The organism is Streptomyces sp. NPDC018026 (genome assembly GCF_044327745.1).
Lineage (GTDB): Bacteria > Actinomycetota > Actinomycetes > Streptomycetales > Streptomycetaceae > Streptomyces > Streptomyces rubrogriseus.
In genome coordinates this window covers 55,868-110,499 of sequence record NZ_JBIRFY010000011.1, presented here as the reverse complement: position 1 = coordinate 110,499, position 54,632 = coordinate 55,868, and the positions used below count along the sequence as shown (strand labels likewise).

Here is a 54,632-nt window from a genome sequence, read left to right as displayed (position 1 = left end):
GGTCTCCTCCGGCATCACGTCGAAGAAGCATTTGAACAGGCCGCTGTAGGAGGCGTTGAAGGCCGGCGTGACCGCGATGAGCCCGTCGGCGCGTGCGACGGTTTCGAAGGCTTCCTCGAGCGGAGTCGTGGGAAAGCCGGTGAGCATCGCGTCCATGATCGCCCGGCCCAGCCGGCGGAGTTCGATGAAGGAGGTGTCGGCTGTGACGCCGCGGCTGGAGAGCGCGACCCGCACCTCCGCTTCGAGGCGGTCGGCGAGCAAACGTGTCGAAGAGGGCTCGCGCAGACCGCTGGAGACGATCGCCAGGGTGGTCATGGCGTCACCTGTCCTTGCTCGAATCAGGTGTCGGGCCGATTGGCCGGGGCCGCTTCTCGAGCCGCCCGGAGCAGCGATTGATGGGTGGGGGCGGCGGGGACGTCGGCGGACCGGTTGGCCGCGAATTCCTTGCGCAGGACCGGTACGACCTCCTCGCCGAGAAGATCGAGTTGTTCCAGGACGGTCTTGAGGGGCAGCCCGGCGTGGTCGATCAGGAACAGCTGGCGTTGGTAGTCCCCGACGTACTCGCGGAAGCCGAGGGTCTTGTCGATGACCTCGGCCGGGGAGCCGACGGTCAGGGGCGTGAGGGTGGAGAATTCCTCCAGGGAAGGGCCGTGCCCGTAGACGGGCGCGTTGTCGAAGTAGGGCCGGAACTCGTTGACCGCGTCCTGGCTGTTGCGGCGCATGAACACCTGTCCGCCCAGTCCCACGATGGCCTGTGAGGCCGGGCCGTGGCCGTGGTGTTCGAAGCGCTGCCGGTAGACCCCCACCATGCGTTCGGTGTGCGAGGGGGGCCAGAAGATGTGATTGGCGAAGAAGCCGTCGCCGTAGTAGGCGGCGAGCTCCGCGACCTCGGGGCTGCGGATGGACCCGTGCCACACGAAGGGCGGGATGCCGTCGAGCGGACGCGGGGCGAGGGTGAAGCCCTGCAGCGGCGTGCGCATCTCGCCCTGCCAGTCCACCACGTCTTCGCGCCAGAGCCTGCGCAGCAGGCCATAGTTCTCGACGGTCAGGGGTACGGCCTTGCGGATGTCCTTGCCGAACCACGGGTAGACCGGGCCGGTGTTCCCGCGCCCCAGCATGATGTCGGTGCGTCCCTGCGACAGGTGCTGCAGCACACTGAAGTCTTCAGCGATTTTCACAGGGTCGTTCGTGGAGATCAGCGTGGTGGAGGTGGACAGGAGGATCCGTTCGGTCCGTGCCGCGATGAACCCCAGCAGCGTGGTGGGCGAGGACGGCACGAAGGGCGGGTTGTGGTGCTCGCCGGTGGCGAAGACGTCCAGCCCCACCTCTTCTGCTTTCACGGCGAGCCGCACGGTGTCCCGGATACGTTCCGATTCGGCGGGTGTCCTACCCGTGGTGGGATCCTCGGTGACGTCACCGACGGTGAAGACACCGAACTGCATATCCGTATCCGTCATCCCGTTGGCCCTTCCGTGCGCTTCCGGCCGCCTCGGGGCGCCGCCGGCCCGGGCCGACCTTCCGAAGAGCCACCTGCACAGACACGCGCCCCTCCTCATCCATCGACACACACATCGGACGCGCCCGCATCTTCACGGGGTGCGTGAGCCCCGGATCCTCTACCGGGCACGTGAAAGGTGCGGACGTCCCACGCCGTGTCGGCGGCCCGTGCCCGCCGAGGACATCGACGTCCGATCGCTTCGCCCCGGTGGGCGTGGCGGAGTCGGCAAACGTCCTGGTCCGACCTACGGTGCTGGTCGCGGCGCTCTCGATCTTCCCACCACGCACCCGAGGGGAACCGATCATGGCAGGACCCGGAACGGAAGCAGGCGCGAAGTCCACCGACGAGAACATGCCCCGTTTCGACGGGCTGCGGGCGCTGTTCGTCAACGCCACCCTCAAACCGTCACCCGAGGTCAGCAACACCGACGGCCTCATCGACCGCAGCGTGGAAATCATGCGGCACCACGGAGCGCAGGCCGGCATCCTCCGGGCCGCCGACCATGACATCGCCACCGGTGTCTGGCCGGACATGACCGAACACGGCGCCGCACGGGACGAATGGCCCCAGCTCTACCGCCGCGTGATGGACGCGGACATCCTGGTCCTGTGCGGCCCCGTCTGGCTCGGTGACAACAGCTCCGTCATGAAGCGGGTCATCGAACGGCTGTACGCCTGTTCGAGCGTACTCAACGACGCAGGTCAGTATGCCTACTACGGGCGTGTCGCCGGCTGCCTGATCACCGGCAACGAAGACGGCGCCAAGCACTGTGCCATGAACGTCCTCTACAGCCTGCAGCACCTGGGGTACACCATCCCGCCGCAGGCGGACGCGGCCTGGGTGGGGGAGGCCGGTCCGGGACCGTCCTATCTGGACGTCGGCTCCGGCGGGCCGGACAATGAATTCACCAACCGGAACACCACATTCATGACATACAACCTGCTTCATCTGGCGGCGATGCTGCGCGCAGCCGACGGCATCCCGCCCTATGGCAACCGGCGCACGGCATGGGACGCCGGCTGCCGCCCCGACTCCAGCAACCCGGAACACCGATAGCCGAAGCGGAGGTGGACGCCGTGAGTCTCCAGCACTCACCCACCGCATCCGACACCTCGAACCGCGCAGCATGGCCTTCACTACGAGTGGCCGACTGGACCAAGACGCGTGACACCCTGCACATGTGGACACAGATCGTGGGCAAGCTGCGGCTGGCCCACGCCCCGCTGGTCAACCACTGGTGGCAGGTCGCCCTCTACGTCACCCCGAGGGGCCTGACGACCAGCGCGGTGCCCTACGGCGACGGCGCATTCGACGCGGAGTTCGACTTCGTGGAACACCGGCTCGTCATCCGCAGCAGTGACGGTGCGAGCCGCGAAGTGGCCCTGGAGCCCGTTTCGGTCGCGACCTTCTACACCCGGACCATGCAGGCCCTGCACGAGCTGGGCATCGAAGCCGCCTTCCAACGGCGGCCCAACGAGGTGGAGCCCTCCATCCCGTTCGCCGAGGACGAGCAGCACCGCTCCTACGACGCGACGGCAGCGCACCTCTTCTGGCGCCAACTACTGCAGGCCAACCGCGTCCTGGGCCGCTTCCGGGCGGAGTTCACCGGCAAGGTCAGCCCTGTCCACTTCTTCTGGGGCGCCATGGACCTGGCATGCACCCGCTTCTCCGGCCGCGCGGCTCCCCCTCATCCGGGCGGCGCCCCGAACTGCGGCGACTGGGTCATGGAGGAAGGCTACTCACGGGAACTGTCCAGCTGCGGATTCTGGCCCGGCGGCGGCGACGAGGGCGCCTTCTACGCCTACGCGTACCCCGAGCCGGACGGTTTTGCCGCACACCCGGTGCGTCCCGAGGGCGCCTATTACAGCACTGAGAACGGACAGTTCCTGCTGCCGTACGAGGCCGTGCGCACCGCGCGCGATCCCGATCACGCACTGACAGAGTTCCTGCGCACCACCTACGAGGCGGCTGCCGAGCACGGCGACTGGGACCGCGCCGCACTCGAGAGTGATCCCCTCCGCTGGGACCGGACTGCGCCACGGGATGGGCCGGGCTGAACGGCCCCGCCAAAAGCCTCCGACCGTGCCGACGGGTCCGTTCCGGACCTGTTGTTGTCGCAACCGTCCCATCCGTCTCTACCACCGATACGCCCGACCTCGATGCGATGCCTTCCAGGGGGCTTCCGCGCCGCCTGCGCCCACCAGGTGTGGCTTTCTCCGCTGAAGAGCCCGGCCTCGCTCGACACCGTGCTGGCCGGCACCTCCAGGTCGTGGGCGGTGCCGGGTCGGGCAAGTCGACGCTGCTGCGCTCCCTCCCCGCGTCCTTCGCCCTCACCCACGCCCCGGACGACGTGCAGTTCTACGGCGTCGACCTCGGTGGCGGCGGTCTGTCGGCCATGAACCGGCTACCGCTGCCGCACGTGGGTGGCGTTGCCACACACCTCGACCCGGAGCGGGTCCGCCGGACGACGGCCACGGTGCACGGTGCACGGCGTGCTGACCCTCCGCGAAGCGCGGTTCCGCGAGTCAGGCGTCTCCTCCCAGGCGTTGGTGCCGCTCGTTCAGGCCAACGCGGCACGCGGCCTCGCCTACGGAGTCCCCGGCGACGTGCCGGACCGCGGCGTCGTGTTCGCGCTCGATCACGCCCGCCGAGGCGCCCGATGGAACTGCTCGACGCGCGACGCTGAGTCAGCACGCCGGAAACTGGGGGCCGTCTGGGTCGGCCCTTACCCGTCCGGGTGGACGAGGTGTGTGAGGGCTCGTAGGCCGGTGACGACCTCGGGGGCGCGGGGGGCCTGGTCGGGATCGGTGAGCCATTGGGTCATCAGGCCGGTGAAGAGAGCCAGTTGGGTGGAGCCGAGGGCGCGGACGGTCGCGTCGTCGATGTCGTCCTCGGGGGTGCCGCGCAGGAGGGCGGCGAGACCGCGGCGGCCGTGGGCCTGGCCGGTGGCGAGGTAGCGGCGCAGGTCGTCGGAGTGTTCGGCCTGCACCAGGGCTTCGAGTGTGGCGAGCCAGAGCGTGCGGTCCTCGGTGAACGACCGGATGACCGCTGCCCACAGGGCCTCGTAATGCTCGGCTTCGCTCGCGCCTTCGGTGCCGTACGCGGACAGGGTGCGGCCGAGCCGGGTGCCCCACTCGTCGATCGCCTCGATGAGGGCCGAGGTCAGCAGTGCCTCGCGGGAGCCGAAGTGGTAGCCGATCGCGGCCATGCTCACGCCCGAGGCGGCGGCGATGTCGCGCACGGTGATCCGCGCCCAGCCCTTTTCCTCCAGGCAGCGCCGGGCTCCAGAGAGCAGATCTTCACGGTTTCCCATGGCAGGGCAGGCTACCGGAGAGCTGGCACGTGCGCCTTAGGCGTACGCTCTATACATACGTCTTGCGCGTATGCCCAACAGCTGGCTATGGCCGTCCCGTTCGCATCGACCACTGCCTTCGGGACCTCCGGGAGTTGCCATGAACCGCCGCCGTCTGCTCACGCTCACCGCTGCCGCCCTCACCGCGGGAATCCTCCTGCCCGTCGGCACCGCCTCCGCGAGCACCGCCTCCGCCGGAGCCGCCGCCGGGGCCGCCGCCGGGGAGCCGGACCCAGTGGTCGGCGCACTGCAGCGGCGCGCCGTGCCCCTGGGCGATCTGGACGGCGTCGTGCGGATGTTCGGCGACGCGCGGGTGGTGGCCCTGGGTGAGGCGAGCCACAGCGGCCACGAGTTCTTCGCGCTCAAGGCGCGCCTCTTCAAGCGGCTGGTCGCCACGCGGGGCTTCACCACGTTCGCGCTGGAGGCGAGTTGGAGCACCGGGTTGCGCCTGGACACCTACGTGACCCGCGGTGTCGGTGACCCGGAGCAGATCATGCGTGACGAGTTCCAGGGCCAGTACGTCTTCTGGAACACCGACGAGTACCTGGACCTCATCCGGTGGATGCGGCACTACAACGTCAGCCACCCCCGCCGGCCGGCGCTCCGTTTCGTCGGCAACGACCTCGGCTATCCCGGGCCCGAAGCCTTCGACCAGGTCACCTCGTACGTCACCGCGCACCGGCCCGGTGTCGCCGGGCGGATCGCCGCCCTGTACGCCGGGCTACGGCCTGCCCGGAACGCGTCGGCCGGTGCCTGGATGGGGCAGCAGCTGGGCAAGGACCCAGCGTCCCGTCGGGCCGAGGCCGACCGTGCGGAGCGCGCCCTCACCGTCCTGCGCGCGTCCGGGCGGCCGCGGGGCTCAGCGGGCCGGGCCTACGACTGGGCCGTCCAGAACGCCACCGCCGTCGCCCAGAGCTTCACGGGGTACGCCTTTCCCGACGAGGAGTTCCCCGAGCGGATGCGCTATCGCGACCAGGTCATGGCCGACAACACCGCCTGGTGGCTGGCACACACGAACGGCAGGATCCTGCTCGCCGCCAACAACGGCCACGTCGCCTACACCAGCGACAACCCGCAGGAGTTCCCCGAACCGGTCGGCGCGTTCCTGCGCGAGAAACTCGGCAGGAAGTACGTGAGCGTCGGCCTGACCTTCAACGAGGGCAGCCTCAACGCCCTTCCCGACTACACCGCGCAGCAGCCGCAGAAGTACACCGTTGCCCCCGCCCCGGTCGGCCACAACGAGCACACCCTGGACCAGGTCCGCCATCGCGACTTCGCCCTGGACCTGCGCACCGCCCCGTCCGAGGCCCGGGCCTGGCTCGACACCGCCCGCCCCACCCGGTCCTACGGCCTGTACTGGTCCGACCAGGACCCGGAAACCGCCCTCGGCCGCTCCTACGACATAGTCATCCACCTGCACCGCGTCGAGGCGGCCCGCCTCCGGACGCTCGCGAGCGTCAAGGACGGTCACAGCCACAGCTGAGCCGGTGGCCGGGCGCTTGCGCCGGGCGGCGCTGTGCGGGCCCTTGCGCTCACCTGCCGGTGTACGGAGCGGCCGCGGGCAGTTCCACCGTGACGCGGAGGCCCCCGCTCTGGCGTGGGGCGAGGGTGAGGGTGCCGTCGTGGGCCTGGGTGATGGTGTTGACGATGGCCAGGCCCAGGCCGACGCCGGGGTGGTCGGTGTGTACGCGTTCGGTACCGCGCTGGAAGGGTTCGGTGAGGGTCGAGGCCTGGTGGGGGCTGATCAGGTCGCCGGTGTTCTCGACGACGAGCCGCGTGGTGCGGGGGCCGGGGGCGGTGTGGACCCAGACCCTGCCCCGGCCGGGGAGGTTGTGGACGATCGCGTTGTGGACGAGGTTCGTGGTCAGTTGGAGGAGGAGGGCCGGTGATCCGAGGGCGAGGGTCACGTGGCCGCTGGTTTCGAGGGTGACCCCGTGCTTCTCCGCGAAGGGGAGCAGGGTCTCCGTGGCTTCCTCCGCGAGGAGGGACAGGTCGACCTGTTCCCGGGTGAAGGAGCGCTGGCCGGCGCGGCTGAGCAGGAGCAGGGCCTCGGTGAGGTCGATCGCCCTGGTGTTCACGGCGTGGAGGCGGTCGATGATCTCGCCGGGGTCCTGGTGCGGGTCGGTGCGGGCCACGTCGAGGATGGCCTTCGAGACGGCCAGCGGGGTGCGCAGCTCGTGCGAGGCGTTGGCCGCGAAGCGCCGCTGTTCGCCCACGTGGGCTTCGAGGCGGGCGAGCATCTCGTCGAAGGCGTCGGCCAGTTCGCGGTACTCGTCCCTGCGGCCCGGCAGCCGGATGCGGTGGGAGAGGGATCCGGTCGCCGCCGTGCGGGTGGCCTCCGTGATGCGGTCCAGGGGGGCGAGCATGCGTCCGGCGAGGAACCATCCGCCCACGAGGCCGAACACCAGGAGGAACGCCATGACCCAGGCTGCCGTGGGCGCGAAACTGCGCAGGAAGATCGTGCCGGGAGTCGCTCTCACCGCCCCCCATTCATTGGTGATCAACCACCCCTGTCGCACGAGGAACACTCCTACGGCCACAAGCAGCAGGGCGCCCGCGAGCATGAGGAATCCCGCGTAGCTGAGGGTGAGCTTCAGCCGGACGCTGAGGCCGGGTCTCCTATCCACTGTGGCCGCCCGTCTGCTGGGTGACGGGTGCCGTGTCGATGCGGTAGCCGACGCCCGGCACGGTGGCGATGATCCCCGGTTCGCCCAGTCGCTTGCGCAGGGCCGAGACGGTGATGCGGACGGCGTTGGTGAAGGGGTCGGCGTTCTCGTCCCACGCGCGTTCCAGGAGCTCCTCGGCGCTGACGACGCCGCCCTCGGCGGCGACCAGGACTTCGAGCACGGCGAACTGCTTCCTGGTCAACGCGACGTAGCGGCCGCCCCGGTAGACCTCCCTGCGGAACGGGTCGAGGCGCAGGCCGGCGATCTCCCGCACCGGAGGCCTGCTGTGGGCGCGCCTGCGGTCGAGTGCCCGGAGCCTGAGCGCGAGCTCCTGCAGTTCGAACGGCTTGGTCAGGTAGTCGTCGGCGCCGAGTCCGAAGCCGGACGCCTTGTCGTCGAGGCGGTCGGCCGCAGTGAGCATGAGGATCGGCATGCCGCTGCCGGAGGCGACGATGCGTTCGGCGATCTCGTCACCGGACGGGCCGGGGATGTCACGGTCGAGGACGGCGATGTCGTAGGCGTTGACGCTCAGCAGCTCCAGCGCCGTGTCGCCGTCGCCCGCGATGTCGGCCGCGATGGCCTCCAGGCGCAGGCCGTCACGGATCGCCTCCGCCAGGTAGGGCTCGTCCTCGACAATCAGCACACGCATGGTGTCGAGGTTACGAGTCGCCACATATCGTCGGCATATCGAAAACCGCATACGTGCCGACAACACGCCGCCGCGTTCACTGGGCGTATGCGTCAGACCTCACCGCCAGCGCCGCCAGCGCCGCCAGCGCCGCCAACAGTCTCACCATCGCCGGACGCAGCGGCACCGGCGCCGACACCGACACCGGCACCGGCACCGGCATCGGCTCGGAGACGGCTTTCACGGGCGGCGCTCCGCAGCAGCGCCGTACGGCCGGAGCTCTGGAAGCGTGCGCCGGTGCTTACGGTGTCGGCACTGCTGCTGGGCCTCGTGATGATGCTGCACGCCGAGATTCCGAACCGGTTCGGATCCGTCGGTAGCCTGGTCGAGACCTTTCTGCCGTGGTTCGGCCTGTTCGTCCCCCTGCTGGCCGCCGGAGCGCTGTGGCGCCGCTCCCCCGCCGCGATGACCGCGCTGGTGCTGCCGGTCACGGTGTGGCTGAGCCTCTTCGGCGGGCTGCTCGGCGACAAGTCCGGCTCGGGCGGCGACCTCACCATGGCCTCCCACAACGTCGGCGCCGAGAATCCGGACCCGGCCGGCACCGCCCGCGACCTGGCCGCCTCCGGAGTGGACGTACTGGCGCTGGAGGAGATCACCGCGCAGGACCGGGACGTGTACGAGAAGGGACTGGCCAGGGAGTACCCGTACCACACGGTGCAGGGCACGGTCGGGGTGTGGAGCAAGCTGCCGCTGTCGGGCACGCGGCCGGTCGACATCGCGACGGACTACGGGCCACTGGCGGACACCAAACCGGCCGACGTCACGCTGGCCGGCAACCGTGCGCTGCGCACCACGGTGGCCACGGACAAGGGCCCGCTGGTGGTGTACGTGGCCCACCTGGGCTCGGTACGGCTCAATCCCCGGGCGGGATTCTGGACGGACTCCCGCGACCGGAACGCGTGGGCGCTCGGCGAGGCCCTCGCCGCCGACCGCAGTGAGCGGATCGCGCTGCTCGGCGACCTGAATGGCACCGTGGACGACCGCGCGTTGGCGGGCATCACGTCTCGGCTGCACTCGGTCCAGGACTCGGCCGGGGACGGGTTCGGCTTCAGCTGGCCGGCGAAGTTCCCAGTGGCGCGGATCGACCAGATCCTGGTGCGCGGCGTGGAGCCGACCGGTTCGTGGACGCTGCCCGCGACCGGCAGCGACCATCTGCCCGTGGCGGCCGGGGTCAGCTGGTGAGCCTGGTTGGCCTGGTTGGCCTGGTTGGCCTGGTCGACCTGGTCGACCCCGTGAGCATCGCCTGACGGGCGGGCGCGGTCGGTTTGGTCCGTCCCGGCCTCGGCCCGGAACATATCGTCGGCATATCGAAAACCGCATACGCGTCGGCAACACCCCGCCGCCTTGACTGGGGGGCATGGCCTACAGCGAACCAGTACGAACAGCGGCCCCGACGCGGCCGACCGTCCGGCCGATCAGCGCCGCCGAGCACCTGGCGTTCGTGCGGGCTCAGCGCTCGGTCAGCTTCCTGCAGACCCCTGCCTGGGGGCGCGTCAAGACCGAGTGGCGCAGCGAGTCCCTGGGCTGGTTCGACGGTGGACGGCTGGTCGGTGCCGGGCTCGTCCTGCACCGACCGGTGCCACGGCTTAAGCGCTTCACCCTGGCCTATCTGCCCGAGGGACCGGTCATCGACTGGACCGGCGACATCGACGCGTGGCTCGATCCACTGGCCGCCTACCTCAAGGCGCGCGGTGCCTTCGCGATACGGCTCGGTCCGCCGGTGTACACGGACATATGGAGCGCAGACGAGATCAAGGAAGGCATCGCCGATCCGGGCACGCGGCGACTCACCGGACTGCCCACCCGGTGGACCGATCCGGTCGGCGCCCACGTGACCGGCCGGCTGAGGGACGCCGGCTGGCTGCCGCAGAGCCCGGAGGACGGCTTCGGGGTCGGACATCCGCAGTTCAAGTACGAGGTCCCGCTAGCCGGAAGAACCGAGGACGACCTGCTCAAGGGCATGAACCAGCTCTGGCGGCGCAACATACGGAAGGCGGCCAAGGAGGGCGTTGAGGTCACTCTCGGGGATGCCACGCCCGGGTATGCCACGCCCGGGGAGGCGACGCTCGGGGAGGCGGTGGTTGCGGACGACCTGAAGGCGTTCCACGACCTCTACGTCCACACCGCCGAGCGGGACCGCTTCACACCCCGGCCGCTGCACTACTTCGCGACCATGTTCGCCGTACTCGGTGCCGAGGACCCCGAGCGGATCAAGCTCTACCTGGCCCGCCACCGAGGCGACCTGGTCGCCGCCACCATCATGATCCGGGTCGGCACCCACGCGGTGTATGCCTACGGCGCCTCGTCCACCGGGAAGCGCGAGGTACGCGGCTCCAACGCCTGCCAGTGGGCGATGATCCGCGACGCGCTCGCCGCCGACTGCGACGTCTACGACCTGCGCGGCATCACTCCGACCCTAGACGCGGACGACCCGCACGTCGGACTGATCAAGTTCAAGGTCGGCACCGGCGGTCGGGCCGTGCGGTACGTGGGCGAGTGGGACCTGCCGCTGCGGCCGCTGGTGTACCGGACCTTCGACCTCTACATGAAGCGACGTGGTCGATGAGGCGCCCCCTCAGCCGACACTACCGATCGGTAATATATCGTCAGGATATCGAAAAGCGCATACGGGATGGCAACACCGAAGCGCCTTGAATGGAGGCATGACCTTCTCCTCGACCTCCTCGATCCCTCCCCCGTCACCGCTCCTACCGGCAACGGGAATCACGGTTTACGGCTGCGGCCAGGACGAGGCCGTCCTGTTCCGTCGGACGGCACCCCGTTTCGGCGTCGAGGCGACCCTCACGGAGGCCGCCGTATCCGAAGTAAACGTCGAGCTGGCGGCCGGAAATCAATGCATCAGCATTGGCCACAAGACCCCGGTCACACCTGCCACTCTCCGTGCACTCCACCGAGCCGGCGTGACGTACATATCCACCCGGAGCATCGGTTACAACCACATCGATGTGGAATACGCGGCCGGCGTGGGGATATCCGTCGAGAACGTCGTCTACTCCCCCGACAGCGTGGCCGACTACACCCTGATGCTCATGCTGATGGCGGTGCGCAACGCAAAATCCACCGTCCGCCGCGCGGAGCTGCACGACTACCGGCTGAACGAGATACGCGGGAAGGAGCTGCGCGACCTGACCGTCGGGGTGATCGGGACGGGGCGCATCGGCGCGGCGGTCGTGGACAGGCTGCGGGGTTTTGGCTCTCGCGTACTGGCCCACGGAAATCGGCCCACCATCGCGGCAGATTATGTCTCTCTCGACGAGTTGCTGCGGTCGAGCGACATCGTGTCGCTTCATGTACCGCTGACCCCGGAAACGCATCACCTCCTCGATCAACGACGTATCCGGCGGATGAAAAGAGGCGCGTTCGTCATCAATACCGGACGCGGCCCGCTCATCGACACCGAGGCACTGGTCCCGGCGTTGGAGAGCGGCAGATTGAGCGGTGCGGCGCTGGATGTCGTCGAGGGCGAGGAAGGAATCTTCTACGCCGACTGCAGAAACAGAACCATCGAAAGCACGTGGCTGCCGCGGCTGCAAAGAATGCCGAACGTACTCATCAGCCCGCACACCGCCTATTACACCGACCACGCCCTGAGGGACACGGTCGAGAACTCCATCATCAACTGCCTGAATTTCGGAAGCAGGAAACAGCATGACTGAGTCGGACAAGTTGGCCAGGTTGAAGGTCGGCATCGTATTCGGGGGCTCTTCCGAAGAACACGCCGTTTCCGTCAAGTCGGCCCAGGAGGTGGCACGCAACCTCGACACCGAGAAGTACCAGCCCTTCTTCGTGGGGATCACGAAGGACGGCGACTGGAGGCTCTGCGACGGTCCCGGCCCGGACTGGGAGAGCGGCGGCTGCCGTCCGGTCGTGCTGTCACCGGACCGGAGCGTGCACGGGCTGCTCGTTCTGGAACAGGGGCGGTATCGGGCGGTCCGCCTGGACGTCGTCCTTCCCGTCCTGCACGGCACCCTCGGTGAGGATGGTGCGACGCAGGGGCTGCTGGAGCTCTCCGGCATTCCGTACGTGGGCTGCGACGTCCAGAGCTCCGCCCTGTGCATGGACAAATCCCTCGCGTACGTGGTCGCCAGGAGCGCGGGGATCGCCACACCGGATTTCTGGACCGTGACGGGGGACGAGACCATCGATCCCGGCCGGGTCACATATCCCGTGTTCGTGAAGCCGGCCCGTTCGGGGTCGTCCTTCGGCGTCAGCAAGGTGTCCCGGCCGGAAGACCTGGCGACCGCGGTGGAGTCCGCCCGGCGGTACGACACGAAGGTGCTGATCGAGGCGGCCGTCGTCGGCAGCGAGATCGGCTGCGCCATCCTGGGGAACGACCCCGACCTGATCGTGGGCGAGGTGGACCGCATCGCGCTCTCCCACGGATTCTTCCGGATACACCAGGAGGAGGAGCCCGAGAGCGGCTCGGAGAACTCGACGCCGGTCGTTCCCGCCGACATCCCGGCGGAGAAGCGGTCGCTCGTCCAGGAGACCGCGAAAACCGTGTACCGAGCCCTGGGATGCCGGGGGCTGTCCCGGGTGGACATGTTCCTCAAGGAAGACGGAGAAGTCGTCCTCAACGAGGTCAACACCCTGCCCGGCATGACCTCGTACAGCCGTTATCCGAGGATGATGGCGGCCGCGGGCCTGCCGCTCTCCGAGGTGATCGACCGGATGCTGTCCCTTGCGTTGACGGGGAAGCTCCGATGACCGGGGACTTCGCCTTCGTGGACGAGTTGGTGCCCGGAATCCGGTGGGACGCCAAGTACGCCACCTGGGACAACTTCACCGGCAAACCCGTGGACGGATACCTGGCGAACCGGATCGTCGGCACCAAGGCCCTGTGCGCGGCTCTGGGCAGGGCACAAGAGCGGGCCGAAGACCTCGGCTTCGGGCTGCTCCTCTGGGACGGCTACCGCCCGCAGCGTGCCGTGGACTGCTTCCTCCGCTGGTCACAACAGCCGGAGGACGGCCGGACGAAGGCCCGGCACTATCCGAACATCGGCAGGGCGGAGATGTTCGACAGGGGGTACGTGGCCGCCAGGTCGGGCCACAGTCGGGGTGGCACCGTCGACTTGACGCTGTACCACCTGATCACCGGTGAACTCGCCTCCATGGGCGGCGACCACGACCTCATGGACGCGATATCGCATCACGACGCCCGAGAGGTCTCGCGGGTCGAGGCCGCGAACCGCCGGCATCTGCGCTCGATCATGGCTGACTGCGGTTTCGCCTCCTACGACTGGGAGTGGTGGCACTACACGCTGAAGGAGGAACCGCACCCGGACACCTACTTCGACTTTCCCATCGCGTAGTCGTGCAGCCGAGCAGCCGAGCCGAGCGAGCGGGGGGCCACGCTCACGCCACCACGAAGGTGCGGCCGGGCGCGGCGTACTCCACCGGGCCCTCGTAGCGCGCCGCCGCCCGCTCGAGAGCGGCCGACGGCTCCAGGAACGGGCCGAGGTGGGTGACGACCAGGCGGTGCGCTCCGGCGGTGGTGGCGGTCCTACCCGCCTCCTCCGGGGTGTGGTGCACCGCCTCGGTGCCGGCCGACGGTACCTGCGCGGAGTCCGCCTCGCACAGCAGCACCGTGCAGTCGTCGGCGAGCGCGGTGAGCGCCTCGCATGGGGCGCTGTCCCCGGAATAGGCGAGACAGGCACCGTCCTCGGTCTCGACGCGGACCCCGAAGGCAGGCATCCCGTGCGACACGGCGCGGCTGGTGAGCGTGAGGCCGCCGATCCGGGCGCGGTGGCCGTCGTGGAGTTCGACGACCCGGAAGGCGTCCTCGACCGGGCTCCGTCGCGGGCCGTTGGTGAGGAAGCCGGCCAGCCGGTCGGCGATGCCGGGCGGTGCCAGCAGGGGGACGGGGCGGCGAGTTCGACCTCCGCGTACAGCAGGCCGTAGTACGCGGTCAGCAGGTCGGCGCAGTGGTCCGCGTGCAGGTGGGAGATCCAGATGCCGTCGAGCTGGTCCAGGCGTATGTGCTCGCGCAGCGCGCCGAGCGTCCCGCTTCCGGCGTCCATCCACAGTCGGGTGCCCGCGCCTTCAACGAGGTACCCCGAGCAGGGATTCCCTGCCCGGGGGTAAGGGCTCGCGCTGCCGAGGACCGTGAAGCGGAGATCGTCCGTCATGGCCGCGGAGTCTACGGGCGCTGCCGTCCCGTGCGGTGGGTGAGCAGGAGGGCTGTCACCGTCAGGGCCTGGATGCCGAGGATCATGGCCTGCACCTCCGGCTCCTCCACGGCGAGCAGGATCATCGTCGTGTTGACCGCGAAGTGCACCGCGATCGAGGCGATGATGCCGGCGCGCTCGTAGGCGGCGGTGACCAGCATGGCCATCGGGATGTTGCTGGCGACGAACAGGACACCGCTCGGGGTGGCGAGGCCCAGGTCGTGCTGGACGGTGCCGTCGATGAAGAAGAGCGGGAGGTGCCACACGGCCCAGGTGACGCCCAGCACCAGGCAGACCTGGAGGGTGCCCAGCTTCTCGCGCAGCCGCGGGTAGGCGGTGCCCCGCCAGCCCGGCTCCTCGGACAGCGGGCCGCTGACCAGCATGCCGACGAGGAACGCGGCGGGCCCGCCGAAGTCCTCGACGGCGTCCTTCGCCACGTCCAGACTCAGTTCGGGGCCGCCCGCACGGCTCGCCAGCAGGGCGGCGGCCAGTACGGTCGCCGAGCCCAGCACCAGCAGCAATACGGCCTTGCGCAGGAGTGCCGCCCGGAAGGGGACCGCGTGCTCCGGGACCGGTTCGCCGCGTCGGCGGCGGCGCACGCGGATGACGAGGGCGCCTATCAGGGGGCCGAAGGCGCCGAGCATGTAGGGGGCGTTGGCGGCTTCGTTCGTCTCCGTGCCGCCCAGCGCGATCGCCGTGCCCCAGGACAGCCAGCTCACGGCGAAGGCGATGACCATGAAGAGGGTCAGGTCGGCGCGGTAGTTGCGGCCGGGGGCCGGTGCGGCGGTGCTGACGGATGCGCCGAGTGAGGTGCCGTGCGGTGCCGTGTATGAAGTGGGCATGCCAAACCTTCGGTTGTCCGCGGTGATGGACGTCGCGGTAACGGACGTCGTGGTGATGGAGTTCGTGCTGATGGAGGTCGTGGGCGATGTGTGTCGTGCGCGCCCGACGTTGTTTCGTTGCGGTCAGGAGCGGGTCGTACGTCGCTCCTTCGCGGGGGCGCCCGAGGGCTCGCGCAGGCGGGCCTCGAGCCAGGTCGCGACGAGGGCGAGCAGCTCGGGGTCGACCGGTTCGCGCAGCAGGCGACGGTAGGAACGGAGCGTGGGCCGGCCCGTGTCGCGGCGCAGTACGTGGGTCAGGTCGGGGACGCGGTGGATCTCGGTGTCGCCGCCGGGCACCAGGCGCCGGATCTCGTCCAGGTCGGCGGGAGGCACCTGGACGTCCTTGTCGCCGGTGACAGCGAGCACGGGGACCGTGGCCGGGACGGCGGCCAGGTCGTCACGGGTGTCGTGAACGAGCATCTCGCGCATCCAGCGGGCGTTGACCCGGAGACCGGCGATGCGCGCCACGTCGGTGCGGGTGCGCTTGACGCGGGCCAGTACGCGCTCGCCCAGAGCGCCCAGCGGGCGGCGCAGGAGGCGGACCGGGGCGGGCATGCCCCCGAAGACCGACGCCGCCTGCCAGCGGAAGGCCGCCTCGCCCTCGCGAGCGAACCCGGCCAGCAGTACCGCCGCCGCCACCTCCTGCCGGGCGGCGAGGGTCATCGCGTGCAGGGCGCCTTCGCTGTGGCCGACGACGCCGACGGCGTCGGGGCGTATGTCCGGGTGCGCGGCCAGGGCGCGCAGGGCGGCGCTCGCGTCGCGGCGGTTGCCGGTGAAGCCGCTCTCCTCCCAGACGCCGGGGGTGGCCCCCGCGCCGCGCCGGTCGTAGCGCAGCGTGGCGACGCCCGCCGCGGCCAGGGCGTTGGCCAACGGGCGCCCGAGGTTCAGCGGCAGCCTGGGCGTGTTGCCCTCGCGGTCCAAGGGGCCCGAACCGTGCAGCAGGAGGACGGCGGGGTGCGGTCCGGGGCCGGCGGGAAGGCTCAGGGTGCCGGCCAGCGAGGTCCCGTCGTCCGCGGTGACCGTCAGGTCGGTTTCGGGCAAGGCTCCGCCTCTCTCGATTGCTCTCAACTACGAGAACGTTATCAGATGTGAGAACATGAGTCTCATGGCTACCTCGAATCTCCTCCTCCACCCGGTCCGCATGCGCATCCTCCAAACCCTGGTCGGCGCCGGTGAACTGACCACGGCTCAGCTGCGCGAACGGCTCCCCGACGTCTCGCCCGCGTCCATGTACCGGCACATGGCCACGCTCACCGAGGCCGGTGTCCTGGAGGTGAGCGGCGAGAAGCGCGTGCGCGGCACCGTCGAGCGCAGCTACCGGGTCCGCCAGGACGAGGCCCTCGTCGACGAGGACGCCCGCGCCGCCATGACCAAGGACGACCACCGGCAGGCCTTCACCGTCTTCACCGGCGCCCTCATGGCCGACTTCGACCGCTACCTCTCCCGCGACGACACCGAGCCCGTCCGCGAAGGCGTCCTCTACCGGCAGGGCGCGGTCTGGCTGACGGACGAGGAGTTCACCGGACTCGTCGCGGAACTGGAAGCCGTGGTCGCCCGTCGCACCGGGCACAGACCCGACGACGGCCGCGTCCGCCACCTCATCAGTCTCGTCGTCGTGCCGGACAAGGAGGGCGGTCCGGCGTAAGGGAGGCGTATGGGAGTGGCACGAGGTGGTGGCGCCCGGCCGGGAAGGATCTAGGGTGTCCCGGGTTGCCGGAAGGACTGGCCCGGGGAGACAGGGAGGCGGCCGTGGGTGCTGCGCGTACGAGCAGGACGCCGTTGCCGGGGGAAGGCGTGCGCTACGACCTGGTCACCCGTGAGCGGCGCCGGCTGTCGGTGGTGGCGGAGCTGGGCGGGGCGCGGACGCTGAACGCGTACCGCAGAAACGATCCCGACGACGCGGCGCTCTCCCTGCGGCTGGACGCGGAGGAGGCGGCCGCGGTCGTCGACGCGCTCAGGCCCGCCCATCACAGTCCGAGCCTGCTGTCGACGGCCGAGCTGGGGCTGGTCGCGGAGCGGATCGGGCTGTCGGCGGAGTCGCACTGGAACGGGCGCCCGCTGGGCGACACCCGTACCCGTACCGAGACCGGTGTGTCCGTCGTCGCGGTGCTGCGGCGGGCCGAGGCGCTCCCGTCCCCGGGGCCGGACTTCCGGCTGGCCGACGGCGACACGCTGATCGTGATCGGTACGCGGGAGGGCGTCGACGCGGCCGCGGAGATCCTCGGGCGGGAGTGAGCCCGGCCGCCCGCGCCGGTGCGCGCGCCGCCGCCCCGGCGCTCACACGTTGGCGTGCGTCGACTCCGCGGGAGTGGTCGCGGTGGGCGGCGCGGCCTTGCGTGGGCCGCGGGTGAGGCGGCGGGCGAGGGGCTCGGTGAAGCGGGCCGTGAGCGGGCCGAGTACGACGAGGATGAGGACGTACGCCGTCGCCAGCGGGCCGATGCGGGGCTCGACCCCCACCGCGAGCCCGGCGATGACGATCGAGAACTCGCCGCGGGCCACCAGCGTGCCGCCCGCCCGCCAGCGGCCCGCGCCGCGCAGTCCGGCGCGGTGGGCGGCGTACCAGCCGGTGGCGACCTTGGTGAGAGCGGTGACGGCGGCGAGGAGCAGGGCCGGGACCAGGACCGGCGGGATGTCGGCCGGGTCGGTGGACAGCCCGAAGAAGACGAAGAAGACGGCGGCGAACAGGTCGCGCAGCGGGGTGAGGAGGCTGCTGGCTCCCTCGGCGACCTCGCCGGACAGGGCGATGCCGACGAGGAACGCGCCGACCGCCGCGGAGACCTGCAGTTCCTGGGCGAGGCCCGCCACGACGAGGGTCAGGCCGAGGACCACCAGCAGGAGCGTTTCCGCGCTGTCGGAGGAGACCGCGCGGCTGATCAGCCGCCCGTGGCGCAGCGCGAGGTAGAGGACGGCGCCGACGGTGCCCAGGGAGATCAGCAGGGTGACGGCGCCACCGGCCAGGCTGACGCCGGCGAGCAGGGCCGTGAGGATCGGCAGGTAGACGGCCATGGCGAGGTCCTCGATGACGAGGACACCGAGGACGACGGGGGTCTCGCGGTTGCCCAGCCGGCCCAGGTCGCCGAGGACCTTGGCGATCACGCCGGAGGACGAGATCCAGGTGACACCCGCGAGTGCGACGGCGGCCACCGGACCCCAGCCCAGGATCAGTGCCGCCACGGCGCCGGGTACGGCGTTCAGGACGAAGTCGACCGCGCCGGATGGGTATTGGGTCTTGAGGTTGGTGACCAGTTCGGAGGCGCTGTACTCGAGGCCGAGCAGGAGCAGGAGCAGGATGACGCCGATTTCCGCGCCCGTGGCGGTGAACTCCTCGCTGGCCTGCATGGGCAGGATGCCGCCGTGGCCGAAGGCGAGGCCGGCCAGGAGGTAGAGGGGGATGGGCGAGAAGCCCACGCGGCCGGCGATGCGGCCGAGGAGGCCCAGGGCGAGGATGATCGCCCCGAGTTCGATGAGCACGGCGGTGGTGTTGTGCACGGGCGTCTGTCCTCCGGGGTGGTCGGTGCGGGCCGGGCGGGTGCGCTACCGCGCGTTGCGGGGCGCTTCCCCCACCGCCTGAACGGCCGGGGAGGTACCCTCACCGCCCACCCGTGCCGCACCAGCGGCACGACTGCCCGCAGCTACGGCGGCGTGGCGGCGCCCACAGCGGCGTGACGGCTGTTCGCGGTGACAACGGTGGTCGGCGGATGCCCGCCGTTGCTCGTGGCCGGGGGCGGAGCGAGGAGGTGCGTCAGGATTCGGGGACGCTGTCTCGGGCCGTGTTGTCGATGCGCGCGGGGTTCACCGGGTCGGCGGGGCTGACGGTCGGGGCGGCTCGGTGCGTCTGGTGCATCCGGCTTGTCCCCTCGTCTCCTCGAACTGCCGTACCGTCTGGGTGAACTGAACGCCCGTCCGCTCGACGGAGCATCACGGCTCGGTAAAGAAGTTTACCGCATCACTTATTACGCATTGTGATGCTTTTCGGGGTACTTGGGGAGCAATGGCTCCGACTCCGGAGTGCCGTGCTCGCCCAGCCAGCGGGCCAGTTTGCCGCGGCGGCCGACGGCGCGCAGTCGGCGTTCCGCCGCCTCCCGGACCTGGGGCGTGGTGATCAGGAGCAGTTCGTCACCGGCGCGCAGCACGGTGTCGCGGTCGGGGACGAGACTGGCGCCGTCGCGGACGACCAGGGTGACGGCCGTCGGGTGCGGCAGCCGCAGTTCGAGGACGGTGACGCCGTGCAGCCGCGAACCCGGCGGGACGGACACGGTGAGCAGGTCGGCGTCCAGGAGATCGAGCGGCGCCGTCTCGACCTGGATCTCGCGCAACGCGTCCGGACGGGTCACGCCCGTCCACCGGGCCACGGCGGGCAGCGTGGGCCCTTGGAGCAGGGTGAAGAGGACGACGAGCACGAACACGATGTTCAGGGCGTCGCGCGCACCGGTCACCCCGGCCACGACCGGGAAGGTCGTGAGCACGATGGGGACCGCCCCGCGCAGACCGGCCCAGGAGATGAAGAGCTGCTCGCGCCAGGGCACGCGGAACGGCAGCAGGCAGAGCAGCACCGACACCGGCCGGGCGAGCAGCAGCAGGACCAGGCCGACGACCAGGGCCGGGAGGATCGCGGAGGGCAGCTCGCTCGGGTCGACGAGCAGGCCGAGCATGACGAACAGCCCGATCTGGGCCAGCCAGCCGACGCCCTCGGAGAAGGAGCGGGTGGCCGCCCGGTGGGGCAGCTTGGCGTTGCCGAGGACGAGGCCGGAGAGGTAGGCGGCGATGATGCCGCTGGCACCCAGCGCTCCGGCGGCGGCGAAGGCGATGACGCCGAAACCGACGGTGGCCAGCGGGTACAGGCCGGTCGCGGGCAGGGCGATGTGCCGCAGCGCGGCGACGCCCAGGCGGCCGATCACCACGCCCAGGACGCCGCCGACCACCAGCTGGAAGAGGAGGTTGCCCACGACGGGGAGCGGGCCCGGCAGATCGGCGGTGGTGGAGAAGAGCAGGACCAGGATGATGGTGGGCGCGTCGTTGAAGCCGGACTCGGCCTCCACCAGCACACTCACCTTCCGCGGCAGCGGCAGGGCACGCAGTACGGCGAAGACGGCGGCGGCGTCGGTGGAGGAGACGATCGCACCGATCAGCAGGGCCAGCCGCCAGTCGATCCCCAGCAGCCAGTGCGCGCCCGCGGCGGTCACCACCACGGAGATCACCACGCCCACCGTGGCGAGCACCCCGGCCGGAGCGAGCAGGCGCCGGACGTCGCTCCACCGGGTGGTCAGCCCGCCCTCGACCAGGATGAGCGCGAGGGCGGCGGCACCCAGCGCCTGGGCCAGCTGGGCGTCGTCGAAGCGCAGGCCGAGCCCGTCCTCGCCGGCGACGAGCCCGACGCACAGGAACAGCAGCAGGCTGGGCAGGCCGATGCGGTGGGCGGCGCGGGCCGCGGCGATGCTGGCCAGCAGCACCGTGCCGCCGATCAGCAGCATCACGTACAGCTCGGACAGGGTCATCGGACGCGCTCCGGGCCGTACGCGGCCGCGTGCGCAGCCCCGCATGCGCGCGTGTCCGCCGCACCGTACGCGCGCGTGTCCGTCGCTCCGGGCCCGCCGGGGTCAGGACCCGGACGGCGGGCACCGGGTGCCGCGCTCGCGCCGGTGGGGGTCGAAGAGTTCACCGGCGACGCCGGCGAAGACCAGCCCGGCGGCGATGAGCAGCCCGTGGGCCAGGAACATGCCGGCGGCCAGCGCGCCCAGGGCGGCGGCGAGCAGCAGCCAGGCCCGGTGGTACCGGTACTCGCGCGGGCGGCAGGGACGGCCGTCGGCGAAGGCCCGGGCGAACTGGGGATCCTCGCGGTGCAGGCGGGACTCGATCTCGTTGAGCCTGCGGTCTTCGGGTACGGGCATGGGGTCCTCCTCCCGACGCGGGGCCCTGGACGGGCGACGCGGTCAGCGGGGCGGGCCATGTGCTCTCCTTGCGGGGTGGGGCATCACGATCACACCAGGACGTAGCGGCCGGGTAAGGGGGAATGGGTTCCAGACTCGCCCGCGCGGGCCCGTCCGGGCCATCCGGGGCGGCACCCAAATGCGGCGGCGTGCGACCTGTAGGTGTACGTGTGGACGTACGTGCAGATGTACGTGATCCGGGTGTCCCGCGCGCCCGCAGGGGGCCGACCGGGAAGGACCAGCTCGTGATCATTTTTGGCACCAAGGGGTACCTCTACCAGCTCGCGATACTGACCCTGGTGTGCGGCCGGTGCGGCAATCCCGCCGCGCACACGCTCAGGAAGCGCGTCACGAAGTTCACCCTGTTCTTCGTGCCGCTGTTCCCCTTCTCGACGAAGTACGCGACCCAGTGCACCTTCTGCGGCGCCGAGCAGCAGGTGACCAAGGAGCAGGCGGAGCAGCTCCAGGCGCAGGAGGCCGGTGGCCAGGTGTACGGGCCGTCCGGCCAGCAGCCGTACCAGCGGCCCTAGGGGGCCTTGGGGGCCTTGGGGAGGGGCCGGCGGACGATAGCCGCTGTCCCCTGCCCTCCGCGTTGCCGGTTTCCGGCAGCGTTGACTACCCTCACGTTGCCGGACACCGCGCACCGGGCGTGAACGGCAGGGGAGGCGCGGGGTGACGGACCTGCAGACGGAGCAGCGGGAGACGTACCTGGCCGGGTACGCCGAGATCCTGGCGGGCGTCGCCGACACGGGGCGCCGGCTGACCCGCGACGAGCTGGAGGAGCGCAAGCTCTTCGGGGAGCAGGCCGCAGAGGCCGGGCACAGCCTGCGCAGTCTCGTCCGGCTGCATCTGGACGCCACGCGCACGTCCTGGCCCGGCCGCGGTGCGGCGGTCTCCGGCGCCGACGCCACGGGCACCGTGCTCGCCGCCGTCGCCCAGGCGGTGGACGCCTTCGCGGAGGGCTACGAACGCGCGCAGCGGCTCGCCGTACGCCAGGAGGAGGCCGCGCGGCGGGAGTTCATCGACGACCTGCTCTACGGGCGCAGCGACCTCGGCCGCCTCGCCGAACGGGCCGAGCGCTTCGGGCTCGTCCTCTCCCACGCCCACGCCGTCGCGGTGGCCCAGGGGCCCGAGGCGTACGACGACACCGCCCCGGTCACGCGGATCGTGGAGAACGCGCTCATCTCCCGTTTCGGCGACCGGCGCGTCCTGATCACCACCAAGAACGGGCAGTTGATCTGCATCGCGCCCGGCGACCAGGACGAGGTCCTCACCTTCTTCGCCAAGCAGGCCTACGCCGCCACGGACGGCAACCGGGTGGCCGTCGGGCGGCCGCAGAACGGCGCGGGCGGCGTCGTGCACAGCTACGAGGAGGCGCTCAGCACCCTCGAACTCGCCGACCGGCTGGGCCTGGAGGAGCCCGTGGTGCGTGCCGCGGACATGCTGGTCTACCCGGTCCTCGCCCGGGACCGGCAGGCGATGGCCGACCTGGTGCTGAGCGTGCTGGGTCCGCTGCGCGAGGCCCGCGGCGGTGCCGAGCCGCTGCTGCGGACCCTGGAGGTGTACTTCGACGCCGGCTGCACCGCGGCCGAGGCCGCCCGGCGTCTCACGCTCAGCGTGCGGGCGCTCACCTACCGGCTGGACCGCATCCACCAGCTGACCGGGGCGAACGCCTCCGACCCGGTCCACCGCTACACGCTGCAGACCGCGGTCATCGGAGCCCGGCTGCTGGGGTGGCCCGCCCAGGAGATCTAGGCTCGCGGGCCGTCCCGGCGTCCGGTCGACGCGGGGGCGTCAGTCGGTGATCTCCACCTTGCCGTTCTCGGTGGTGGCCCGGCCTGCCTCGCCCTCGGCCGTGACGCCCTCCTCGGCCGTGACGCCACCCTTGGCCGTGACGCCACCCTTGGCCGTGACGCCCTTCAGCAGGGACGCCAGGTCGACGCCCGTGGTCGAGCCCAGCAGTTCCATGCCCTGCGCCACGTTGTCGGCGACCGTGCGGGTGAGCCGGCTCGCGCCGTCCGTCGAGATGACCGTCATCTTGTCCACGGCCGCCAGCGGCTCGGACGCCTTCGCCACCACCTGCGGCAGCACCTCGACCAGCATCTGCAGCACCGCGGCGTCGCCGTACCGGTCGAAGGCGTCGGCCTTCTTCTGCATCGCCTCGGCCTCGGCCGCGCCCCTGGCACCGATCGCGGCGGCCTCGGCGTCGCCCTCCAGCCGTACGGCGTCCGCCAGGGCGGTGCGCCGCTGCTTCTCGCCCTCACCGGTGAGGCGGGCCCGCTCGGCCTCCGCCTGGGCCGCGGCGATACCGGCGGCGCGCTCGGCCTCGGCCTGCTTCACCCGCGCCACCCGGCGGGCCTCCGCCTCCTGCTCGGCGGCATACCGCTGGGCGTCGGCGGGCTTGCGCACCTCGGTGTCCAGCTGGCGGTCCTTCAGCGCGGCCTGCCGCTCGGCGACCTTCTCCTGCTCGGCGAGGATGTCCTGCTGCCGGGCCGCCTCCGCGAGGGGACCCGAGGCGTTGGCGCGGGCCGAGGCCTGGTCGGTCTCGGCCTTGATCTCGGCCTGCTTCAGGTAGAGGGTCCGCTGTGCGACCGCGATCTCCTCCTCCGCCTTCAGCCGCGCCTGCTCGGCCGCCCGCCGGGCGACCGCCTCGGCGATGTCGGCCTCCTGCTTCGCGCGTGCCGCTTCGGGACGGCCGAGGTCCTCCAGGTAGGAACCCTCGGTGGTGATGTCCTGGATCTGGAAGGCGTCGAGCACCAGGCCCTGCCCGGACAGGCTCGCCTCCGCCTCCTCGGCGACCTGGCCGGCGAAGGCGGCCCGGTCCCGGATGACGTCCTCCACGGACATCCGGCCGACGATCGCGCGCAGTGCGCCGGACAGCACCTCCTGGGTGAAGCCGACGATGCCGTCCTGCTGCATCAGGAACCGCTGCGCCGCGGCGCGGATCGCGTCCTCCGTGCCGCCGACCTTGACGATCGCGACGCCTTCGAGATGGGCCTTCACCCCGCGCAGCGTCACGGCGCCGCGCACGGCGACGGGGATGTGCCGGGAGGAGAGGTCGAGCGTGAACCGCTGCTGCACGAACGGCACGACGAACACGCCGCCGCCCACCACGACCTTCTGGCCGCTGTTGTCGGTGAACACACGGCCCGTCTCCGGATCGGTGGACCGCTTGCCGCGCCGCCCGGTGACGATGAACGCCTCGCTCGGACCGGCCACCTTGTAGCGGCTGACCACCACCAGGGCGAGCAGCACCAGGAGTACGACCACTCCCACCACCGCGATGACGACAGGACTCATGACAACGCCCCCGAATCACACAGGAATCAGACAGAGAGAACAGAGAGAACAGAGAGGAGAGAGAGGACAGACAGGACAGGCGGAACAGACAGAACGGGGGCAGAGAAGGCAGCGGCCTCAGCGGTCCACCGGGCGCACCACCACCGACGTCCCCGTCGGCACCGCCTCGACCCACACCTCGACGCCCCGCGCCAGCGGCACCGTGCTGCGCGCCGCGCACTTCAGCGGCTGCCCGGCGAGCCGGAGCAGGACCTCTCCGTAGCCGTCCGCCGGTATGGCGGTCACGACCTTGCCGGACGTGCCGAGAAGGTCGTCGGTACGAGGCGTGACGGCGGTCTGGTCGCGCATCAGGGCACGGCCGAAGCGGTACGTCAGCCAGCCGGTCCCCACTCCGGCGACCGCGCCGACCCCGGCGGCGCCCGCCGGGCCGGTCCAGCCGGTGCCGAGGGCGATGGCGCCACCGAAGCCGGTCATCGCCACGAACCCGGCGACGACCGGCAGCGACAGCCACCCCTCCAGGACGCCGTCCAGCACTCCGTCGAAGACGCCTTCCAGCAGTCCGTCGAAGACCAGCGACAGGGCGAGCAGCACGACCCCCGTGATACCCAGTCCGAGAAACCAGGCCATGCGTGCCGTCCCCCTCCCGCCCGTCGCTGAGCTTCGGTGAGATGAATCGTCACACGCGGCGCGACCGCACGTCATTGCCGAGTTCCGGCAATCTTTACGCGCCTTTAATGCCGCCCTCGATCTCTTCGGACGCTCCTGGAACCGCACCCGCCGCCTGTACTGTCCTTCCCTAAATGGGGACTCATACGGGGAGCGTTCCGAACCAGGTTCCGCAGGGCGACGGGTACGCGCACATGGTGGTGTGCGGCGACGACGGGCTGGCCCACCGGCTGGCCGCCGAACTGCGCGGCGTCTACCGCGAACAGGTCACACTCGTCGTCCCGCCCGCCGGACAGCGGGTGCGTCAGCCGGTGGTCGGGCGGGCCCGCGCGGCCTCGGCGGCACTGCTGGACATGGTCAACGCGGCGGTCAACCGGACGGGCAACGGTGATCCGGGCGGCGCCGACCGCGAACTCGACGCCACCGAGCCGGCCGAGGACGTACTCGCGGAGGCCGGTGTCGAGCGGGCCACCGCGCTGGCCCTCGTGTACGACGACGACGAGACCAACATCCGTGCCGCCCTGACCGCCCGTCGGCTCAACCCCCGGCTGCGGCTGGTCCTGCGTCTGTACAACCGGCGCCTTGGCCAGCACATCGAGGAACTCCTCGACCAGAGCGCGACCTTGGCGACGGGCAGCGGTCCCGGGTCCGCGTCTGGATCCGGGTCCGTAGCCGGGGCCGGGTCCACGACCGTCCTGTCCGACGCCGACACCGCCGCGCCCGCGCTGGCGGCCACCGCCCTGGTCGGCACCAGCAAGGTCGTCGAGACGGACGGTCTGCTGCTGCGCGCCGTCGAACGCAATCCGCCCCGCCCCGGCGAGGTGGCCGACCCGGGGCTGTGCACCCTGGCGCTGCTGTCCGCGACGAGCAACGACCCGGCCGGTGCGGACGGTTCGGAGGGCAGCGGCGAGCAAGGGCCGCAACTGCTGCCCGACGCGGCGGCGGTGGAGGCGGCCACCGGACGCGGGACCGTGGCCCTGGAGCAGGTGTCGTACTCCGGGCCGCCGCTGCCCGCCGGACGGGCCGGTGTGCCCGCCTTCGGCGAACTGTTCTCACGGCGGCTGCGGTGGTCGCTGGCCGGCCTGGCGGCCTGCGTGGTCGCCCTCGCCGTGGCACTGATGCTGGTCACCGGCGACCATCCCCTGCACGCCACGTACGTGACACTGCTCGACCTGTTCTCCATCAACGAACCCGCGCACAACAAGGACACCGGCCGGCAGATCCTCCAGCTCCTCTCCGGGTTCGTCGGACTGCTGCTGCTGCCCGTCCTGCTGGCCGCCGTGCTGGAGGCCCTCGGAACCTTCCGTAGCGCGTCGGCACTGCGGAAGCCGCCGCGCGGGCTCGGCGGGCATGTCGTCCTGCTGGGTCTCGGCAAGATCGGCACCCGTGTCCTGACCCGGCTGCGGGAGATGGACATCCCCGTGGTGTGCGTCGAGGCCGACCCAGAGGCGCGCGGCATGGCGACCGCGCGACGACTGCGGGTGCCGGTGGTGCTCGGGGACGTCACCCAGGAGGGCGTCCTGGAGGCCGCCAAGATCCACCGGGCGCACTCGCTGCTCGCCCTGACCAGCGTGGACACGACCAACCTGGAGGCGGTGCTGTACGCGCGGTCCGTACGGTCGCGGCTGCGGGTGGTACTGCGCCTGTACGACGACGACTTCGCGACCGCCGTGTACCGCACCCTGCGGGCCGCCCACCCTGGCGCGCTCACTCGCAGCCGGAGCGTGACGCACCTGGCGGCGCCGTCCTTCGCCGGGGCGATGATGGGCCGGCAGATCCTGGGGGCGATCCCCGTCGAGCGGCGGGTGCTGCTGTTCGCGGCGGTGGAGGTGGCGGGGCATCCACAGCTGGAGGGGAAGACGGTCGGGGAGGCGTTCCGGGCGGGGGCGTGGCGGGTGCTGGCGCTTGAGGTCTCCGACGGCGAGGTCTCCGACGGTGGGCGGGCGGAGGGCGTCGCGCCGGAGAGGGCGCGGGAGTCGCGGTTGGTGTGGGAGCTGCCCGACACGTATGTCCTGCGGGGCTCGGATCGGGTGGTGCTGGCGGCTACGCGGAGGGGGCTGGCGGAGTTGCTGGGGCGGCGGGCCCGGCGGGGGGCGGACGTGTAGGGGCGCCGCCCCTACGACCCCGCCAGGGGGCTCCGCCCCCTGGACCCCCGGCCTATGCCCACCCACCACCCGACTCGGTCGGCCAAGAGGGCACCCCGAAGCCCGACTCGGTCGGCCAAGAAGCCAGCCGGGGCACCCGGCTCGGTCGGCCAGGAAGCCGGCTCGGGGCCTGACGCGGTCGGCCAAGAGGGCCCCCGAAGCCCGACTCGGTCGGCCAAGAAGCCAGCCGAGGCACCCGGCTCGGGCGGCCGGGAAGCGGGCCCGGGGCCCCGCTCGGGCGGCCGAAGCCGGCTCGGGGCCCGGCTCGGGCGGTCGGGAAGCCGGCCCCGCCGGGGGCGCTACGGCTGTGGGAGGTTTCTTCTTGCGAAGTCCAGTTCCAGGCGTACCTGCTTGATGCGTTCGTCGACGACCAGGGAGCCGTGGCCCGCGTCGTAGCGGTAGACCTCGTGGACGGCGCCCCTGGCCTCCAGGCGCTCGACGTAGTTCTCGACCTGGCGGATCGGGCAGCGCGGGTCGTTGACGCCCGCCGAGATGTACACCGGGGCCTTGACCTCGTCGACGTAGGTCAGCGGGGAGGAGGCCTCGAAGCGCTCGGGGACCTCCTCGGGGGTGCCGCCCAGCAGGGTGCGGTCGAGGGCCTTGAGACCCTCCATCTCGTCGTGGTACGCGGTGACGTAGTCGGCGACCGGCACGGCCGCGATGCCCAGCGTCCACGCCTCGGGCTGGGTGCCGATGCCGAGGAGGGTGAGGTAGCCGCCCCAGGAGCCGCCGGTGAGGATCAGGCGCTCGGGGTCCGCGAGGCCCGAGGTGACCGCCCATTCGCGCACCGCCGCGATGTCCTCCAGCTCGATGAGACCCACCCGGTGCTTGAGGGCGTCGGTCCACGCGCGGCCGTACCCGGTGGAGCCCCGGTAGTTGACCCGGACCACCGCGTACCCGTGGTCGACCCAGGCGGCCGGGCCGGCGGCGAAGGCGTCGCTGTCGTGCCAGGTCGGGCCGCCGTGGATGTCGAAGACCGTCGGGAACGGACCGGCCGCCCCCGCGGGCTTCTGGACCAGGGCGTGGATGCGGCCTCCGGGCCCCTCCACCCACACGTCCTCCACCGGGACCGAGCGGGGCGACTTCAGGCCGGGCGGGTCCAGGACGACGCGGCCGGTGGTGGAGCGGACGGCCGACGGCTCGGCGGCCGAGGACCACAGGTACTCCACGCTGCCGTCGGGGCGTGCCGTCGCCCCGGAGACGGTGCCCGCCGGAGTGTCGATCTCCGTCAGGGCGCGCTCGGCGAAGTCGTAGCGGAACAGCTCGCTGCGGGCCTCGAAACCGTGCACGATCAGCAGGCCGGAGCCGTCCGGGTACCACTCGGCGCTGACGTCACCGGGCAGCTCCAGGGCGAGGTCGGTCTGCTCGCCCGTCGCCACGTCCCACACCAGGGGCTCCCAGCGGCCCCGGCGCTGGTGGCCGATGAGCAGCCGGGTGTCGCCGTCGACCGGCGCGAAGCCCAGGACCTCCAGGCCCAGCTCCTCCTCGCCGCCCCTGGTGTCGTCCAGCTCCGCCACCGTGCTGCCGTCGGGGCGCAGGACGCGCAGCGCCGAGTGCATGGCGTCGCCGTGCTCGGTGTGCTCGATCGCGATCAGGGAGCCGTCGTGGGAGAGGTCGCCGACGCCCGCGGACTCGCGGTGCCGGTAGATCTCCGCCGGTGCGCCGCCGTCCCCGCGCGCGAGGTGGATCGTCGTACCGTCCTCGTCGGTGGAGCGGCCGATCACCGCCGTGCGGCCGTCCCGGCCGAGGGCGAGGCCCGCCGGGTAGGAGGGGTCGAGGCCCGGCACGGCCTCCTCGTCCGTGCCGCCCGCGAAGGGCTGGCGGCGCCAGATGCCGAACTCGTCGCCGTCCTTGTCGTCGAACCACCAGATCCAGTCGCCGTCCGGCGCGAGCACGCCGTCCGTGGTGCCGTTGGGCCGGTCCGTGACCTGGCGCTGCTCCCCGCTCGACCGGTCCCAGGCGTACAGCTCGTACGTCCCCGTCGCGTTCGAGACGAACAGGGAGCGGTCCGGGGCGTCCTCGGCCCAGTCGGGCAGCGACACCCTCGGCGCCCGGAACCGCTTCTCCCAGTCGGGCACCTGCTCGCCCTGCGTCTGCCGCAACCCGTTGCTCTCAGTCATGGCCCCATACTGCCCCGACCCGGCGACGCCGCGCAGAAGAGATCCCCAGCCTGTGGACAACCTCCTCCGTCCGTCACGTTTTCCACAGCCCCGCGCCCGGGTGGTCCGGGCGCGCACCGTACCGTGGAGGGCGTGTACCGGTTTCTGCTGACGCCCCGATGGTGGGGGATCAACGTCTTCGTCGTCCTGTCCATCCCCTTCTGCATCTTCATGGGTTCCTGGCAGCTCGGCCGTTTCGAGGACCGGGTGCAGGACCACGAGACCGCCTCCACACAGCAGGAGTCGGCCGCCCGGGACGCCGCGCGCCCGCTGACCGAGCTGCTGCCCGTGGACAAGGCGACGGTCGGCAGGCAGACCACCGTGACCGGCCGGTACGACGATCAGCTGCTGGTCCCGGAGCGGAAGCTGGACGACCGGGAGGGCTTCTACGTCCTCACGCTCCTGCGCACCGACAGCGGTGAGGCCCTGCCGGTCGTGCGGGGCTGGCTCCCCGGCGAACCCGACCCGGCGAAGGCCCCGGCCCCGCCCACCGGCGAGGTCACCGTCACCGGCGCACTCCAGGCCGCCGAGTCGCCCGGCGCGGGCGGCGTCAGCGGGCGCTCCGGGTGGCCCGACGGGCAGACCGGCGCGATCAGCGCGGCGACGCTGCTGAACCTCGTGCCCTACGACGTGTACGACGCCTGGGTCACGCTGAACGAGGGCGACTCGGGGATGCGGGCCGTGCCCGTGAGCGCGCCGCAGAACACGGGCCTCGACCTGAAGGCCTTCCAGAACCTCGGCTACACGGCCGAGTGGTTCGCGTTCGTCGGCTTCGTGATCTTCATGTGGTTCCGGCTGCTGCGCCGCGAGGTCGAACTCGCCCGGGACGCCGAGCTGGGCCTGGTCGCGGAGGACGGGGAAGACACGGAGGACGAGGACGGGGACAAGGACAAGGGCGCCGGAAGGGCCAGGGCGGGGCTCGTCTCCTGACCCGCGGGCTCTGACCCGCGGGCTCTGACCCGCGGGGCTCTGACCCCCGGGGGGGCTACGTCCCCGAGCCCGAGTCCGCCAGCAGGCCGGTCCAGTAGACGGTCCCCGCACACGCGTTGGACACCGTGGCCGTCGCCGATCCGGAACCGCCCTCCGGGGTGTACGTCACCGACACGCTGCCCTCGGCCGGGCCGTCCTCGGTGATCAGCTGGGTCGTGGGACCGGCCTCGCCACCGCCCGCGGAGGTGCCGCCCGCGGCGGTCGTGTCCTCGGTGGGCGAGGGATCGGGCGAGGGCCCGCCGCTGCCGCCGCCCGTGGTGCCGCCGGTGGTGGGACAGGTCTCCGAGGGCACCCAGGCGAACTGCACCTCGTACGCGCCGCCCGGCGCCAGGGCCAGCGAGGCGGTCTCCAGCGACGGGTCGGGCAGTCCGGCCGCGGCGTCCCCGGCGGCATGCCGTGCGGTGCCGATCCTGGTGGCCTCCGCGGCGCCCAGCGAAGCGGTGACCACGTTGCCGGGGCCGGTGACGGTACAGCCGTCCGAGGAGACGTTGGTGACGCGGAAGGAGCCGTAGACCACGCCCGTGGAGTCGGGCTCGGCGCTGCTCGCGACGGCCGGGCCGAGCGATCCCGGCGCGCACGCGGGGACGTCGGCGGGGCTGCTGGCGCTGGGGACGCCCGAGGGGGGCGCGCCCGTCGCGGCGCCGGACTCCTTGCCGCCGGGCGTCTCCTTGGGGCCGGTCCGGTCCTGGCCCTCGGGCGTGTCCCCGGAGCCCGCGACGCCGCTCTGGCCGCCGGCCGGGTCCTTGCCCTGGGAGGCACCGCCCTGGGCCTGTGAGGCGTTGCCCGCGACGGACGGGTCGGCACCGGCGCCGGTGGAGTTGGAGACGTGCACGAGGGCCGGGACCGCCGTGCCGAGGAAGAGGGCGGCGGCCGCCGCGCCCACGAGGGCCTGGCGCTTGCGGGCCCGCCGGGCGGGCACCGCGCGCCGCAGGTGCTCCAGGGTGCCGTCGCTCGGCTCCATCTCCCGGACCGCCCGGTGCATCATCGCGCGCAGGGCGGCCTCGTCGGTGGCCGGCCCGTCGGCCCCAGGAGTGTCGGGGCCCTGCGCGGCGGGGCCGTGGTTCACAGTTCCGTTCCCAGCGTGCGTGTCGTGCGTGCGTTTCTGCTGCTCCCGCCCGGCCGGTCCGGCGGGCGCGCCGTGCCCGTCGCGGGCGTCCGATCCCGGACCGTGCCCGTCGCGGGCGTCCGATCCCGGACCGTGCCCGTCGCGGGCGTCCGGTCGCGCGTCGTTGCCGTCACTCATGCGGGAGCCTCCATGGCCACCCTGAGCGCCGCGATCCCGCGCGACCCGTAGGCCTTGACCGAGCCCAGGGATATGCCGAGCGTCTCGGCGACCTGGGCCTCCGTCATGTCGGCGAAGTAGCGCAGGACCAGCACCTCGCGCTGCCGGCGCTGGAGCCCCTTCATCGCCTTGATCAGGGAGTCGCGCTCCAGCTGGTCGTACGCCCCCTCCTCCGCGCTCGCCATGTCCGGCATGGGCTTGGAGAGGAGCTTGAGGCCGAGGATGCGGCGGCGCAGTGCCGAGCGCGAGAGGTTGACGACGGTCTGCCGCAGGTACGCCAGGGTCTTCTCCGGGTCGCGGACGCGTTTGCGCGCCGAGTGCACCCGGATGAAGGCCTCCTGGACGACGTCCTCGCAGGAGGCCGTGTCGTCGAGGAGGAGGGCGGCGAGACCGAGCAGCGAGCGGTAGTGCGTCCGGTAGGTCTCGGTGAGGTGGTCGACGGTGGTGCCCGCCGCCACGTCCTCGGCGCCGTCGCGCTGGTTCGATATGCGGGCCGGCCGCGCTGCGGGCATCGGCGCGATCACCGGCATGCCACCGGCCGGACCGGCCACACGGGGACGGACGGACCGGACGGGAGGGCGCAGCACCGCGCCCCGCGTACCTGCGGTGAAATCGAGAACCTCTGCCACGCCAGTTGGACACGCCCACCCCCGTGAGGGTTGTACGTGCCGGGCGTCACGTTCCCGTGTCCGTCGGGCAGCCGCCCGGGCCGCTGCCCGGCTGACGGTGCGTCATAGGCCCTCATCGTCCGCTCTTCCCCTGTGTTCCATGTGAACGGGCGTCCCCACGCCCGTCCTCGGCGCCCCCGCGCCGAACCACGCCCCGCGCCACGAATGGGTGACCGCAAAGACGCTCCCCGCCGCTCGCACGGTTGCGGAGGGCGGGGAGGAAATACTCTGACGGCGCGGGTGCCCGGTACAAGTAGTCCGGACCAACTTCCGGATCACATCTCGTCCATGGATCCTACAAACGAAACCCACGGCCGCCGGGCCTTTTCACCTCTCTGATCCCGGTTCAGCCGAACTCGGCCGCCACCAGCTCCGCGATCTGCGCCGTGTTGAGCGCGGCGCCCTTGCGCAGATTGTCCCCGCAGACGAAGAGTTCGAGGGCGGTCGGGTCGTCCAGCGCCCGGCGCACCCGGCCGACCCAGGTCGGGTCGGTGCCGACCGCGTCGGCGGGCGTCGGGAACTCCCCCGCGGCCGGGTTGTCGAACAGGACGACGCCGGGAGCGGTGGCCAGGATCTCCCGGGCCCCCTGGACACTGACCTCGCCCTCGAAGCGGGCGTGCACGGTCAGGGAGTGCGTGGTGACGACCGGCACCCGTACGCACGTCACGGCGACCGGGAGGCTGGGCAGCCCGAGGATCTTGCGGGACTCGTCCCGCACCTTCATCTCCTCCGACGACCAGCCGTCCTCCCGCAGCGATCCGGCCCACGGTACGACGTTCAGCGCGACCGGCTCCGGGAACGGCCCGGTGTCGTCGCCGACGGCCCGCCGCACGTCACCTGGGTGCGTCCCCAGTTCGGTGCCGGCCACCAGCTTCAGCTGCCGGCGCAGCGTGTCCACGCCGTCCCGACCGGCCCCGCTGACCGCCTGGTACGAGGAGACGACCAGCTCGCGCAGCCCGAACTCGGCGTGCAGCGCGCCCAGCGCCACGATCATGGACAGGGTCGTGCAGTTCGGGTTGGCGACGATCCCGCGCGGCCGCATCCGCACCGCGTGCGGATTGACCTCGGGCACGACCAGCGGCACGTCCGGGTCCATCCGGAAGGCGCCGGAGTTGTCGACCACCACCGCACCCTTGGCGGCGGCGATCGGCGCCCACTGGGCGGCGACCTCGTCGGGCACGTCGAACATGGCGACGTCGACCCCGTCGAAGGCCTCCTCGCCGAGCGCGACGACCTCGACCTCCTCCCCGCGCACGGCCAGCTTGCGGCCGGCCGAGCGCGGGGAGGCGATCAGGCGGATGTCGCCCCAGACGTCCGCGTGCTGGGACAGGATCTGGAGCATGACCGAGCCGACGGCACCGGTCGCGCCCACGACGGCGAGCGTGGGCCTGCCGGTACGGCCGTCCCGGCCGGTGTCCTGCGCGGCGGACATCAGCGTCCGGTGCCCCCGTAGACCACGGCCTCGTCACTGTCGGAGTCGAGCCCGAAGGCGGTGTGCACGGCGCGCACGGCCTCGTTCACGTCGTCCTTGCGGGTGACGACCGAGATGCGGATCTCGGAGGTCGAGATCAGCTCGATGTTCACCCCGGCGTCGGAGAGCGCGGTGAAGAAGTCGGCGGTGACGCCCGGGTTGCTCTTCATACCGGCGCCGACCAGCGAGATCTTGCCGATCTGGTCGTCGTAGCGCAGCGAGTCGAAGCCGATGCCCGGGCGGTTCTTCTCCAGCGCGTCGATGGCCTTGCGGCCCTCGCTCTTGGGGAGCGTGAACGAGATGTCCGTCAGGCCCGTGGAGGCGGCGGACACGTTCTGCACGACCATGTCGATGTTGACCTGGGCGTCGGCGATGGCGCGGAAGATCGCGGCCGCCTCGCCCGGCTTGTCGGGCACCCCGACGACCGTGACCTTGGCCTCGGAGGTGTCGTGCGCGACTCCGGAGATGAGGGCCTGCTCCACGTGCTTTTCCCCTTGCTTGATCGGCTCGCTGCTGACCCACGTGCCCTGCAGTCCGCTGAAGCTGGACCGCACGTGAATCGGAATGTTGTACCGGCGGGCGTACTCCACGCAACGGTGGAGCAGCACCTTCGAGCCGGAGGCAGCGAGCTCCAGCATGTCCTCGAAGGAGATCCAGTCGATCTTCTTCGCCTTCGGCACCACGCGCGGGTCGGCGGTGAACACGCCGTCGACGTCGGTGTAGATCTCGCAGACGTCCGCGTCGAGCGCGGCGGCGAGGGCGACGGCCGTGGTGTCGGACCCGCCGCGGCCCAGCGTGGTGATGTCCTTGCTGTCCTGGCTGACGCCCTGGAAGCCGGCCACGATGGCCACGTTGCCCTCGTCGACCGAGGTGCGGATGCGACCCGGTGTGACGTCGATGATCCGGGCCTTGTTGTGGACCGAGTCGGTGATGACTCCGGCCTGGCTGCCGGTGAACGACTGGGCCTCGTGCCCCAGGTTTTTGATCGCCATGGCCAGCAGCGCCATGGAGATACGCTCCCCGGCGGTCAGCAGCATGTCGAGTTCACGCCCGGCAGGGATCGGGGAAACCTGCTCGGCGAGATCGATCAGCTCGTCCGTCGTGTCGCCCATCGCGGAAACGACGGCGACCACCTGGTTGCCGTTCTTCTTCGCTTCCACGATCCGCTTGGCGACGCGCTTGATGCCCTCGGCATCGGCTACGGAGGAGCCTCCGTACTTCTGCACGACAAGGCCCACGTGCGCTCCTCGCTCAATCCGTCTCTTTCCGCACGTACATATATGTACTGCGGTCGGCTCATTTTACCGAGCGTCCGGGTTTCGCCCCTGCGGTATCGCATGGTGAGACTCCGGACCGCCCGCTGTTCGGGGTGGCTCATGCCCAGGGGGACGCGGGTCACTCGGGAAAGTGCGGTGTGTCACACGTTCACAAGTGGCTTCCCGTCACGTGGAAGACCGGATTGGTTGAACGTACAACCCTTGGGGCCACTGGTGAGTCCGACCCCTCATGACCACATCCGCGAAGCAGACGCCCGCGCCGCGTTCCAACGCGTTGCCGCGGGCGGCTCGGGACGGGGACGCGGCTGAAGTGGTCCGGCTGCTGGACGCCGGTGTTCCCGTGGACGCCCTCGACGACGACGCGCGCACGGCGCTGGACCTGGCCGCCCAGGAGAACCGCGCCGACGTCGTCCGGGTGTTGCTGGCGGCCGGTGCGGGCACGGCGGCGCATGCCGGGCCGTACCACGACCTGACCCCGCTGACCTGCGCGGCGATGTTCGGGAGCACGGATGCCGTCGCGGCGCTGCTGGACGCCGGGGTGTCCACGGGGGCGCAGGACCGGATCCCGTACACGCCGCTGGTGCTGGCCGCGGGCGACAACCATCCCGAGACCGTCGCTCTGCTGATCGACCGGGGGGCCGATCTGGAGGACCGGGCCATGAAGGGGCGGACGGCGCTCGAATGGGCGGCCTGCCGCGGGTCCGTCGAGTCGGTGGTCGTGCTGCTGCGGCGGGGGGCCGAGGCCACGGATACGGCCCTGCGCTGCGCACTGCGGCACGCCGACCGGGGTGAGGAGGAGAGGGAGCGCTACGGGCGGGTCGTCAGGGCGCTGCGTTACGCGCGCACCCGGGCGGCGGCCGACGGCATCCGGACGGCGGCCGGCGGCACCCGGGCGGCGGCCGACGCTTCACCGGCCGCGGGCCGGGCGGCCGGGTGAGGCCGGGCCGTCAGTCCTCCGGGCGGAGCAGCCCGATGTCGACGGCCCGCTGCGGGTCGGACCAGATCGCCATCGCCGTGTTCATGTGGCGGAAGCCGAGCCTTCGGTAGAAGGCCTCGGTGCCGGGGGCGGCGTAGAGGATGATCTTGTTGTGGCCGTCCGCCAGCTCCACCAGCCTGCGGATGATGTCGGACCCCAGGCCCCGCCCCTGGTGTTCGGGGTGGACGGCCACGTCGGCGATGTAGGCGCAGTCGGCACCGTCGGCCAGCGCGCGCCCCGCGCCGACGAGCACGTCACCGGCGTGGACGAAGCACACGAATCGGCTGTTGCCGAACACCGTGGCCAGCGTCTGGGGAGGTTTGTTGCCCAGCGGGGCCAGCAGATACAGCCGTGACAGCTTCTCCAGGTCCACCTCGTTGAGGCGGTGGGCCCAGGTGTAGTCCTCGAACGTCATGTCTTCCTCTCGGCTCATCCGGCGGTACGGGCGAGGTCGTCCTCGGTCACGCCGTCCGGGTTCTTCGTCCCCCGGCCGGTGGTGAGGCGCAGCAGCAGCGAGGCCGCGGCCAGGATCACGCCGAACCAGAGGACGCTCGTGACGCCGGCGTGGTCGACGAGCAGACCGCCGAAGAGCGCGCCGAGCGCGATGCAGGTGTTGTACGCCATGGTGTTGAGCGACATGGCGGCTTCGAAGGTGTCGGGCGCGGAGGCGAGCGTCATGTTGATCTGGGACAGCTGCACGGCGCCGAAGGAGAGTCCCCACAAAACCAGTGCGGCGACGGCGCCGGGTTCCCCGTTCCCGACGAAGCGCAGCAGCAACAGGGCCACCAGGAGTCCCACGAGACCGATGCCGAAGGTGCCGCGCAGGCTCTTGTCCACCGTGTGTCCGGCGATGAAGTTACCGGCCGCGCCGCCGACACCGAAGATGATCAGGACGGTCGTGACGAAGCCGGACGACGCGTCCGCGGTGTCCTCCAGGTAGGGGCGCACGAACGTGTAGGCGCCGAAGTGGCCGAGCACGAAGAAGACGACGACGAACAGCACCGTGCGCAGCCGCCCGTTCCTGACCGGCAGCCGGAAGACCTCGCGGACGGACACGGCGTTCCGCGACGGCATCGACGGAACGAGGGCCGCGACCGCGACGAGGACCAGCACGCCGAGGCCGGCCCAGATGCCGAAGGTGGTCCGCCAGTCGGTCCCCGCCTCGATGACGGTGCCGAGCGGGATGCCGACGACCGTGGCCATGGAGATGCCGGACATCACCACCGCGGCGGCCCGGTTCGCGTGCCGTTCGGGCACGATCCGCATGGCCATGCTCACGCCGATGGCCCAGAAGACACCGCTGGCGAAGCCCATGCCGAGCCGGGTGGCGAGGATCAGCGGGTAGCTCGGCGAGACGGCGGTGACGAGGTTGCCCAGGGCGAGCACCGCCAGCAGCGTGGTGAGCAGCCGGCGCCGGTCGACGCGCCTGGTCCAGGCGACGATGAACGGCACGCCGAGGCCGGCCGCGACGCCCTGCGCGGTGACCATGAGGCCGGCGGCGCCGACGGAGATGTCCAGGTCCTCGCTCAGCGGAGTGAGCAGGCCCACGGGCATCAGTTCGGTGGTCAGGAAGACGAAGAGACTGGCCGTGATGGCGGCGACACCCAGCCATCCCTTCAGGGACGAGGACGAGGTCTCTTGCACGTGTGCGGACATGGCAACGGAGTCTGCTCCCCGCCCGATCCATGAGTCCAACACATGTTTGTCATCCCGTTCATCGTGATCCACGATGGATGCCATGGAGCTCCAGCAGATGCGCTACGTGCTCGCGGTCGCCGAGACCATGAGCTTCACCCGGGCCGCCGAGCGGTGCCACGTCGTGCAGTCCGCCCTCAGCCACCAGGTCGCGCGGCTGGAGCAGGAGCTGGGAGCCAGGCTCTTCGAGCGCACCACCCGCCGGGTGCGGCTGACACCGGCCGGGGAGGCGTTTCTGCCGGCGGCCCGCCAGTGCCTGGCGGCCGCCGAGCGCGCGGCCGACGAGGTCGCCGCCGCCGTCGGGGAGGTCCGCGGGCAGCTCCGCGTCGGCGTGATCTCGTCCGTGGCCGCCGTCGACATCCCGCGCGCCCTGCGCGACTTCCGCCGCCAGTGGCCGAAGGTGCGCGTCAGCCTGCGCGTGGGCGCCAGCGAGGAACTCGTCGAGCGGGTCGGGGAAGGGGACATCCAGGTCGCCTTCGTCGGGCTTCCGACCACCGCCCGCCCCAAGGGGGTCGAGGCCCATGTGATCGGCCGGGACCGGCTCGTCGCCGTGGTCTCCCCCGATCACCCGCTCGCCGGCGGGGGGCCGGTCGATCTGCGACGGCTCGCCGAGGAGGTGTTCGTGGACCTGCCGGCGAAGACCGCCGGCCGTGCCCAGTCCGACCTGGCCTTCTCCGCCGCCGGCCTCACCCGTGACGTCGCCTTCGAAGTGACGAACACGCAGTTCCTGGCCCGGCTGGTCGGACAGGGCCTCGGCGTGGCGATGCTGCCCTCCGCGTACGTGCCCCAGCTCAGCGGCGTGACCACGCTCCAGGTCACCGACGCACCGGCCCGGGTCGAGTACGCGATCTGGCCCGCCGGCAGCCGCACGCCCGCGGCGACCGCGTTCCTCCGCCTGATCGACGTCCCGGACGGCGCGGACACCCTGGAGGGCCCGGGCACCCCGGCCGGCCCGGGCACCCCGGAGGGCCCTGACAGCCCGGAGGGCGCCGCTACTTGACCGGCCGCAGGCCCAGCGGTCCCGCGATCTCCCGGACCATGACCCGGCCGGCCTCCGACTCCAGGGTCTCGTCGCCCAGCTCCTGGTCGGTGTCGAGGCCGTCCAGCTCCTCCAGGGGCTGGTTCAGGCGGACGTGGGCGACGACGGACTGGAGGGCGCGCAGGGTCGCGGAGGCGGTGGAGCCCCAGTTGGAGAAGTAGGAGAACTGCCACCACCACAGCGCCTCCGTGGTGCGGCCGGCCTTGTAGTGGACCATGCCGTGGCGGAGGTCGGTGATGACGTCGGTGAGGTCGTCGGAGATACGCGCCGGGACCGGGGCCTTGCGCGGCTCGTAGGGGTCGAAGACCTCGGAGTAGACGTCGACCGGGTCGAGGATGCGGGCCAGGTTCTCCCGGATCTCGTCCACGTCGAGTTCCGGGCCCGGGTCGGGCTCGTAGCGCTCGTCGGGGACGATGTCCTCGTGGGCGCCCAGCCGGCCGCCGGCCAGCATCAGCTGGGACACCTCCAGGAGGAGGAAGGGGACGGCCGAGTCGGGCTCGTCGCCCTTCGCCACCTCGGTGACGGCCACCAGGAAGCTCTCGATCTGGTCGGCGATCTGGACCGCGAAGTCGTCCGGGTTCTGGTCGGTCGCGTGCAGCGTGGCGTCAGACATCTAGGAGTCGTCTCCCCTCGAAGGCGCGGCCGAGGGTCACCTCGTCCGCGTATTCCAGGTCGCCGCCCACCGGGAGGCCGCTGGCCAGGCGGGTGACCTTGAGGCCCATGGGCTTGATCATGCGGGCGAGGTACGTGGCCGTGGCCTCGCCCTCCAGATTCGGGTCCGTGGCCAGGATCAGTTCCGTGACCGTGCCGTCCGCCAGGCGGGCCAGCAGCTCACGGATGCGCAGGTCGTCCGGGCCGACCCCGTCGATCGGGCTGATCGCGCCGCCGAGCACGTGGTAGCGCCCGCGGAACTCGCGGGTGCGCTCGATGGCGACAACGTCCTTCGGTTCCTCCACCACACAGATGACGGAAGGGTCGCGCCGGGTGTCGCGGCAGATGTTGCACTGCTCCTCCTGCGCGACGTTCCCGCAGGTCGCGCAGAAGCGGACCTTGGCCTTCACTTCCATGAGGGACTGCGCGAGCCGCCGTACGTCGGCCGGCTCCGCCTGCAGGATGTGGAAGGCGATCCGCTGCGCGCTCTTGGGACCGACGCCGGGCAATCGCCCGAGTTCGTCGATGAGGTCCTGGACCACGCCTTCGTACAACGGACTGCCGTCCTTCCCGAGGTTCGTGCACTACGTACGGTAGATGGCTTCGGCCGGTCTGAGAAAGGCGAACCCGGAAAGCCGGGAACGCGGACTCAGAACGGCAGGCCGGGGATGCCGCTGCCGCCACCGCCCAGGCCCTGGGCGAGCGGGCCGAGCTTCTGCTGCTGGAGGTTCTGCGCGTTCTCGTTGGCCGCCTGGACGGCGGCGACGACCAGGTCGGCGAGGGTCTCGGTGTCCTCCGGGTCCACCGCCTTCGGGTCGATGACGAGGCCGCGCAGCTCGCCGGAGCCGGTGACCGTGGCCTTCACCAGGCCGCCGCCCGCCTGGCCCTCGACCTCGGTCTGCGCCAGTTCCTCCTGGGCCTTCGCCAGGTCCTGCTGCATCTTCTGGGCCTGCTGGAGCAGCTGCTGCATGTTGGGCTGGCCACCACCGGGGATCACGTTCAGCTCCCATCACGTCCGGTCACTACGGTTTTGCCGTTCGGCACGAGCCTACGTGGTCCGGGCGGCCCTCGCCCCAGCACTCTTTCGAGTGACGCCCTGGGAGCCCTATACCTGATCAACGCCCTCTTCCGGGCGGAAAAGCGACGGAACCCGGCCCTTCGCCACCCATTGGGCGGTAGGAAGGGTTCCGGCGCGGGGTTCCGGCGTACGAGTCCTCACGGACGGCGAGCGGTACGGCGAGCAGTGGCGAGCAGTAGGGAGTGCCGGGTGGGTCAGCCGGAGATGCAGCCCGAGAGGCCACCGCGGAGCGGGCGGGACGGCGAGGGCGGGGCGGCCGGGACGCGGCCCGGCGACCTGACCGGGCGGACGTTTCCCCTCGGGGACTGGGCACTGCCCGCCGAGCGGCTGGACGAGCTGTACCGGTGGGTGGAGCGGGGCGCGCTGGACACGGCGGCCTGGTATCTCGCGGACCGGGTGTGGAAGCGGCGCGGTGCCGTACTGCTGCGGGGCGGGGCCGCGGTGGGTGCGGCGGCCGGGGCGGCGCTGCCGCTGCTCGACCTGTCGGGTGCGGTGGGCGGGGTCGCGCCCTGGGGGTATCTGGCGCTGCTGTGGGCGGTGGCGTGTGTGGCGGGCGACCGGTACTTCGGGGTGACGTCCGGCTGGATGCGGGACGTGGCCACGGCACAGGCGGTGCAGCGGCGGCTCCAGGCGCTCCAGTTCGACTGGGCGTCGGAGAGCGTGCGGGAGGTGCTGGGCCCGGCGGACGGGACGGCGAGCGAGGCGGCGGAGCGGTGCCTGCTGGTGCTGCGGCGGTTCTCGGAGGACGTGACGGAACTGGTGCGGGCGGAGACGGCGGACTGGATGGTGTGCTTCCGCCCGGGACCGGGGCCGCTGGGACCGCACGCCGCGGCGGCGGCCGACGGGCCGCGCCCGGACGGCGCGGGCACGGGCGCCGCCGGCCGGTTCCCGCTCCCCCCGCAGAACGGCACCCGTCCGAACATGCCCCGCCAGCGTCCGCCGGAGCCCCGCTGACCCCGAGCGGCGCGGGCCACGCCCGGCCCGCCCGACCCGCACGCCGCGTCAGTACCCCTGGGTGCGGGTGTAGAGCAGGGATTCGCCGGTGTCGTCGTTGGTGCGTTCCAGGCTGCCGTCCTGGCGCAGGGTGACCGTGCTGGGCCCGCCCGGGGTGCAACTGCTGGCCGGACCGGTCCTGACCTCGGACGGACCGAGCCGCAGCGGACCTCCGGGGCCCGGCTCGGCCTGGAGAACGGCCTCGAACACGCAGTGGTACGTGCCGGTGTCCGTCGGCCCGTCCGCCACGAGGGTCAGCACCGTGTCGCCGACCTCGCCCTGCGCGATGCTCACCGTGCGGGGGTGCGTTCCGGAGGCGTTGTCGATACTGGTCGACCAGTCGCCCACGTACCCGGCCGGGACCGTGCCCTCGTCGGCGGCCGGGGCGGTCGAACCGGTCGACGGCGACTGGCCCCCCGTCGAACCGGACGAGCCGGAGGCGCCCGTACCCGGGTCCTGCGGCGCGCCGGTGGACCGCGTGGGCGTGGGGTCGCCGCCCGCCCGGCCGTCGTCGTCCCCGCGCATCAGGGCGTAGACCGAGCCGCCCGCGCCCAGCGCGACGACCAGGGCGACGACGATCAGCAGCGCGGTGGAACGGCCGCTGCGGACGGGCTCGTGCGGCGGTCCGTACGGGGGTGGCGGCCCCTGGGGCGGGGTCGGGCCGAGGCCGCCCCCGCCGCCGTACGGGTGCTGGTGTCCGGGCTGCGACGCGGGCCAGCCCGGGGCCGGGTCGTACCCCGGGCCCGGCGGCTGGGGGTGGCCGTGGGCGCCGTGCGGGGGCGGCGTGGCCGGGGGGCGCCCCGCGACCAGGGTGGGCAGGTGGTTCAGCGGGTCGCCGCCGCTGCCCGGCTCACCCGGAGGAGGCGGCCCGCCGGACACCACGTCGGCCCCCTGCCCAGCACCCTCGCCGCCGGACCCGCCACCACCCGGCCACGCACCACCGGGGCCGACACTGCCGGGCCCTGCACCGCCCGGTCCCACGCCGTCAGGTGCTGCGCCGCCGGGGTCGGCATCATCAGGCCCTGCACCGCCCGGACCGGCACCGCCAGGTCCCGCGCCACCAGGCCACGCACCGCCAGGCCCCACACCGCCGGACCCAACACCACCAGGTCCCACGCCCCCAGGCCTCACCCCGCCGTCGGACCGTGCGCCGCCTGGCGCCGCTGCGGGCGCTCCGGGTGTGGCCGAAGGGGGCGGGCCGTGCCCGGGCTGTGCCGGGTCTTCGGGGTTCTCCGTGTCCAGGAGCTGTACCGCGTGGCGGCCGAGCTGGGCCACCAGCGCGCTGGGCAGCCACGGGTCGCGGGAGCGGCCGCCGGTGACCGTGTCCTGCGCGCCCGTGCGCTCCAGGACGTCGGCGAGGGCCGGACGCGCGGCGGGGTCCTTCCGCAGGCAGTCGCGCACCAGGTCGGCGATGCCCTCGGGCACGCCCTCCAGGTCGGGCTCCTCCTGCGCGATGCGGAACATCAGGGCGTGCGCACCGCTGTTCGCGGCGCCGAAGGGCAGCTTGCCGGTGGCGGCGTAGACGAGGACCGAGCCGAGGCAGAAGACGTCGCACGCGGGCGTGATCCGGTCGCCGCGCACCTGCTCGGGCGCCATGAAGCCGGGGGAACCGACGAGCGCGCCGGTGCGGGTGACACCGCCGTCCGTCACCGTCTCCAGGGCGCGCGCGATGCCGAAGTCGATGACGCGGGGCCCGTCGATGGTGACCAGCACGTTGGACGGCTTGAGGTCGCGGTGGACGATCCCGGCGGCGTGGATGTCCTGGAGCGCGTGCGCCAGACCGGCGCCCAGCGTGCGGACCGAGCGTTCCGGCAGCGCGCCGTGGTCGTGCCCGACGACCTGCTGGAGGCTCGGCCCGGCGACGTACCCGGTGGCGACCCACGGCACGGCGGCTTCCGTGTCGGCGTCCAGTACGGGCGCCGTCCAGTACCCGCCGACCCGGCGCGCGGACTCGACCTCCTGCCGGAACCGCTCGCGGAACTCCTCCACCGCGGCCAGCTCCTCGCGCACCAGCTTCACGGCGACCGTGCGCCCGCGGTCCGAGCGGGCCAGGTAGACGTGACCCATGCCGCCCGTGCCCAGCCGGCCCAAGAGCCGGTAGACCCCGATGTGCTGCGGGTCCCCGTCCCCCAGTCTCCGCATACCGCCCCGCCTTCCCCCCGAACCTGAACAACAGGCCGAGGATAGTGCGGGGCGGCCCCGCGGTACGTCGCCGCTTGTCCACGGTTCCGTAACGGAGGGGCCCCGCGCGCCCGCGACGCGTCGGCGCCGACCCGCGGACCCCGTCGACAACCTGTCGTGGAAAGCCCCCGACCGCAGACAGGACGCCGATTCCGTTTCCGCATCGCGGACATCTACCCTCGGCCGCATGACCCCTCAGCCCTCTCCCCAGGCCGGCGCCGCCGTGAAGGCCGCGGACCGCGCGCACGTCTTCCACTCCTGGTCAGCGCAAGAGCTGATCGACCCGCTCGCCGTCGCCGGCGCCGAGGGGTCGTACTTCTGGGACTACGAAGGCAAGCGCTACCTCGACTTCTCCAGCGGACTCGTCTACACCAACATCGGCTACCAGCACCCCAAGGTCGTCGCCGCGATCCAGGAGCAGGCGGCGCGGATGACGACGTTCGCGCCCGCGTTCGCCGTCGAGGCGCGCTCGGAGGCGGCCCGGCTGATCGCCGAGCGGACGCCCGGCGACCTGGACAAGATCTTCTTCACCAACGGCGGCGCCGACGCCGTCGAGCACGCCCTGCGCATGGCCCGGCTGCACACCGGCCGCCCCAAGGTGCTCTCCGCCTACCGCTCGTACCACGGCGGCACCCAGCAGGCGGTCAACGTCACCGGTGACCCGCGGCGCTGGGCCTCCGACAGCGGCACGGCCGGGGTCGTGCACTTCTGGGCGCCGTTCCTGTACCGCTCGCGCTTCTACGCCGAGACCGAGGAGCAGGAGTGCGCGCGGGCGCTGGAGCACCTGGAGACGACGATCGCCTTCGAGGGCCCGGGGACCGTCGCCGCGATCGTCCTGGAGACGATCCCGGGCACCGCGGGGATCATGATGCCGCCGGCCGGCTATCTGGCCGGGGTGCGCGAGATCTGCGACAAGTACGGCATCGTGTTCGTGCTCGACGAGGTCATGGCCGGATTCGGCCGCACCGGCACCTGGTTCGCGGCCGGGCTGTACGACGTCGTGCCCGACCTGATGACCTTCGCCAAGGGCGTGAACTCGGGCTATGTGCCCCTCGGCGGCGTCGCGATCTCCGCCGAGATCGCCGCGACCTTCGCCGAGCGGCCCTACCCAGGCGGACTGACGTACTCCGGGCACCCGCTGGCCTGCGCCGCCGCCGTCGCCACGATCAACGTGATGGCGGAGGAGGGCGTCGTCGAGCACGCCGCGCGGCTCGGCGCGGAGGTCGTCGAACCGGCGCTGCGCGGGCTGGCCGAGCGCCACCCCAGCGTGGGCGAGGTGCGCGGGACCGGCATGTTCTGGGCGCTGGAGCTGGTGCGGAACCGGGAGACCCGGGAGCCGCTGGTGCCCTACAACGCGACCGGGCAGGCGGCCGCGCCCATGTCCGCGTTCGCCGCCTCCGCCAAGGCGCACGGCCTGTGGCCGTTCGTGAACATGAACCGGACCCACGTGGTCCCGCCGTGCAACGTCTCCGAGGCGGAGCTGAAGGAGGGTCTGGCGGCCCTGGACACGGCACTGTCCGTGGCGGACGAGTACACGGAGTAGGCGGAACGGGACGAGGGGACGGGGCGCGTAGGGTTGCGTGCTCGTACGCGGTAGACATGTGTACGAGCACGCCCCCCGAGCGGCGCCCTTGGGCGACGCCCCGAACGCGACGAGGAGACGCCCGCCCATGCCCGGTCCCAGCGGTACCGGTGCCGTCACGCGCAGCACCCTGCGGCAGCAGATCGCCGACGCGCTCCGTGACGAGGTGCTGGCCGGCCGGCTCCAGCCGGGGCAGGAGTTCACGGTCAAGGAGATCGCCGAGCAGTACGGCGTGTCCGCGACGCCGGTGCGCGAGGCCCTGGTCGACCTGTCCGCGCAGGGACTCCTCGACGCCGACCACCACCGCGGCTTCCGCGTCCACGAGTACTCGGTCGCCGACTTCCGCGGCATGATCGAGGCCCGCAGTCTCGTGACCGACGGCATGTTCCTCTCGCTGACCGCCGACCTGCCGGGCGGTCCCGACCCGGCCGATCCCCGCATCGCCGCCGCCCTCGCCGGGGTCCGCCGGCGCGGCGAGGAGGCCCAGCGCGCCGCCGCGGCCGGGGACCTGACCGTCCTGATCGGCTACGACCTGCGCTACTGGCGCGAGCTGGCCACCCTCTTCGGCAACCCCTACCTCTGCGACTTCCTGCACCGGCTGCGCGTGCAGAGCTGGGTGTGCACCGTGCAGCACCTGCGCCGGCTCAGCGAGCTGCGCGGCGCGCTGTGGTGCGGGCACACCGCGCTGGTCGACGCCCTGGCCCGGCGCGACATCCCGGGCGCGCGTTCGCTCGTCGACGCGTACAACAGCCACTCGCTCGCCCTGATCGAGGGGCTCGCCGGCGAATGACCAACGCCGGACGTGTCGTGGCCCGGCCCCCGGATGGGTATGGGATCTGCACGCAACGCGCCCCGGCGCGACACGACGCACACCGACTACGCTGCCCTGACCACCGTGCTGTGTGAGGAGTCCTCTTTTGGCCTGTGACCTGTGGCTGGTACCGCTCGTCGACGTCTTGTGCCACACGCCGGACAACCCGTTCGCCGAGGAACTCGCGCAATACGACAAGGTGCTGGCCGAGGCCGGGCTGCCGCCGGTGCCGGTGTACCAGTACATGCCGGGGCTCTCCGGCGAGGTCGCGCCGGTGGCGGGCTTCGACTACGACGCGCTGCACTTCCTGCGCCGCGCACACCTCCTCCAGGTGTGCGGTCTCCCGGTGACCCCGGTGGACGAACTCGGGGGCGACTACGAGCAGTTGCTGGAGATGTTCGAGTCGACGGCCCAGCAGTCCCACCTGGTCTGGCACTACGACCACGCGGGCGCCTACGTGCCGGTCGACTTCCCGCACCCGCTCTCCAGCAGCGAACTCCTGGCGGGCGGCGGCCCCCTGGGCTCCTCGCACACCCTGCTGCGGGAACTGGAGGCCGTCGCCCCGGCCCTCGGCATCGACCCGGCCAACCCCCCGGCCCCGCCGCGGCCGCCGCTCGCCCCGACGGAGCTGGAGGAGCCGGCGGTGCCCGCGCCGCACGACTCCAGCCCGTTCGCCCGGGAGCGCCATGTGTGGCTGGGCCTGCACGCGGCGGCGACGCGGAGCCTGGCGCAGGGGTCGATGATCGTCTTCAGCTAGTCAACCGGTCAGCCGGTCAGCCGGTCAGCTGGTCACCCGGCCAGCTGGGACAGTCCCTTGCGCAGATCGTCCGCGTTCATGATCGGGGAGACCTCGACCTCGGCGTTCAGCTCGGTGAAGAACGGCTCGCCGGTGGGCGGCAGTTCCGAGCTGTCCTGCATGTCGAAGACCATCAGGGCGGTCCGCCGGCCGCCGAGGGGGCCGAAGTAGGCGGCCTCCGGCTTGATGTGGTCGAGGGTGCGGTTGATCAGCTCGGGCAGTTTCCCGCTGCGGATCGCCTCGTTCGCCTTCTCCGTGTCCAGCGTCGCCTTGAGCAGCACGCGCATCGCACTCACCTTCTTCTGCCGACGCGACGTGTACGAGTTCAGCCTATGCCCGTGATGTCCAGTTCGTTCAGGCGAGCCGGTTCCGCGATCACGTCGATGCCGGTGATGCGGCCGTCGGCGGCGAAGTCGAAGCCGAGCACGACGCGCAGCCTGCCGTTCTCGGCCATCGCGATGCCCACCCGGCCGTCGACGAGGACGACGGCGGCGGCCCTGGCCCGGCCCATGGAGGCCATCGCGCCCCGGGCCACCCGGTCCACCCCGCTGACGGTGACGGGCGTGGGCGTCGGGACGACCGCCGCGTCGGCGCGCAGCACGACGTCCGGGTGGAGCAGGGCCACCAGCGCGTCGAAGTCGCCGCCGCGGGTGGCCGCCAGGTAGGCGTCGACGGCGCGGCGCCTGCGGGGCGGGTCGGCGTCGGGCGCGGGGACGCCCCGGACCCGGCGGCGGGCGCGACTGGCCAGCTGGCGGGTGGCGGCGGGGGTCTTGTCGAGCATCGCGGCGATGTCGTCGAAGGGCACGTCGAACATGTCGTGCAGGACGAACGCGAGCCGCTCGGCGGGACCGAGGGTGTCCAGGACGATCAGCAGCGCGATCCCGACCTCGTCGGCGAGCTGCGCCTCCTCGGCGGGGTCGGCCGCGGTGCCGGTGACCGCCGGTTGCCTGCGGGCCCCGTCGTCCAGCGGCTCCTCTCGGCGGGCATCCCGGGCACGGAGCAGGTTGAGGCAGACCCGGGCCACCACCGTGGTGAGCCAGCCCGAGGGATTGCCCACCTGGGAGGTGTCCGCCCGGTCGGCCCGCAGCCACGCCTCCTGGAGGGCGTCGTCCGCCTCACCGAGCGAGCCGAGGATCCGGTACGCGACCGCCCGCAGCCGGGGCCGGTCCAGCTCGAACCGCCGGGCCACGTCGTCGGATCGTGCGGGCACCGTACGGCTTCCTTCCGTCCCTCCGCCTCCGGACCCCCTCGGGGCGTGGGCCCCAGTGAACCATCCCGGCGTGCCCGGGCCCGCGGCGGTCTCACCGCACCAGGACGATGCCCGGCGGCCACAGCACCCCGGTGGCCAGCAGCAGCGCCGGTCCCAGGTGGACGGGGCACACCCGCAGCGGCTCCCGCAGGTGCCGGGCGACCTCGAAGCGGACCGGGTCCCCGCAGTCCTCGGGGCCGTTCTCGCCGCCGTACGGGCCCTGGCAGGAAGCGGCGCTGTAGCGGTCGGTCATGCCTCCGATCCGACACCACCGGGCACGCGGACGCCCGGCGAACGGGGCCGAACGAAGGGCCGCGGGGAACGAACGGCTACAGGACGGTGGCGGCGTCGTCGAGGCCGATGCACTTGCGTTCCTGCGGGATCCACTTCACGGCGGGGTCCAGCGCGGCGAGGATGCCGCCCACCTCCTCGCGCGGACCGGAGTACGTGAACTCCACGGCCGGTGAGCGGCCGTACGTCCGCAGGACGCTCACGCCGTCGCTTTTGAGCCGGGCCTCGTCCAGGACCCAGTCGACGCCGTCCGCGGTGACGCAGAGGTTGACGTTGGGCTGCAGTTCCTCGGCGCCGCAGCGGAACACCGCCTTCTGGCCGCCCCAGGACGCGACCCCGTCGCCCAGGGCCCAGTCGCGCGAGGCGCCGGGTATGTCGTCCGGGAGGCGGGAGACGACCTTGTCGCACTTGGGGTCGCCGGCGTGCGGCGCGGCGGAGACCCGGTGGCCGTCGACGTAGAAGGCCCCGCCGGTCACGACGACGACCGCCGCGGTCAGCCAGATCCACGTCCGGGTGGTGGGCTTCCGCATGTCCGCTCGCTCCGTGCTGTCCGTCGTGACCGTGGTGAGGGTGGTGACCGGGTTGTCCCGGCCCCTGCTGGTTCGGCCAGCGTATCCGCCGTCCCGACGCCGACGGCCGGGGCCCCGTGCGGGGTCCCGGCCGTCGGGTGCGTGCGCGGTGCGCGGGCGGCTCCTACAGGAACGAGTTGATCTCGATCGTCTCGTCCCGGCCCGGGCCGACGCCGATCGCGGAGATCGGGGCGCCGGACATCTCCTCCAGGGCCTTGACGTACGCCTGGGCGTTCTTCGGCAGGTCGGAGAAGGACTTCGCCTTGGTGATGTCCTCGCTCCAGCCGGGCAGCGTCTCGTAGACCGGCTTCGCGTGGTGGAAGTCGGTCTGCGAGTACGGCAGCTCCTCGACGCGCTTGCCGTCGATCTCGTAGGCCACGCAGACCGGGATCTGCTCCCAGCCGGTGAGGACGTCGAGCTTGGTGAGGAAGAAGTCGGTGAGGCCGTTGACGCGGGTGGCGTAGCGGGCGATCACCGCGTCGAACCAGCCGCAGCGCCGGTCGCGGCCGGTGGTGACGCCGCGCTCGCCGCCGATGCGGCGCAGGGCCTCGCCGTCCTCGTCGAACAGCTCGGTCGGGAACGGTCCGGCGCCGACGCGGGTCGTGTACGCCTTGAGGATGCCGATGACCCGGCTGATCTTCGTCGGGCCCACGCCGGCGCCGGTGCAGGCGCCGCCCGCGGTCGGGTTCGACGAGGTGACGAAGGGGTACGTGCCGTGGTCGATGTCCAGCAGCGTGCCCTGGCCGCCCTCGAAGAGGACCACCTTGTCGTCGTCGAGGGCCTGGTTGAGGACCAGGACGGTGTCGGCGACGTACGGGGCGAGCTTGTCCGCGTAGCCGAGCAGCTCCTCGACGACCTGGCCGGTGGCGATGGCGCGGCGGTTGTAGAGCTTGGTGAGCATCTGGTTCTTGACGTCGAGCGCCGCCTCGACCTTCTGGGTGAGGATCGACTCGTCGTAGAGGTCCTGGACCCGGATGCCCACGCGGTTGATCTTGTCCGCGTAGGTCGGGCCGATGCCGCGGCCGGTGGTGCCGATCTTGCGCTTGCCGAGGAAGCGTTCCGTCACCTTGTCGACGGTGACGTTGTACGGCGTGATGATGTGAGCGTTGCCGCTGATCAGGAGCTTGGACGTGTCGACGCCGCGCTCGTTCAGCCCGCTCAGCTCGGAGAACAGGACCGACGGGTCGACGACGACGCCGTTTCCGATGACCGGCGTGCAGCCGGGGGAGAGAATTCCGGAAGGGAGCAGGTGAAGGGCGTACTTCTGGTCGCCCACGACTACCGTGTGGCCGGCGTTGTTGCCGCCCTGGTAGCGCACCACATAGTCGACGGAACCACCGAGCAGGTCCGTCGCCTTTCCCTTGCCTTCGTCACCCCACTGAGCACCGAGCAGCACAAGTGCGGGCACGCGCGTACACCCCTTCCGGGCGGGGCATGTCCATGGTCGAGGGCGTATGCGACGGGTTTCCGCCACGTACACCGCGACCGTCGTTGGCCGCCAACCGTCGGACCGGGTGCCCCGGAATAGACGAAGCCCCTGGCGCAACAGCGCAAGGGGCTCTTGCACAAAGATGCTACCCGAGGAAGCGAGGCATGGCCGAGGTGGCGACTTCCGCGAGCTCTTCCGCGAACTCTTCCGCGAGGTCCGATCAGCTTCTGGTGGTCGTCGATCCGGTCGCCCGACGGACGGACGGGGAGTCCGTCCGGATCGCGAAAGACGTGCTCAGCGCGGGCGCGGCGCACACGAAGGTGTGTCTGCCGGACGACCCGGAGGAGTTCGCGCGGGCGCTCGGGCGGCGCGGTTCGCGGCGCCCGGTGGTGATCGGTGACGACAGCGCGCTGCTGCGGACCGTGGCCCTGCTGCACCGGCGGCGGGAGCTGGCGGGCTGCGCGCTGTCCGTGGTTCCGGTGGGGCCGGCGCTCGGTCTCGCCCGGTCCCTGGGGCTGCCGACGGGGGCGGTGGCGGCGGCGCGGGCCGTGCTCGACGGCGCGGAGCGGCGGCTGGACCTGCTCGTCGACGACAGCGACGGGGTGGTGCTGGGGACGGTGGGGATTCCGCCCGCTCCCGTGCCGGTACCGGTACGGGCGGACCCGGGCTCCGGTCCGGAGGGGGCGGCGTCGATCCGTCCCTGGCTGCGGACCTGCCAGTCGCTCGTACGGACGCTGGCCTCCTCGCGTACGGCCCGGACCGCCGTGGCGCCGGGTACGCCCGGCCCGGCCCTGCTGCGGGTGGAGGTCGACGGGGTGACGCTGGTGGACCTGGACCAGCCGGTCGAGGGGGTGTCGGTGACACCGGGCGCGGCGGGGGTGGCCGTGGTGGAGGTACGGCCCCTGTCGGTGGGCGCGCAGGCGTCGCCGCTGACGGCGAGCGGACGGACGGTGACCGTGTCGGGGGCGCACTTCCGCTACCGGGCCGACGCGGTGGTGTGCGGGCCGGTGGGGACCCGGACATGGGTGGCCCGCGAGGGGGCGTGGGGGCTGACGCTGCCGGCGGGGTAGGGCCGCTCGGGGTCAGCCCCCAACTCGGCGTGGCGGATCGGGCGCGGTCACCCGAACCGCTCCTCCCGGTGCACCCGCCAGCGTTCCATCATCGCCGCGATCTCCTCGTCGACGAACTCGAAGAAGGCGAGGGTCTCGGCCATGCGCCGGCCCGCCGGGGTGTCGGCGCCGAGGCTGGTGACTCCGTCGCGCAGCGCGCTCTCCCAGCGTTTGAGGATGGCCTCGCGGTTGGTGAGCGCCTCGTACCACTGGTTGCTGTGCACCCGGTAGCGCTCCCGGCGCGAGCCGGGTTCGCGCTCGCGCGAGACCATGTGCTGCTGCGAGAGGTAGCGCACGGCACCGGAGACGGCGGCGGGGCTGACGCGGAGGCCCTCGCCGAGTTCCGCGGAGGTCAGCGAGCCCGTGTCGGAGGCCAGCAGCGCGGCGAAGACCCGGGCGGGCATGCGCTGCATCCCGGCCTCGACGAGCTGGGCCGCGAAGCCCTCCACGAACTTCGACACCGCCTCGGGGTCACGGCCCGGCCCCGCCGCTCCCGCTGGTTCGTTCGTCATCCGTCGATCATCTCTCACCCTGCGTCGCTCATCATCCTGACGGTTCCTTAACTTCACAAGTTTCTGAAAGTAGCGTACTTTCCGAAACATGACGAAGGCAATCAGCGTCTCCGGACTCCACAAGTCGTTCGGACGCACGCATGCTCTGGACGGCCTCGACCTGGAGGTCGAGACCGGCGAGGTCCACGGGTTCCTCGGGCCCAACGGGGCCGGCAAGTCCACCACCATCCGGGTCCTGCTCGGCCTGCTGCGCGCCGACGCCGGCGCCGCGCAGGTGCTCGGCCGCGACCCGTGGGCGGACGCGGTGGAGGCGCACCGGCGGATCGCGTACGTCCCCGGTGACGTGACGCTGTGGCGCAACCTCTCCGGCGGCGAGGTCATCGACCTCTACGGCAGGCTGCGCGGCGGACTCGACACCCGGCGGCGCGCGGAGCTGGTCGAGCGGTTCGAACTCGACCCGACCAAGAAGGGCCGCACGTACTCCAAGGGCAACCGCCAGAAGGTGGCCCTGGTGGCCGCCTTCGCCTCGGACGTCGACCTGCTGATCCTCGACGAACCCACCTCCGGACTCGACCCGCTGATGGAGGAGGTCTTCCAGCGCTGCGTGGAGGAGGAGCGCGAGCGCGGCCGGACGGTGCTGCTCTCCTCCCACATCCTCAGCGAGGTCGAGGAGCTGTGCGACCGGGTCAGCATCATCCGCAAGGGACGGACCGTCGAGAGCGGCTCGCTCGCCGACCTGCGCCACCTGACCCGGACCAGCGTCACCGCCGAACTCGCGGGCGCCCCGAACGGCCTCACCCACCTGCCCGGCGTGCACGACCTCGACGTCCAGGGCCACCGGGTCCGGCTCCAGGTCGACACCGACAAGCTGGACGCCGTCCTCAGGTCGCTGAGCGAGACGGGCGTACGGTCGCTGACGTCGACGCCGCCGACGCTGGAGGAGCTGTTCCTGCGGCACTACCAGGCCGGGGACGCCGAGGACGCGGAGTCCGGAGCAGAGGTGACGGCGCGATGACCGCCACCGCCGAAACCGCCGCCGGCGCCTTCGCGGCCCGGTCCGGGGGCTCGCGCCAACTGGCCGGCACCGGCACGCTGCTGCGCTTCGCCCTGCGCCGCGACCGGGTACTGATCCCCGTCTGGGTCGCGGTGAACGCGCTCATGGTGCTGTCCATGCCGGGCACCATCAAGGGCCTGTACGGCACCGCCGCCGAACGCGCCGACCTGATGCGGCAGATGGAGACCAACGCCTCGCTGCGCGCCCTGGTCGGCCCCGTCTTCGACGACGGTCTCGGCGCGCTCACCGCCTGGCGCGTCGGCCTGTACGCGGGGGCGCTCGCCGCGGTGATGAGCCTGCTGATCGTCGTACGGCACACCCGGGACGAGGAGGAGAGCGGACGGCAGGAGGTCGTCGCCTCCGGAATGGTCGGCCGCCGGGCCTCGCTCACGGCGGCGCTGCTGGCGGCCGCGGTCGCCAACGCCGTACTGGCCCTGCTGATCGCCGTCGGACTGGCCGGACAGGGGGCGGCCGGCGCGCTGGCCCTCGGGCTCGGGGTCGCGGGCGTCGGGATGCTCTTCGCGACCATGGCGGCGATCGTGGCCCAGCTCACCGAGAGCGCCCGGCTGGCCCGGGGCCTGACGGCGGCGGTACTGGGCGGGGCCTTCGTCCTGCGGGCGGCGGGCGACTCGGCGACGGACGACGGTTCGTCGGTCCTGACCTGGATGTCGCCGCTCGGCTGGCTGGAGAACGTGCGGGCCTTCGCCGACGAGCGGTGGTGGGTGCTGCTGCTGATCGCGGTCGCGACGGCGGCACAGGGAGCCGTGGCCTACGGGCTGGCCGGACGCCGGGACCTCGGCATGAGCTTCCTGCCGACCCGGCCGGGACCGGCCGCCGGGCGCCTGCGGACGGCCGGTGCGCTGGCCTGGCGCCTGCAGCGGGGCAGCGTCCTCGGCTGGAGCATCGGCTTCTTCGCCGCCGGGGTCGTCTACGGCGGGATGACGGAGGGTGCGGCCGATCTGGTCGGGGACAACGAACAGGCCCGCGAGATCATCGAGCGGATGGGCGGGCAGGCCGGGCTCACCGACGCGTTCGTGTCGGCCATGGTCGGCATGCTCGGACTGATCGCCGCGCTCTACGTCGTGGCGTCGGTGCTGCGGCTCAGCGGCGAGGAGACCTCCGGGCGCGCGGAACCGGTGCTCGCGGGCGCGGTGGGCCGGCTGCGGTGGGCCGCGGGCCACCTGGTGATCGCCTTCGGCGGCGCGGCGCTCATCATGCTGCTCGCCGGGCTGGGCTTCGCCGCCGGGTACAGGCAGGACTTCGGGGCAATCCTGGGCGCGTGCCTGGTCCAGCTCCCGGCGGTGTGGGTGATCGGCGGGGCCGCGGTGCTGCTGCACGGGCTGCTGCCCCGGGCGGCGGTGGCCGCGTGGGCCGTCGCGGGCGCGGTACTGCTGCTCGGCTGGGTCGGACCGGCGCTGGACGTGCCGCAGAGCGTCCTGGACGTGTCCCCGTTCGGGCAC

The 54,632-nt window shown here is 72.0% G+C and carries 53 protein-coding genes and 1 pseudogene (2 of these 54 running past the window's edge); 24 read left to right on the top strand and 30 right to left on the bottom strand.

The annotated features are described in order from the left end of the window. On the bottom strand, positions 1–315 hold the 5' portion of the coding sequence (locus tag ACH4D3_RS29425) for a CE1759 family FMN reductase (protein ID WP_398328097.1). 309 nt of this gene lie to the left of the window's left edge; 315 of the gene's 624 nt are visible here — the first part of the coding sequence; the start codon lies at positions 313–315; its stop codon lies beyond the left edge, outside the window. A gap of 23 nt (positions 316–338) precedes the next feature. Next, positions 339–1,442, bottom strand: a complete 1,104-nt coding sequence (locus ACH4D3_RS29420) for an LLM class flavin-dependent oxidoreductase (protein WP_398328442.1) — start codon at positions 1,440–1,442, stop codon at positions 339–341. Positions 1,443–1,801: 359 nt separating this feature from the next. Between ACH4D3_RS29420 and ACH4D3_RS29415 the strand changes: the two genes are divergently transcribed. The 3 genes from ACH4D3_RS29415 to ACH4D3_RS29405 all read left to right on the top strand — a co-directional run bounded on the left by ACH4D3_RS29415 (position 1,802) and on the right by ACH4D3_RS29405 (position 4,184). Next, on the top strand, positions 1,802–2,554 hold the full coding sequence (locus ACH4D3_RS29415; RefSeq protein WP_398328095.1) for a flavodoxin family protein: 753 nt from the start codon (positions 1,802–1,804) through the stop codon (positions 2,552–2,554). A gap of 20 nt (positions 2,555–2,574) precedes the next feature. Continuing rightward, entirely contained in the window at positions 2,575–3,555 is a 981-nt protein-coding gene (locus ACH4D3_RS29410) for a DUF5996 family protein (protein ID WP_398328093.1), read from the top strand. 107 nt (positions 3,556–3,662) lie between these two features. Beyond that, complete coding sequence (locus ACH4D3_RS29405; protein ID WP_398328090.1) at positions 3,663–4,184, top strand: FtsK/SpoIIIE domain-containing protein; 522 nt, start codon at positions 3,663–3,665, stop codon at positions 4,182–4,184. A 39-nt stretch (positions 4,185–4,223) separates the two neighbouring features. On the opposite strand, the gene ACH4D3_RS29400 is transcribed toward ACH4D3_RS29405, so the two are convergent. Then, positions 4,224–4,811 carry a TetR/AcrR family transcriptional regulator gene (locus tag ACH4D3_RS29400; RefSeq protein WP_398328087.1) on the bottom strand — a complete coding sequence of 196 codons (588 nt, stop codon included), beginning with the start codon at positions 4,809–4,811 and terminating at the stop codon, positions 4,224–4,226. A gap of 139 nt (positions 4,812–4,950) precedes the next feature. Between ACH4D3_RS29400 and ACH4D3_RS29395 the strand changes: the two genes are divergently transcribed. Then, positions 4,951–6,333 carry an erythromycin esterase family protein gene (locus tag ACH4D3_RS29395; RefSeq protein ID WP_398328084.1) on the top strand — a complete coding sequence of 461 codons (1,383 nt, stop codon included), beginning with the start codon at positions 4,951–4,953 and terminating at the stop codon, positions 6,331–6,333. 49 nt (positions 6,334–6,382) lie between these two features. Here ACH4D3_RS29395 and vanS-Sc read toward each other — a convergent pair whose 3' ends face one another. Both vanS-Sc and vanR-Sc read right to left on the bottom strand, forming a co-directional pair. Beyond that, on the bottom strand, positions 6,383–7,477 hold the full coding sequence (vanS-Sc, locus tag ACH4D3_RS29390; RefSeq protein WP_398328081.1) for a VanSc-type vancomycin resistance histidine kinase VanS: 1,095 nt from the start codon (positions 7,475–7,477) through the stop codon (positions 6,383–6,385). Beyond that, the gene (gene vanR-Sc / locus ACH4D3_RS29385; protein WP_398328078.1) at positions 7,470–8,165 is read right to left on the bottom strand and encodes a VanSc-type vancomycin resistance response regulator transcription factor VanR; all 696 of its coding nucleotides are present in this window, start codon (positions 8,163–8,165) and stop codon (positions 7,470–7,472) included. The genes vanS-Sc and vanR-Sc overlap by 8 nt, the downstream gene beginning before the upstream one ends. A gap of 87 nt (positions 8,166–8,252) precedes the next feature. Here vanR-Sc and vanJ point away from each other — a divergent pair, with 87 nt between their 5' ends. From vanJ to vanX, 5 genes are all read left to right on the top strand, one after another. Next, positions 8,253–9,386: a teicoplanin resistance protein VanJ gene (gene vanJ / locus ACH4D3_RS29380; RefSeq protein WP_398328075.1), complete on the top strand. Its 1,134-nt coding sequence runs from the start codon at positions 8,253–8,255 to the stop codon at positions 9,384–9,386. A gap of 175 nt (positions 9,387–9,561) precedes the next feature. Further along, positions 9,562–10,770 carry a lipid II:glycine glycyltransferase FemX gene (locus ACH4D3_RS29375; protein WP_398328073.1) on the top strand — a complete coding sequence of 403 codons (1,209 nt, stop codon included), beginning with the start codon at positions 9,562–9,564 and terminating at the stop codon, positions 10,768–10,770. A gap of 97 nt (positions 10,771–10,867) precedes the next feature. Continuing rightward, entirely contained in the window at positions 10,868–11,881 is a 1,014-nt protein-coding gene (vanH-Sc, locus tag ACH4D3_RS29370) for a D-lactate dehydrogenase VanH-Sc (protein ID WP_398328070.1), read from the top strand. Between the two features lie 10 nt (positions 11,882–11,891). Then, on the top strand, positions 11,892–12,932 hold the full coding sequence (gene vanA-Sc, locus ACH4D3_RS29365) for a D-alanine--(R)-lactate ligase VanA-Sc (RefSeq protein WP_398328439.1): 1,041 nt from the start codon (positions 11,892–11,894) through the stop codon (positions 12,930–12,932). Further along, positions 12,929–13,537 (top strand): D-Ala-D-Ala dipeptidase VanX, encoded by a 609-nt coding sequence (gene vanX / locus ACH4D3_RS29360; RefSeq protein ID WP_398328067.1) that lies wholly within the window; start codon positions 12,929–12,931, stop codon positions 13,535–13,537. Before vanA-Sc ends, vanX begins: the two co-directional genes overlap by 4 nt. Positions 13,538–13,580: 43 nt before the next feature. Here vanX and ACH4D3_RS29355 read toward each other — a convergent pair. The 3 genes and pseudogenes from ACH4D3_RS29355 to ACH4D3_RS29345 all read right to left on the bottom strand — a co-directional run bounded on the left by ACH4D3_RS29355 (position 13,581) and on the right by ACH4D3_RS29345 (position 16,314). Further along, positions 13,581–14,353, bottom strand: a pseudogene (locus ACH4D3_RS29355) (MBL fold metallo-hydrolase). Positions 14,354–14,364: 11 nt separating this feature from the next. Next, entirely contained in the window at positions 14,365–15,234 is an 870-nt protein-coding gene (locus tag ACH4D3_RS29350; protein ID WP_398328064.1) for a CPBP family intramembrane glutamic endopeptidase, read from the bottom strand. 123 nt (positions 15,235–15,357) lie between these two features. Further along, positions 15,358–16,314, bottom strand: a complete 957-nt coding sequence (locus ACH4D3_RS29345) for an alpha/beta hydrolase family protein (RefSeq protein WP_398328061.1) — start codon at positions 16,312–16,314, stop codon at positions 15,358–15,360. 64 nt (positions 16,315–16,378) lie between these two features. Here ACH4D3_RS29345 and ACH4D3_RS29340 point away from each other — a divergent pair, with 64 nt between their 5' ends. Then, positions 16,379–16,918 carry a helix-turn-helix domain-containing protein gene (locus ACH4D3_RS29340; protein ID WP_398328058.1) on the top strand — a complete coding sequence of 180 codons (540 nt, stop codon included), beginning with the start codon at positions 16,379–16,381 and terminating at the stop codon, positions 16,916–16,918. A 104-nt stretch (positions 16,919–17,022) separates the two neighbouring features. After that, on the top strand, positions 17,023–17,508 hold the full coding sequence (locus tag ACH4D3_RS29335) for a cation:proton antiporter regulatory subunit (RefSeq protein ID WP_398328055.1): 486 nt from the start codon (positions 17,023–17,025) through the stop codon (positions 17,506–17,508). A 42-nt stretch (positions 17,509–17,550) separates the two neighbouring features. Here ACH4D3_RS29335 and ACH4D3_RS29330 read toward each other — a convergent pair whose 3' ends face one another. The 3 genes from ACH4D3_RS29330 to ACH4D3_RS29320 all read right to left on the bottom strand — a co-directional run bounded on the left by ACH4D3_RS29330 (position 17,551) and on the right by ACH4D3_RS29320 (position 21,161). Then, a complete protein-coding gene (locus tag ACH4D3_RS29330; RefSeq protein WP_398328052.1) occupies positions 17,551–18,762 on the bottom strand; it encodes a cation:proton antiporter in 1,212 nt (403 codons plus the stop codon). A 464-nt stretch (positions 18,763–19,226) separates the two neighbouring features. Beyond that, positions 19,227–20,768, bottom strand: a complete 1,542-nt coding sequence (locus ACH4D3_RS29325; RefSeq protein WP_398328049.1) for a potassium/proton antiporter — start codon at positions 20,766–20,768, stop codon at positions 19,227–19,229. Between the two features lie 102 nt (positions 20,769–20,870). Continuing rightward, entirely contained in the window at positions 20,871–21,161 is a 291-nt protein-coding gene (locus ACH4D3_RS29320; protein ID WP_398328046.1) for a DUF3040 domain-containing protein, read from the bottom strand. 284 nt (positions 21,162–21,445) lie between these two features. On the opposite strand from ACH4D3_RS29320, the gene ACH4D3_RS29315 reads away from it, so the two are divergent. Both ACH4D3_RS29315 and ACH4D3_RS29310 read left to right on the top strand, forming a co-directional pair. Continuing rightward, a complete protein-coding gene (locus tag ACH4D3_RS29315) occupies positions 21,446–21,730 on the top strand; it encodes a zinc-ribbon domain-containing protein (protein ID WP_398328043.1) in 285 nt (94 codons plus the stop codon). A gap of 142 nt (positions 21,731–21,872) precedes the next feature. After that, entirely contained in the window at positions 21,873–22,955 is a 1,083-nt protein-coding gene (locus ACH4D3_RS29310) for a PucR family transcriptional regulator (RefSeq protein ID WP_398328040.1), read from the top strand. A 39-nt stretch (positions 22,956–22,994) separates the two neighbouring features. Here ACH4D3_RS29310 and ACH4D3_RS29305 read toward each other — a convergent pair whose 3' ends face one another. Both ACH4D3_RS29305 and ACH4D3_RS29300 read right to left on the bottom strand, forming a co-directional pair. After that, entirely contained in the window at positions 22,995–24,500 is a 1,506-nt protein-coding gene (locus ACH4D3_RS29305; protein ID WP_398328037.1) for a flotillin family protein, read from the bottom strand. 117 nt (positions 24,501–24,617) lie between these two features. Next, positions 24,618–25,127: a hypothetical protein gene (locus ACH4D3_RS29300; RefSeq protein WP_398328035.1), complete on the bottom strand. Its 510-nt coding sequence runs from the start codon at positions 25,125–25,127 to the stop codon at positions 24,618–24,620. 233 nt (positions 25,128–25,360) lie between these two features. On the opposite strand from ACH4D3_RS29300, the gene ACH4D3_RS29295 reads away from it, so the two are divergent. Beyond that, positions 25,361–27,271, top strand: a complete 1,911-nt coding sequence (locus ACH4D3_RS29295) for an NAD-binding protein (protein WP_398328436.1) — start codon at positions 25,361–25,363, stop codon at positions 27,269–27,271. A gap of 338 nt (positions 27,272–27,609) precedes the next feature. Here the strand turns inward: ACH4D3_RS29295 and ACH4D3_RS29290 are convergent, their stop codons facing one another. Then, entirely contained in the window at positions 27,610–29,430 is a 1,821-nt protein-coding gene (locus ACH4D3_RS29290) for a prolyl oligopeptidase family serine peptidase (RefSeq protein ID WP_398328032.1), read from the bottom strand. A 132-nt stretch (positions 29,431–29,562) separates the two neighbouring features. Here ACH4D3_RS29290 and ACH4D3_RS29285 point away from each other — a divergent pair, with 132 nt between their 5' ends. Beyond that, on the top strand, positions 29,563–30,399 hold the full coding sequence (locus ACH4D3_RS29285) for an SURF1 family protein (protein ID WP_398328029.1): 837 nt from the start codon (positions 29,563–29,565) through the stop codon (positions 30,397–30,399). A 55-nt stretch (positions 30,400–30,454) separates the two neighbouring features. On the opposite strand, the gene ACH4D3_RS29280 is transcribed toward ACH4D3_RS29285, so the two are convergent. The 4 genes from ACH4D3_RS29280 to ACH4D3_RS29265 all read right to left on the bottom strand — a co-directional run bounded on the left by ACH4D3_RS29280 (position 30,455) and on the right by ACH4D3_RS29265 (position 35,118). After that, positions 30,455–31,702, bottom strand: a complete 1,248-nt coding sequence (locus tag ACH4D3_RS29280; protein WP_398328026.1) for a hypothetical protein — start codon at positions 31,700–31,702, stop codon at positions 30,455–30,457. Beyond that, positions 31,699–32,271, bottom strand: a complete 573-nt coding sequence (locus tag ACH4D3_RS29275) for a SigE family RNA polymerase sigma factor (protein ID WP_398328023.1) — start codon at positions 32,269–32,271, stop codon at positions 31,699–31,701. Before ACH4D3_RS29275 ends, ACH4D3_RS29280 begins: the two co-directional genes overlap by 4 nt. A 484-nt stretch (positions 32,272–32,755) precedes the next feature. After that, on the bottom strand, positions 32,756–33,841 hold the full coding sequence (locus tag ACH4D3_RS29270; protein ID WP_398328020.1) for an aspartate-semialdehyde dehydrogenase: 1,086 nt from the start codon (positions 33,839–33,841) through the stop codon (positions 32,756–32,758). Beyond that, a complete protein-coding gene (locus ACH4D3_RS29265) occupies positions 33,841–35,118 on the bottom strand; it encodes an aspartate kinase (RefSeq protein ID WP_003975324.1) in 1,278 nt (425 codons plus the stop codon). Before ACH4D3_RS29265 ends, ACH4D3_RS29270 begins: the two co-directional genes overlap by 1 nt. 268 nt (positions 35,119–35,386) lie before the next feature. Here ACH4D3_RS29265 and ACH4D3_RS29260 point away from each other — a divergent pair, with 268 nt between their 5' ends. Then, complete coding sequence (locus ACH4D3_RS29260) at positions 35,387–36,094, top strand: ankyrin repeat domain-containing protein (protein ID WP_398328017.1); 708 nt, start codon at positions 35,387–35,389, stop codon at positions 36,092–36,094. A gap of 10 nt (positions 36,095–36,104) precedes the next feature. On the opposite strand, the gene ACH4D3_RS29255 is transcribed toward ACH4D3_RS29260, so the two are convergent. Together ACH4D3_RS29255 and ACH4D3_RS29250 are read right to left on the bottom strand one after the other, a co-directional pair. After that, positions 36,105–36,548, bottom strand: a complete 444-nt coding sequence (locus ACH4D3_RS29255) for a GNAT family N-acetyltransferase (protein ID WP_398328014.1) — start codon at positions 36,546–36,548, stop codon at positions 36,105–36,107. 14 nt (positions 36,549–36,562) lie between these two features. Then, complete coding sequence (locus tag ACH4D3_RS29250) at positions 36,563–37,789, bottom strand: MFS transporter (RefSeq protein ID WP_398328011.1); 1,227 nt, start codon at positions 37,787–37,789, stop codon at positions 36,563–36,565. Positions 37,790–37,871: 82 nt separating this feature from the next. Between ACH4D3_RS29250 and ACH4D3_RS29245 the strand changes: the two genes are divergently transcribed. Continuing rightward, positions 37,872–38,828 (top strand): LysR family transcriptional regulator, encoded by a 957-nt coding sequence (locus ACH4D3_RS29245; protein ID WP_398328008.1) that lies wholly within the window; start codon positions 37,872–37,874, stop codon positions 38,826–38,828. Here ACH4D3_RS29245 and ACH4D3_RS29240 read toward each other — a convergent pair. From ACH4D3_RS29240 to ACH4D3_RS29230, 3 genes are all read right to left on the bottom strand, one after another. Continuing rightward, positions 38,821–39,480: a DUF5063 domain-containing protein gene (locus tag ACH4D3_RS29240; protein ID WP_109029360.1), complete on the bottom strand. Its 660-nt coding sequence runs from the start codon at positions 39,478–39,480 to the stop codon at positions 38,821–38,823. The two genes, ACH4D3_RS29245 and ACH4D3_RS29240, sit on opposite strands and share 8 nt — an antisense overlap. Next, positions 39,473–40,072 carry a recombination mediator RecR gene (gene recR, locus ACH4D3_RS29235; RefSeq protein ID WP_398328005.1) on the bottom strand — a complete coding sequence of 200 codons (600 nt, stop codon included), beginning with the start codon at positions 40,070–40,072 and terminating at the stop codon, positions 39,473–39,475. Before recR ends, ACH4D3_RS29240 begins: the two co-directional genes overlap by 8 nt. Before the next feature lie 95 nt (positions 40,073–40,167). Next, complete coding sequence (locus ACH4D3_RS29230) at positions 40,168–40,515, bottom strand: YbaB/EbfC family nucleoid-associated protein (protein ID WP_398328002.1); 348 nt, start codon at positions 40,513–40,515, stop codon at positions 40,168–40,170. Between the two features lie 270 nt (positions 40,516–40,785). Between ACH4D3_RS29230 and ACH4D3_RS29225 the strand changes: the two genes are divergently transcribed. Continuing rightward, positions 40,786–41,550 (top strand): SLATT domain-containing protein, encoded by a 765-nt coding sequence (locus ACH4D3_RS29225; protein ID WP_398327999.1) that lies wholly within the window; start codon positions 40,786–40,788, stop codon positions 41,548–41,550. Between the two features lie 48 nt (positions 41,551–41,598). On the opposite strand, the gene ACH4D3_RS29220 is transcribed toward ACH4D3_RS29225, so the two are convergent. After that, complete coding sequence (locus ACH4D3_RS29220) at positions 41,599–43,731, bottom strand: serine/threonine-protein kinase (RefSeq protein ID WP_398327996.1); 2,133 nt, start codon at positions 43,729–43,731, stop codon at positions 41,599–41,601. A gap of 226 nt (positions 43,732–43,957) precedes the next feature. Here ACH4D3_RS29220 and ACH4D3_RS29215 point away from each other — a divergent pair, with 226 nt between their 5' ends. The 3 genes from ACH4D3_RS29215 (at position 43,958) to ACH4D3_RS29205 (ending at position 46,920) form a co-directional block, all read left to right on the top strand. Beyond that, the gene (locus ACH4D3_RS29215) at positions 43,958–45,313 is read left to right on the top strand and encodes an aspartate aminotransferase family protein (RefSeq protein WP_398327993.1); all 1,356 of its coding nucleotides are present in this window, start codon (positions 43,958–43,960) and stop codon (positions 45,311–45,313) included. 127 nt (positions 45,314–45,440) lie between these two features. Then, on the top strand, positions 45,441–46,142 hold the full coding sequence (locus ACH4D3_RS29210) for a GntR family transcriptional regulator (protein ID WP_398327991.1): 702 nt from the start codon (positions 45,441–45,443) through the stop codon (positions 46,140–46,142). Between the two features lie 127 nt (positions 46,143–46,269). Beyond that, positions 46,270–46,920 carry a hypothetical protein gene (locus tag ACH4D3_RS29205; RefSeq protein WP_398327988.1) on the top strand — a complete coding sequence of 217 codons (651 nt, stop codon included), beginning with the start codon at positions 46,270–46,272 and terminating at the stop codon, positions 46,918–46,920. Positions 46,921–46,952: 32 nt separating this feature from the next. Here ACH4D3_RS29205 and ACH4D3_RS29200 read toward each other — a convergent pair whose 3' ends face one another. From ACH4D3_RS29200 to ACH4D3_RS29180, 5 genes are all read right to left on the bottom strand, one after another. Next, positions 46,953–47,246 (bottom strand): hypothetical protein, encoded by a 294-nt coding sequence (locus ACH4D3_RS29200; protein ID WP_398327985.1) that lies wholly within the window; start codon positions 47,244–47,246, stop codon positions 46,953–46,955. A 38-nt stretch (positions 47,247–47,284) separates the two neighbouring features. Next, positions 47,285–48,169, bottom strand: a complete 885-nt coding sequence (locus ACH4D3_RS29195) for a sigma-70 family RNA polymerase sigma factor (protein ID WP_398327982.1) — start codon at positions 48,167–48,169, stop codon at positions 47,285–47,287. 91 nt (positions 48,170–48,260) lie between these two features. Beyond that, positions 48,261–48,461 carry a hypothetical protein gene (locus tag ACH4D3_RS29190; RefSeq protein WP_398327979.1) on the bottom strand — a complete coding sequence of 67 codons (201 nt, stop codon included), beginning with the start codon at positions 48,459–48,461 and terminating at the stop codon, positions 48,261–48,263. A gap of 76 nt (positions 48,462–48,537) precedes the next feature. Beyond that, on the bottom strand, positions 48,538–49,029 hold the full coding sequence (locus tag ACH4D3_RS29185) for a DUF3515 family protein (RefSeq protein WP_398327976.1): 492 nt from the start codon (positions 49,027–49,029) through the stop codon (positions 48,538–48,540). A gap of 163 nt (positions 49,030–49,192) precedes the next feature. After that, on the bottom strand, positions 49,193–50,476 hold the full coding sequence (locus tag ACH4D3_RS29180) for an adenylosuccinate synthase (protein WP_398327973.1): 1,284 nt from the start codon (positions 50,474–50,476) through the stop codon (positions 49,193–49,195). A 185-nt stretch (positions 50,477–50,661) separates the two neighbouring features. On the opposite strand from ACH4D3_RS29180, the gene ACH4D3_RS29175 reads away from it, so the two are divergent. Further along, positions 50,662–51,567 carry a diacylglycerol kinase gene (locus tag ACH4D3_RS29175; protein WP_398327970.1) on the top strand — a complete coding sequence of 302 codons (906 nt, stop codon included), beginning with the start codon at positions 50,662–50,664 and terminating at the stop codon, positions 51,565–51,567. Between the two features lie 47 nt (positions 51,568–51,614). On the opposite strand, the gene ACH4D3_RS29170 is transcribed toward ACH4D3_RS29175, so the two are convergent. After that, positions 51,615–52,118: a GbsR/MarR family transcriptional regulator gene (locus ACH4D3_RS29170; protein WP_398327967.1), complete on the bottom strand. Its 504-nt coding sequence runs from the start codon at positions 52,116–52,118 to the stop codon at positions 51,615–51,617. Positions 52,119–52,206: 88 nt separating this feature from the next. Here ACH4D3_RS29170 and ACH4D3_RS29165 point away from each other — a divergent pair, with 88 nt between their 5' ends. Further along, a complete protein-coding gene (locus tag ACH4D3_RS29165) occupies positions 52,207–53,133 on the top strand; it encodes an ATP-binding cassette domain-containing protein (protein WP_398327964.1) in 927 nt (308 codons plus the stop codon). Continuing rightward, a protein-coding gene (locus ACH4D3_RS29160) for an ABC transporter permease (protein ID WP_398327961.1) crosses the window boundary here: on the top strand, positions 53,130–54,632 show its 5' portion. The gene runs 117 nt beyond the window's last position; only the first 1,503 of its 1,620 coding nucleotides appear in the window; the start codon lies at positions 53,130–53,132; the stop codon falls past the right edge of the window. The genes ACH4D3_RS29165 and ACH4D3_RS29160 overlap by 4 nt, the downstream gene beginning before the upstream one ends.

What these genes read in the sequence shown, in the direction of transcription:
- ACH4D3_RS29420 (WP_398328442.1), bottom strand. Translation starts at nt 1,442, where the DNA reads ATGCAGTTCGGTGTCTTCACCGTCGGTGACGTCACCGAGGATCCCACC.
- ACH4D3_RS29415 (WP_398328095.1), top strand. Translation starts at nt 1,802, where the DNA reads ATGGCAGGACCCGGAACGGAAGCAGGCGCGAAGTCCACCGACGAGAAC.
- ACH4D3_RS29405 (WP_398328090.1), top strand. Translation starts at nt 3,663, where the DNA reads ATGCCTTCCAGGGGGCTTCCGCGCCGCCTGCGCCCACCAGGTGTGGCT.
- ACH4D3_RS29400 (WP_398328087.1), bottom strand. Translation starts at nt 4,811, where the DNA reads ATGGGAAACCGTGAAGATCTGCTCTCTGGAGCCCGGCGCTGCCTGGAG.
- ACH4D3_RS29395 (WP_398328084.1), top strand. Translation starts at nt 4,951, where the DNA reads ATGAACCGCCGCCGTCTGCTCACGCTCACCGCTGCCGCCCTCACCGCG.
- vanR-Sc (WP_398328078.1), bottom strand. Translation starts at nt 8,165, where the DNA reads ATGCGTGTGCTGATTGTCGAGGACGAGCCCTACCTGGCGGAGGCGATC.
- vanJ (WP_398328075.1), top strand. Translation starts at nt 8,253, where the DNA reads ATGCGTCAGACCTCACCGCCAGCGCCGCCAGCGCCGCCAGCGCCGCCA.
- ACH4D3_RS29375 (WP_398328073.1), top strand. Translation starts at nt 9,562, where the DNA reads ATGGCCTACAGCGAACCAGTACGAACAGCGGCCCCGACGCGGCCGACC.
- vanH-Sc (WP_398328070.1), top strand. Translation starts at nt 10,868, where the DNA reads ATGACCTTCTCCTCGACCTCCTCGATCCCTCCCCCGTCACCGCTCCTA.
- vanX (WP_398328067.1), top strand. Translation starts at nt 12,929, where the DNA reads ATGACCGGGGACTTCGCCTTCGTGGACGAGTTGGTGCCCGGAATCCGG.
- ACH4D3_RS29350 (WP_398328064.1), bottom strand. Translation starts at nt 15,234, where the DNA reads ATGCCCACTTCATACACGGCACCGCACGGCACCTCACTCGGCGCATCC.
- ACH4D3_RS29340 (WP_398328058.1), top strand. Translation starts at nt 16,379, where the DNA reads ATGGCTACCTCGAATCTCCTCCTCCACCCGGTCCGCATGCGCATCCTC.
- ACH4D3_RS29325 (WP_398328049.1), bottom strand. Translation starts at nt 20,768, where the DNA reads ATGACCCTGTCCGAGCTGTACGTGATGCTGCTGATCGGCGGCACGGTG.
- ACH4D3_RS29320 (WP_398328046.1), bottom strand. Translation starts at nt 21,161, where the DNA reads ATGCCCGTACCCGAAGACCGCAGGCTCAACGAGATCGAGTCCCGCCTG.
- ACH4D3_RS29305 (WP_398328037.1), bottom strand. Translation starts at nt 24,500, where the DNA reads ATGAGTCCTGTCGTCATCGCGGTGGTGGGAGTGGTCGTACTCCTGGTG.
- ACH4D3_RS29300 (WP_398328035.1), bottom strand. Translation starts at nt 25,127, where the DNA reads ATGGCCTGGTTTCTCGGACTGGGTATCACGGGGGTCGTGCTGCTCGCC.
- ACH4D3_RS29295 (WP_398328436.1), top strand. Translation starts at nt 25,361, where the DNA reads ATGGTGGTGTGCGGCGACGACGGGCTGGCCCACCGGCTGGCCGCCGAA.
- ACH4D3_RS29290 (WP_398328032.1), bottom strand. Translation starts at nt 29,430, where the DNA reads ATGACTGAGAGCAACGGGTTGCGGCAGACGCAGGGCGAGCAGGTGCCC.
- ACH4D3_RS29280 (WP_398328026.1), bottom strand. Translation starts at nt 31,702, where the DNA reads ATGAGTGACGGCAACGACGCGCGACCGGACGCCCGCGACGGGCACGGT.
- ACH4D3_RS29275 (WP_398328023.1), bottom strand. Translation starts at nt 32,271, where the DNA reads ATGCCGGTGATCGCGCCGATGCCCGCAGCGCGGCCGGCCCGCATATCG.
- ACH4D3_RS29270 (WP_398328020.1), bottom strand. Translation starts at nt 33,841, where the DNA reads ATGTCCGCCGCGCAGGACACCGGCCGGGACGGCCGTACCGGCAGGCCC.
- ACH4D3_RS29260 (WP_398328017.1), top strand. Translation starts at nt 35,387, where the DNA reads ATGACCACATCCGCGAAGCAGACGCCCGCGCCGCGTTCCAACGCGTTG.
- ACH4D3_RS29255 (WP_398328014.1), bottom strand. Translation starts at nt 36,548, where the DNA reads ATGACGTTCGAGGACTACACCTGGGCCCACCGCCTCAACGAGGTGGAC.
- ACH4D3_RS29250 (WP_398328011.1), bottom strand. Translation starts at nt 37,789, where the DNA reads ATGTCCGCACACGTGCAAGAGACCTCGTCCTCGTCCCTGAAGGGATGG.
- ACH4D3_RS29245 (WP_398328008.1), top strand. Translation starts at nt 37,872, where the DNA reads ATGGAGCTCCAGCAGATGCGCTACGTGCTCGCGGTCGCCGAGACCATG.
- ACH4D3_RS29240 (WP_109029360.1), bottom strand. Translation starts at nt 39,480, where the DNA reads ATGTCTGACGCCACGCTGCACGCGACCGACCAGAACCCGGACGACTTC.
- ACH4D3_RS29220 (WP_398327996.1), bottom strand. Translation starts at nt 43,731, where the DNA reads ATGCGGAGACTGGGGGACGGGGACCCGCAGCACATCGGGGTCTACCGG.
- ACH4D3_RS29215 (WP_398327993.1), top strand. Translation starts at nt 43,958, where the DNA reads ATGACCCCTCAGCCCTCTCCCCAGGCCGGCGCCGCCGTGAAGGCCGCG.
- ACH4D3_RS29210 (WP_398327991.1), top strand. Translation starts at nt 45,441, where the DNA reads ATGCCCGGTCCCAGCGGTACCGGTGCCGTCACGCGCAGCACCCTGCGG.
- ACH4D3_RS29200 (WP_398327985.1), bottom strand. Translation starts at nt 47,246, where the DNA reads ATGCGCGTGCTGCTCAAGGCGACGCTGGACACGGAGAAGGCGAACGAG.
- ACH4D3_RS29190 (WP_398327979.1), bottom strand. Translation starts at nt 48,461, where the DNA reads ATGACCGACCGCTACAGCGCCGCTTCCTGCCAGGGCCCGTACGGCGGC.
- ACH4D3_RS29185 (WP_398327976.1), bottom strand. Translation starts at nt 49,029, where the DNA reads ATGCGGAAGCCCACCACCCGGACGTGGATCTGGCTGACCGCGGCGGTC.
- ACH4D3_RS29175 (WP_398327970.1), top strand. Translation starts at nt 50,662, where the DNA reads ATGGCCGAGGTGGCGACTTCCGCGAGCTCTTCCGCGAACTCTTCCGCG.
- ACH4D3_RS29170 (WP_398327967.1), bottom strand. Translation starts at nt 52,118, where the DNA reads ATGACGAACGAACCAGCGGGAGCGGCGGGGCCGGGCCGTGACCCCGAG.
- ACH4D3_RS29165 (WP_398327964.1), top strand. Translation starts at nt 52,207, where the DNA reads ATGACGAAGGCAATCAGCGTCTCCGGACTCCACAAGTCGTTCGGACGC.